Source organism: Ensifer sp. SL37, from assembly GCF_026672675.1.
In the GTDB taxonomy this organism is placed as follows: Bacteria; Pseudomonadota; Alphaproteobacteria; order Rhizobiales; family Rhizobiaceae; genus Ensifer; species Ensifer adhaerens.
The window spans coordinates 3,447,998-3,503,372 of record NZ_JAPPRN010000006.1; the positions used below are offsets into that span (position 1 = coordinate 3,447,998).

Here is a 55,375-nt window from a genome sequence, read left to right on the forward strand (position 1 = left end):
CGTCGACGTTGCAAGCGTTGCCGGCGCGATCGAACACAATCCGGCCGAAGCTTCGCTCTGCGACCAACTCGCATCGGCCGTGCTCGAAGCCGAGCTCTTCATTCTGAAGCTCTGCCGCTAGCGGCTCCCGAGCAGACAGGGGGCCTAACCGACCCCTGTCTGTCGCACGATGCCCGCACCTCGCATAGAGGGCGCCGTGCCGGCAGCCATTGCTACCGACGCGATCTGCGGCGACGCACAGAATGACGGCCGTTGTTGACTGGCCGGCCGATTTGTTGGAAGAACTTTCCCTGAATTTGCGCCCGCGGGGTTCTTTTCTCAACAGGCCTTGCGCCCGGCCAATCCACCAGTTCATTCCGGAAAGAGACATGACAAAACTTACGATCGTTGCCTTTGATGGCGCGCGCCACGAACTTGATGTCGAGAACGGCTCGACGGTCATGGAAAACGCAGTTCGCAATTCGGTTCCCGGCATCGAAGCGGAATGCGGCGGAGCCTGCGCCTGTGCGACCTGTCATGTCTACGTCGACGATGCCTGGGCTCAGACCGTCGGCGCTCCGGAAGCCATGGAAGAAGACATGCTGGACTTTGCCTACGACGTCCGCCCGACGTCGCGGCTTTCCTGTCAGATCAAGATGAGCGATGCGCTCGACGGTCTCGTCGTGCACGTGCCGGAGCGCCAGGCCTAACGCCTGCGTCCCACGCCCCTTCCTTCAGACCTCCGCACAAAAAAAGCGCCTCGCCGGTCGTTGGACAAGCGAGGCGAGGAGGGCGCATCGCATACAGATGAGGGAGGGAACATCTGCTGCACCAAGACACGCCAGGAGAACCCGTTCCGGCTCCGCTGTTCGATTCTTCTTTTTCTTTTCAAGTGAACAACGTTGCGCAATTCAAAGTAAAGGCAACATCTAAGCTTTTCGCGCCGCAATCGCGTCGCACATAACCTATTCAATTTGTGGGGCTAGTCTTTGTCCCGGCCCCTCTCTCATTGATTTGAATATAGATGAGTCGCCGGCCGGCAGCCATCGTTATATTTCACCAATAAAATACTGTGGGTATTGCCGCTGAAATGGCCCGAGCCGTGACTATAGTCAGGCTCTTCTTCGGGGTTCCGGCTTTGCTATCTACTGTTGCGCTTTCTTCAGCGTCTCCAGCCTGTATTGCAGAAGACGGATCATGCGCTTGTCGAAGTTGGCGGCTTCGGTGCGGTCGAAGCGAGCCTGATCCTTGTCATGCGCCTCTATCGCGGTTGCGCTGACGCGGGCAACGCTTTCCTGCATCTCTTCGCACGTGTCCTGCGGCTTCAACGCCAGGAACATCTTCTCCATCCGCCGCGCGTGATTGCGGGCGATTTCCGCGTGGCGCTCCTCGTGGCGTTTGATGTCGCTTGACAGCGTGTCCCACACGAGGGCGAGGTCACGTCCGGCCTGGCGGCGATACTTCCATTTGGGCAGAATGATGCGCGTGTTGAGAGTGACGCGGGCCGCGCCGACGGCGCAGCGTCCGTTGCGGCTGACATAGGTGATCGAGCCGCCGAACTTGATGCGGGTCGCGCCCGGATGCCGTGCGCCGGTCGATTTCATCATCGGGCCGCTGGCCGAGAGTGCCTTGTCCAGTTCTTCCGCAGTCCGGCCGCCGATCGAAAAATAGGAGAAGCTCTTGTTCACCACGGTTTCGCCCGAGGCCGTGCCAAGCGGGGCGGCAACCAGGAGAGCAAGAAGGGCGACTTTGAACGGGACGCGTACTCGGGACATCAATGCGTGGTTCTCTTCGGTTGAACTTCGATCAAGCTTGGGGCATAGCCAGCGCCGGCGCAACAGCAAAACGATGGCTCCCGGCCGTATGCGGATGGTGAGGGAAAATGACTTACAATCCATTTCAGAAATTTAGCTGGAAGCTGGCGCATGGACGCAGCCTCGAACTGGGGCCGCGTGGCGTTTTGATGGCGATCGTCAATGTTACCCCGGATTCTTTTTCCGATGGCGGCCGTTTTATCGATGCCGTTGCCGCGGTGGCGCAAGGGATGCGCTGCCTGGAGGAGGGCGCCTTGATCCTCGATATCGGCGGTGAATCCACACGCCCCGATGCGGCGCCGGTCAGCGCCGAGGAAGAACAGGCGCGGATCCTGCCTGTCATCGCAGCGCTTGCCCGTGATACCGATGCGCTGATTTCCGTCGACACTTACAGAGCCTCGACCGCCCAGCTTGCGGTCGACGCCGGCGCGCATATCGTCAACGATGTGCACGGCCTTCAGCGCGAACCCGACATTGCCACTGTCGCCGCCAAGAGCGGCGCTGGCATCTGCGTCATGCATACGGGCCGGGGCCGTGAAAAACTCGCAGACGTGATCGCCGATCAGTTTCATTTTCTCGACCGGTCGCTTGAGATCGCGGCTGCTGCCGGCGTGGAGCGGGATCGCATCATTCTCGATCCGGGCTTCGGCTTCGCCAAGGACACGGATGAGAACCTGGAATTGATGGCGCGCTTCGCAGAGTTGCACCGTTTCGAGCTGCCATTCCTGGTCGGAACGTCGCGCAAGCGCTTCGTCGGCGCGGTCAGCGGCCGAGAAGCGGCCGATCGCGACATGGCGACGGCCGCGACAACGGCGCTTTTGCGCGTTGCCGGCGCCTCAATTTTCCGCGTACACGATGTCGCAAACAGCAAGGATGCACTGGCGATGGCGGATGCTATGCTGCACGCCAGAGCGAGGTGAGATTTTCTCGTCCGCATTCCGCCTGAACCTGTGACTACCAATCACGCGCATGACTGCTGAGCGGCTCGACCGCGCAATCATGGCGATCCAAGAAAGCCGATGGGACTGAGAAGCATGAGCGCGACCTATATCATCACCCTCAAGAACTGCGCCTTCTTCGCGCGCCACGGCGTCTTCGATGAGGAGGAGCTTCTCGGTCAGCGCTTCTTCGTCGATGCCGAGCTCGAAGTCGAACAGGGAACGGCGCTGGTCGACGACTCGATCGAAGACACCGTGCATTACGGCATCGCCTTCCAGGAGATCGAGCGCATCGTCACCGGCCGCCGCCGCTATCTGATCGAGGCGCTGGCGCTGGAAGTGGCCAAGACGCTCTGCGTGCGCTTCCCGCAGATCAAGCGCGCCAAGGTGTCGATCCGTAAGCCGAATGCGCCGGTTCCGGGTGTGCTCGATTATGTCGAAGTGACGGTTGAGCATGTCGTCTGAGGTGAGCTGGCGGGCAGCGACACTCGGGCTTGGCGGCAATCTCGGCGATCCCCGCAAGGCGATGGCCGAAGCGCTTCGCCTGCTCGATGCCCGCGACGACTGCGTGGTCGAGGCCGTCTCGCGCCTTTATCGCACGCCGCCCTGGGGCAAGACGGACCAGGCCTGGTTCTACAATGCCTGCGCCAAGGTCGACACGACGCTCGAGCCCGAAGCCCTGCTCGACGCCTGCCTTGATATCGAACGGTCGATGAAGAGGGTTCGCGACGAGCGCTGGGGGCCGCGCACGCTCGACATCGATGTGCTGACCTTCGAGGGCGTGGCGCAAGCGGGCGGGCGGCTGGAGTTGCCACATCCGAGGATGACCGAGCGCGGTTTCGTACTGATGCCGCTTGCCGATTTCGCCGCCGACATGGCTGTTGGCGGCCGTCCGGTCGGCGACTGGCTGCAGCAGGCTGACGTCGCAGGCATCGAGGTTGCGGATGGTGACATGAGCTGGTGGCGCGCAGGCGCCTGAACAGGACCGCAACATAATCCACAAACGACAAAGCCCCGGTCGATGCCGTGGCTTCGTCGTTTATTCGGGTGTTGAACGTTACTTGATCGAGCCGACAGCGATCGCGTCGATCTGGCGGTTGAGGCTGACGCCGATGACCGGCACCATCGTTTCTTCGACCTTGACCGAAATGGTGATGTTCATCGTCTGGTCGTCCTGCAGACGGGCGATCATGGCGCCATTCAGCTTCTTGCGATTGATGCCGACGACGACCTTGTCCTTGGCGACGTTGCCGGAAATGATATCCAGGCCCTTGCCCTCGGCGCCGTCGAGAAACTTGCCGGTATAGGTGTTGCCCTTCTGTGTGATCAGCGCCGACATCGGCTGCTTGAACACGCCGACGCGGCAGAAGCCGTCGAGCTTGATGCCGGTGTCATCGCCAGCAACCGGTTCGCCCGAGAGATCGCAGGTGAACTTGGTGCCCTTGTACTTGCCCGCGACGATCTCGCCCGGGCCCTTCCACTGGCCCGCGACCTTCTCGAAAAAGACCTTGTCCTTGGCGCCGGAAAAAGCCGGTGTCGCAAGGCCGACGGTGGCTGCAAGCGCGAAGGCGGCAGCGCCGCGAGCGATCAAAGAAGGGCGCGAGAACATAAACGATCCTTGATGGGTCAACGTCCGAAACTGAAAGCCACATTTGCGCGCAAATGGTTAACGGACGGTTTCTGCGCGGTGCGCGGCGCGGCTTCTTTGTGGCCGAAAAGCGGATTGACCACAGCATTTTTGGCTTAGGAAATACAGTGGGTTGGCGGATTTCGGCGAGCATTGTGCGGGGACATGAAACTTGCCCCAATCGCGCTACGTATAACCATGGGAAACGGGAGATTTCCCATGGTTACAGCAGGACATGACTCCGAATCGACCGCGTCAGACGCACAGCAGAGCCTGGTGATATCGCGGCACCGGCTGACAACCCGGCTTACCCATTGGGGATGGGCCGGCGCGCTGTTCTTTCTGTTTCTCAGCGGCCTGCAGATCTTCAACGCGCACCCGGCACTCTATGTCGGGCAGCAGTCGGGTTTTGCCTTCGACAACAGCATCCTGTCGATTGGGCCTGTGCGTGAACGAAGCGGCGAGGTTCGCGGCCTGACGACAGTCTTGGGGCTGAGCGTTGACACCACTGGTGTCCTGGGCGTCAGCGGGCCGGAACAGGAGCGGGCCTATCGGGCTTTTCCGGCCTGGTTGACCGTGCCGTCCTACCAGGACCTCGCCACCGGCCGCGTCGTGCACTTCTTCTTCGCCTGGATGTTTGCCGTCGTCTATTCCATCTGGCTGGTCGCAAGCGCGATCAACGGTCACCTGCGGCGGGACATTCTTCCCGCTTTGGCCGACATCCGCGCCTTGCCCGCGACCTTCATCGCGCATCTGCGGGTGCGCTTCGAACATGACGGGCGTTACAACAGCTTGCAGAAACTCTCCTACGGCATTGTTCTCCTCGTCTTTTTTCCTCTCATGATCGCGACAGGGCTGACGATGTCGCCGGGCATGGACGCCGGCTGGCCCTGGCTGGTTCAACTCTTTGGCGGCAGGCAGACGGCCCGCACGATCCATTTCGTCGTGATGCTGCTGCTCGTCGGCTTCTTCACTGTGCACATCGCCATGGTTTTTGCCGCTGGTCCGATCAACGAGATGCGGTCGATGATTACTGGGCGTTATCGCATCAGGCGTTCGGTGGACCGGGGAGGAAGGACATGAGCGCGTTCCTCCTCAGTCGCCGGCGCTTCCTGGCGGCGGCGGGGGCGACGGCCTCGTCGTTGCCGCTTGCCGGGTGCGACGCGCTCGACGGCCTCGTTGGCAACGGCAGTCGCGTGCGCGACTTTCTCGCATCCGCCAACAGCCTTACTTACCGAGCACAGCGGCTGCTGGTGCCGGCTGATCGGCTGGCGCCGGAATTTGCCGAGAGCGAGATCCGGCAGGGGCAACGACCGAACGGCTCCACCGACCCGGGTGATGCGACCTATCTCGCGCTGAAGCAGGACGGCTTTTCCGGATACCGGCTTCGCGTTTCCGGCTTGGTCGGGCGACCGCTTCACCTGACGCTTGCAGAACTGCGAAACATGCCGTCGCGCACCCAGATCACCCGACACGACTGTGTCGAGGGCTGGAGCTGCATCGCCAAGTGGAGCGGCGTTGCCCTTACTCGCGTCCTCGATGAAGCCCGGGTGAAGCCCGAGGCGCGTTACGTGGTCTTTCATTGCTTCGACAGCATGCCGCTCGGCCTTGGCGGCTCGGTCGCCTATTACGAATCGATCGATATGGTCGATGCCCGACACCCGCAAACGATCCTCGCTTATGGCCTGAACGGCGCGGCTTTGCCGGTTGCCAACGGCGCTCCACTGCGCGTCCGGGTCGAACGCCAGCTGGGTTACAAGATGGCGAAGTACATCAAGGCGATCGAAGTCGTTGCCGATCTCGCGCCCTTCGGTCGAGGGCGCGGCGGCTATTGGGAAGATCTCGGCTACGACTGGTATGCGGGGATCTAGTTTCGCGTGACCGCGCTATTTCTCGCCGCTTTCGCCAATCACGCGTCCGGCGCCGGGGCTGAGGTCGGCGAGAAAATCACCGATCCCGGGACGCTTCAGCGCGCGAAACGGCATCGGGCGGCAAAGGTCCATCGCGGCGATGCCAATGCGTGCGGTCATCAGGCCGTTGATGACGCCTTCCCCCAGGCGCGCCGAGAGCTTCGAAGCCAGCCCGTGGCCGAGCACCTGCTGGATCAGGCTGTCGCCGGCGGCAATCGAGCCGGTGACGGCCAGATGAGCGATCACGTCGCGCATCAGCCGCAAGAGGCCGAGCGTGCCGGGGCGACCGCCGTAAAGTTCGGCCATGGCGCGGATCAGACGGGCGGATTCGTAGAGGACGTAGCCGAGGTCGACGAGCGCCCGCGGGCTGACCGCCGTGACGATCGACACGCGCTTGGAAGCCGCGAGAATGAGGCGCCGCGCCTCGCGGTCGAGTGGGCTGAGCAGCTCGCGCTCGGTGAGTTCGATCACGTGCGGACCGTCGATGATCTCGCCTTCGCTTTCCTTCAGCCGTGTGCGCCCGCGCGCCGTCCGCGGATTGCTGGCCAGCAGATGGACGAGCTTTGCCTGCGCCGCGCGCGCGGGTTTCGCACTGGCCGAAGCGGCCGCCGCTTCCGTTTCCGCTTTCAGCTTCTGGATCGCCGTGAGCTGCATTAGCCCCGAAAATTCGCGGCCAACGACGATCAGCAGCGCCAGCAGTCCGATCGCGACGACGGCAAGCGCGGCGTAACCGAGCCAATCGGCACGCGCGAAGAGATCGCGAAGCAGGCGGTCGACCCAGAGGCCGGCAGCCAGTGACAGGATGATGCCGAGGGCGCCGGTTGCGATCTTGCCAACTGACAGGCGGCGCTTGCGAGGACTTGCTTCGGGCAAGGCGAGGGCCTCCACCGCAAGCGTGGTCTCACGGAAAGGGTCTTCCGCATCGGGTGTCAGCACCACATTGTCGTCGAAACTTGCGGGCGCGCGCCGCGCGCGCACCTGCGGACCGGCCTCGGCGGGCTTGTCTTCGCCAACAGAGAAGGCGCCGGGACGGCGGCTGCGACCGTTGCTGTCGTCACTCATGCGAGCCGGTCTCCGAACAGGAATTGCATGGCCCGATCGAGGCGGATATGCGGCACCGACAGTTTCAAGCCGCCGCCGGTTTCCTCAAGATGTGGCGGGCGGAAGCGAACAAAGCTGAGTTCCGGCAGCGGATGAGCGCTTTCGAGATAGGTCGTCGCGCCGGACCGGGTCTCCATCGTCTTGAAAAGAACTTCAGGATCTTCCGGCAAGTCACCGGGAAATATCGCTGTTTTCCTTTCTCCATCGAAGATTTCGCCGTTGATCTTCTCGCCGGCAATCGGGGTGCCGACGATGACCGGCAGCGCATGGCCGTCGTGGTTGACGGTCGCTTCGCGGGTGGCCCGGACCGATGCGAGCGCCATGACCTCGAGGCCGGCGCCGCTCAATCCGATGCTTTCGGCGGCGCGATTGACGAGGCGCGCGGCGATGCGCTCCAGCCGGTCGTGGCTTTCGTGATGCAGGTGATCCGCCTTGGTTGCTGCGATCAGCACCTTGTCGATCCGTCGCGTCAGCAAGGACGAGAGCCAACTGTTGGTCCCCGGACGGAAGCAGGCAAGCACGTCGGCCAACGCCTGCTCGAGATCGAGCAGCGCCTCCGGGCCGTTGTTGATCGCCTGCAGGGCATCGACGAGCACGATCTGCCGGTCCAGGCGCGCGAAATGCTCGCGAAAGAACGGGCTGACGACATGTTTCTTATAGGCTTCGTAGCGCCGCTCCATCATCGCCCAGAGCGAACCCTTTGGTGCACGGCCCTCGGGTAGGTCCGGAAGCGGCGAGAAGGTGAGCGCCGGCGAACCTTCGAGATCGCCCGGCATCAGGAAACGTCCAGGCGGCAGGGTCGAGGGCGAGCGTTCGTCCGCCTTGCAGGCCCTGAGATAGCCGGTGAAGCTCTCGGCGAGCCGGCGGGCGCTGCTTTCGTCGGCTGTCGCCGTCGAGCCAGCCGACGACGCAAGCGTCAGCCATTCGGCCGACAACTTCGCACGGCCAGGTGCACGGGCGCGCGCCACCGAATTGTTGCTGAACTCGCGGAAGTCCTGCGCGAGCAGGGGCAGGTCGAGCAGCCATTCGCCGGGATAGTCGACGATGTCGAGCGACAGCCGGCCCGGCGAGAACAGCCGGTTCCAGCCGCTGGCGCTCTCATATTCAAGGGTTATGCGCAGCTGCGAGATGGCGCGCGTGGAGTCTGGCCAGATGCGATCGCGCACCAGGGCTGCGATATGATCCTCATACTGGAAACGCGGCACGGCATCGTCGGGCTGCGGCTCGAGCCTGACCTTCGAGACCCGGCCCGAACGCACCGCCTCGAACACCGGCAGGCGCCCGCCGTTCAGCAGATTGTGCACCAGGGACGAGATGAAGACGGTCTTTCCCGAACGGGACAGGCCGGTAACGCCGAGCCGGATCGAGGGATTGACGAGGCCGGAGGCGCGGTCGGTGAGGTTGTCGAGCGCGATCAGCGCGTCGTCTTTGAAGCTGGTCAGGTTAGGCGCCAAGTCTTGGTCTTTCTTGCGGCGTGTTTCCCGGGGTCGTTCGCATCGTCAAGCCCGCCGAACGACGATCGGCTGCGGGCTGCCTCCGCGATATAGGCACTAATTGCGGCGCCGCAACGCGCACGTGTCAATTCTTCTTACGGTGCGCCTTCATGGCGTCGGCAACAGCAGCGATATCAGGCGGGCGGAGGCAGCGTCAGACGGCAGATCCAGAATGGCCAGGCCAGCCGGCGGATATCCATCGGGAAGCGCTTCGCGGGCGGCCTCGTCGCCCACCAGGCTGCAGAGCAATTGTTCGATCATCGGATTGTGGCCGACGAGCATCAGCGCGTTTACATGCCGGTGCGCATCGATGAGGTCGAGATAGATGCTCGTCGTACCGGAGTAGAGCGCATCGATGTAGCGGATATCCAGCTCTTCGCTGACCGTGCGGAAGAACGGCTCGGCCGTTTCGCGGCAGCGCACCGCCGTCGAACAGAGGATGCGGTCGGGGCGGATGCCCTGGTCTGCGGCCGTCTGGGCAAGCCGCTCCGCATCGATGTAGCCGACCTCGTCCAGCGACCGATCGAAATCGCGCTGGCCCGGCAGGGCCCAGCCGGAACGGGCGTGCCGCAGGAGGTAGAGGCGGAGAGCCTTGGGGGCGCTGTCTTGCATCGATCGGTTCCGGCGTTGCCTGCCGGTTGCAGCGACAGGGTAGAATTTTGCCGGCTTTCATGTCGGCCGGCAGACCGTCACCTTTCCCCGCACGCACCATAAAGATCAAGCTGGCCGCCGTGATTTTTTCGGGGACTGCCGGTGCTGCGCTTTGCCGCGGTCGTGAATGGACGGTAAAATGGCGCAAACACGTCATTGTCACTTTTCAGCGAGCAGAGGCGGCGGCTTCGGTGGGCGCAAGTTGGAAATCAAGATCCGATGTGTAATTTTGATGAAATATTCGTCAGTTAGCCTGAAACGCTAGCAACATTAAAATACGGTTGAGTGTCTGTTGCGAGGCTTGAATCACAGCTTCCATAGGTCTATACACCGCCGCAATGAGATGTTCTTCAGGAGAATCGCGTTGAGTGAGAAGATCGATCTTAGTACCTTCGTCCTTTCCGAGGACGATGAATTCATGAATGCCAACCACCGGGCGTACTTCCGGGCCAAGTTGAACGCTTGGAAAAACGACATCCTTCGCGAGGCACGCGAGACACTGGATCACTTGGCAGAGGAGAGCGCCAATCATCCGGATCTCGCAGACAGGGCTTCTTCCGAAACTGATCGGGCAATCGAGCTCAGAGCCAGGGACCGCCAGCGCAAGCTGATCTCCAAGATCGATGCGGCGTTGCAGCGTCTCGACGAAGGTACCTACGGCTACTGCGAAGAAACAGGCGAGCCGATCGGCCTGAAGCGACTGGACGCCCGTCCGATCGCGACCCTCTCGATCGAGGCGCAGGAGCGCCACGAGCGGCGGGAAAAGGTCTACCGGGACGAATAAGCTTTCGGGCTTTCGTAACAGTCTGAAAAAAGGCGCGGGTCAAACCGCGCCTTTTTCCGTTGTCCCGAATTTCTTCCGAAGCAACGAAGCGGCTCTTCGCTTCGATGCCTGGGCTCAGACAAGTATCTCGCTGCCGTCGCGATGCCTGACGTCGCCGTCAGGCCAATGCGGCAATCAGGGCTTCCGCCCGGCGGAGATGTCGGCCAGCATGCGGTTCATCTCTTCTTCGATTGTCGGCTCCTTATGACCGCCGTCGGCGACAGGCGCGCCAAGCGTCGGCTCCTGACGGCCGGAATGGGCCGGCGCACGGTTTTCCGGAGTGACCGATGTTGCCGGACCCAGGCGCTGCAGGTCGCCGGTGATCTCCGCGTCGAGAAGGCGCTCGAAATCAGAAAGGGCGGTCGCAGGAGCCGGCTGCGGTTGGAGCTGAGGCTGCGACTGGATGATCGCTGCGGGGCGCTGAAGCTGCTGGGCCGGCTGCATCTGAATGGGTTGCGGCTGTACAGCCTGCGCCATTGCCACAGGGCGGTTCATGGCTGCATCGACGTTGACCGCGGGTGCTGCGACGGAGGTGATAGACGGGCTCTCGGGTGCGGGCTGGGCGACAGGGCGAGCGAGAGGGCGCTGCTCTGCAGCAAGGGCAGGTGCTGCCACCGGGCGCTGTTCGGCCGTAACGCGCATGGGCGCCACCGGCTCGACGCGAGCGACCGGCTGTTCCTCTGTCCGGGTGATGGGGCGAACCGGCGTCGCGACGACGGGTTCGGCCTGCATTGTCGGCGCGGGCTGCTGAACGGGTTCCCTGACTGCCGGACGGCTTTCAGCCACCGGATCGGCCACCTTGCGTTCGCTGACGGCCGGGCGCTCGTCGCCGCCGGCGACGATCCGGCTTTCGATGACGATATCCGTCGGCCCACCGATCATGATCAGGTGCTCGACATCGTCGCGGCGCACGAGCACGAGACGGCGCCGGGTGTCCACAGCGGCAGCATCGAGCACGGCCAGGCGCGGCTGGCGGTTCTTGCCGCCACGGATGAATGGCGAGGAAGGACGGTTGCGCATGATCCAGAGCACGGCCACGAGGCACAAAAGTCCAATCGCGACCGCTGCAGCGGCGACGACGAACCGGCTGCCGTTGTCGGCGATGATCGTTTCCATCATAGGGTGAACTCCTTCTGCCTTTCGAGTGGCAGTATTTGACGGCTTTTTTCGGGCTCGGACAAGCACTTCGCCGACATTCCCTGTGAATTGGCTCGAATGCTTCCGCACAGGTGCTTTTTGCTGTTATCTCTGATTGTTAAAGATGATTCTTGTCCGAATGATCGAGGGCGTGTCGGCTATGGCCGATTTTGCCCGGCGGTTTGAGCGGATGCCGGCCGGAAGGGCTGGGCCGCGCCGCGCGCGGCGCCGGCCGCGTAAGAGGACCCGATGACGAAATTGCGGCAGTCAGGCGACTACCAGATGCCGGTTGTTGACCGTGGCGTCAGGCCCGGAACCGTGCTGCGGATCGTGCTGCTCGCGATCGTCCTCACCGTCTCGGCCATCGCCTTCGTGATCTTCCGGAACCAGATGGAAAACGAGATCGTGCTCGGCATCCTCGGCGTTCTCGCCATGGTCGGCATCTTCTTTCTGGTGTCCTCGGTCATCGGCTTCATCGAGGTGATGCCGCAATCGCGCCCGGACGAACTGGCGCGCGCCTTTCTCGATGCGCATGAGGATGGCACGATCGTCACGGACCGGAAGGGCCGGATCATCTACGCCAACGCCGCCTATGGCGCGCTCACGGGCGCGAGGAACGCTGCCGGCATCCAATCGCTCGAAACGATCCTGTCGCGCAATCGCGAGGCGACGGAAGCAATCTACCGGCTGACCAACGGCCTGCACGAGGGCAAGCAGGGGCATGAGGAATTCCGCCTGCTGAAGCCGCTTGCGACCGGTGCGGCCACCGGCTCCGGCGCCCATTGGTTCCGGCTGAAGGCACGCGTGCTGCCGCTCGAAGACAGCGAGCGCAATCCGCTCTATCTCTGGCAGATCGCCGACATCACCGCCGAACGCGACGACCAGGAGCGCTTCTTCAAGGAATTGCAGAACGCGATTGATTATCTTGATCACGCACCCGCCGGCTTCTTCTCCGCCGGCCGCAAGGGCGAGATCTTCTATATCAACGCCACGCTTGCCGACTGGCTCGGCATCGATCTCACCAAGTTCCAGCCGGGCTCGATAAGTATTGGCGATCTGGTGGCCGGTGAGGGGCTGACGCTCGTCCAGGCGGTGCAGGCCGAACCGGGTCTGAAGAAGACCAAGATGCTCGACCTCGACCTGCGCAAGTTGAACGGCCAGAGCCTGCCGGTGCGCATGATCCACCGTGTCTCCTCGACCCGCGACGGCGCGCCCGGCGAAAGCCGCACCATCGTCATGTCGCGCGAGGGCGGCGAGGACAGCGACCAGTCGGCGTCGAGCGCAGCGATGCGCTTTACCCGCTTCTTCAACAATACGCCGATGGCGATCGCCTCGGTCGACGGCAATGGCCGGATCCTGCGCACCAACGCGCCGTTCCTGAAGCTGTTTTCCGGTCTCGTCTCGCAGGACGACGTCGAGCGCGGCGCGCTGATCGATTCAGTGGTGCACGAAACCGAGAAGCTTCGCCTGCACGACGCGCTGGCGGCCGCCAAGGACCGGCAGGGCGACATCGCGCCGATCGACGCGCTGCACCCGACCGATGGCGAGCGCCATTTCCGCTTCTACGTCAATGCCGTGATCGACCAGACCGATCAGGCGCCGGAGGAAGCGGCGATCATCTATGCGCTGGAGATTACCGAGCAGAAAGCGCTCGAAAACCAGATGGCGCAGACGCAGAAGATGAACGCCGTGGGCACGCTTGCCGGCGGCATCGCGCACGACTTCAACAACGTGCTGACTGCGATCCTGCTGTCGTCCGACCACCTGCTTCTGTCTGCCCGGCCGGCCGACCCGAGCTTCGCCGACCTGATGGAGATCAAGCGCAACGCCAACCGTGCCGCTGTTCTCGTGCGGCAGCTGCTTGCTTTCTCGCGCAAGCAGACGATGCGGCCGACGGTGCTCAACATGACCGACGTGATCGGCGACCTGCGCATGCTGGTCGACCGCATGACCGGAACGAACGTCAAGGTCGAGGTCGACTATGGCCGCGATCTCTGGCCGGTCCGGACCGATCTCGGCCAGTTCGAACAGGTGCTTTTGAACCTCGCGGTCAACGCTCGCGACGCCATGCCCCAAGGCGGCATCATCACACTTCGCACCCGCAATCTGCCGGCGGCTGAGGTTTCGGCCTTCGGACGCCGTGAGCTGCCGGACGAAGACTTCGTGATGGTGGAAGTTTCCGACCAGGGAACAGGTATTGCGCCCGAAATCCTCGACAAAATCTTCGAGCCGTTCTTCACGACCAAGGAAGTGGGCAAGGGGACCGGTCTCGGCCTGTCGATGGTCTATGGCATCGTCAAGCAGTCGGGCGGCTACATCTATCCGGAATCGGAAGTGGGCAAGGGCACGACCTTCCGCATCCTCTTGCCGCGCCATATCGAGGTGCCGGTTGCGCCCGAGGAGCCCGCGCAGGCAGGCACCGGAACCGTTGCTGCGCCGGTGGTGCAGACGATCGCGGCTCCCGTGGTCAAGACCGAGGAGCCGACCGATCTCACCGGAGATTCGGCAGTCGTGCTGCTCGTCGAGGACGAGGAGGCTGTTCGCCGCGGCGGCAAGCGCATGCTGGAAACGCGCGGCTACACCGTCTACGAAGCGGGCTCCGGCGTCGAGGCGCTCGACATCATGGACGAGCTCAACGGCGCCGTCGATATCGTCGTATCCGACGTGGTGATGCCGGAAATGGACGGACCGACGCTCCTGACCGAACTGCGCAAGAAATACCCGGACCTGAAGTTCATCTTCGTCTCGGGCTATGCCGAAGACGCCTTTGCCCGCAACCTGCCGGCGGATGCCAAGTTCGGCTTCCTGCCCAAACCGTTCTCGCTGAAGCAGCTGGCGGTATCGGTGCGCGAAATGCTCGATTCCTAGGGCCGTTGAACGCCAGGGGATATCGACCGGGGTCCGGCGCTGGGTACGTTAGGCTTCCGCCCCTAGTCGTTCTGCTGCCTTGACCAAGGCCCATTGGCCGAGGCGCGTGTTGCCGACCAGCCGGGAGGAAGATCGGCGATCTCGTTAAGGTCGATGTGGCGCTCGACGACCTCCGCCATCGCGACCACCAGCACTTTCGCCATGTCGATCGGTGCGCCATCTGTAAACGCCCATGAATGATCGTCTTCATGATGTGTTGCGACGAGAACCGGGTGCCCCGCGAGCACCGAGCGGCAGGTAACGCAGGCAACATCAGGTGCTTGATCAAACTTCCAACGCATCGTCAGCCTTCGCCAATGTAAAAAGCCCGGCGCTTGCGGGCCGGGCTTCTCTATTTCTCGCCGTTTCTTACCGGATTACTTCACGTTCAACGCGACGGCGATCTCGCCGGCAAGCCGGGCATTGTTCTCGACCAGCGCGATGTTGGTCTCGAGGCTGCGGCCCTCGGTCATTTCGAAGAGGTTGCTGAGCAGATAGGGCGTGACCGCCTTGCCGGTGATCTCGTCGTTCTCGGCATTGTCGAGCGCGCGGGCGATATAGATTTCCATCTCTTCGCGCGGGATCTCGGCAGCTTCCGGAACCGGATTGGCAACCAGCATGCCGCCTTCGACGCCGAGCAGCTCGCGCATGGTCTGGAAGTTGGCGATCGCGGCCGGGCTATTCAGCATCAGCGGGCTCTTGAGGCCGCTGTCGCGCGACCAGAAGGCCGGGAAGATTTCGCTGTCATAGGTGACGACCGGAACGCCGCGGGTCTCGAGCACTTCGAGTGTCTTCGGAATGTCGAGGATCGCCTTCGCGCCGGCGCAGACGACGATGACACCGGTGCGGGCGAGTTCATCGAGGTCGGCGGAGATGTCAAAGGAGAGCTCGGCGCCACGGTGCACGCCGCCGATGCCGCCGGTCGCAAAGACGCGGATGCCGGCGCGGGCAGCAGCGATCATCGTCGCGGCGACGGTCGTCGCGCCGGTGCGGCGCTCGGCGATCGCGAAAGCGAGATCGGCGCGCGAGACCTTCATCGCGCCCTGGGTCTTGGCCAGTTCTTCGAGCTTGGCATCGTCAAGGCCGATATGCAGTACGCCATGAATGACGGCGATGGTCGCCGGCACGGCACCCTGTTCCCGGATGATCGCTTCAACGCTGCGGGCCATGTTCAGGTTGCCCGGGTAGGGCATGCCATGGGTGATGATGGTCGATTCCAGCGCCACGATCGGCGCGCCACGCGCCTTGGCGGCTGCGACCTCGTCGGAATATTCCATCGGCAGGAAGGGGGAAGCGGGTTTGGTCATGGTCTTTCCTTGGGAGTTCTGCTGGCAAATGTCATGACAGCATTTGGGGCGTGGGCACAAGGGCCAGCGCCTGTTCGAGATTGGCCGCGGACATCTCTTCGGATGCGGCCAAGGGAGAACGCAACGTCAAACCGGCGGCTGCGATGCCGTGCCGCAGGCAATCGGCGATGTTGCGGCCGGCAAGGCGGGCGGAAAGGAAGCCGGAGGCGAGCGCGTCGCCGGCGCCGGTGACGTCGGCAAGGGCGGGCAGGGCCGGCGGCACGACGACACAGGCGCTGTCGCCCTCGAAGGCAACGACCGTACGGCCGCCCCGGGTCACGACGCCTCCGTTGATGCCGAGACCGCGCAACAGGGCCGGCCATTCTTCCGCCTCGGCCGCCTCCTTGCCGGTCAGCGCCCGCGCCTCGGATTCGTTCATGAACAGGAACGAGAGATGCGAGAGGCACGGCCGGTAGCGGATGACCTTGGCCGGCGAAACAGCGATGCCGGCGACGAGGCGGCCGTTGCCGGCAGCCGACTGGGCAAGTGCGGCGATCGTTTCTTCCGGCAGGTTGGCATCGGTCAGCACCAGCTTGCTCGCGGCGATGACCTCGCGGAGCGCCCGCCGCTGCAACTGCCGTGGCGAGAACAGCCGGTAGAGTTCCATGTCGGCGAGCGCAATCACCAGATTGCCGTCGTTTTCGAGGATCGCCGTATAGCTCGGCGTCTGGCGGTCAAGAAAGGTGAGGGGACTGTCGATGACGCCAGCGGCGGCCGCGGCTACGGTCACCATCTCGCCGGCCGCATCACCGCCGCGGGTGCTGATCATGCGCACGCTGTGGCCAAGCCGCGCCAGGTTGCGCGCGGCATTGAAACCACCGCCGCCCGCTTCTTCGAACCAGCTTCCCGGATTGCTCGACCCGGGCGCTGTCGTTCCCGATATACGGCCGCGCCTGTCGATATGCGCGCCACCGAAAACGGCGATGTCAGCTTGCGTCATGAATGTTCCTCTGCTTGGCCGATCGGCCGAATATCTATTGGCATCCTGCAATGCCGCGTCGCAAATCGCCACGCGCCCGACCTGTCCAAAGTCTCATGCGCAGGCGAATCGGCCGAGCCCTGCCGGGCAGGTTCGAAGGGCTGGCGCCAACATTCGAAAACTCTGGTTTCGTTCCGTGAACAAGAATCGAACGTATCGTGAAAAGCTATTGTTTTTCAATGTGTTGTCGCGCTCTTGCAAATACGGAACAAAACATGTACAAAAACTCCTGCGGCGGCTTCATTGCCTCGGTAGCTTCAATAACCTAAAGGTGGACCAAATGGCACAAAACTCTTTGCGGCTCGTAGAGGACAAATCGGTGGATAAAAGCAAGGCACTTGAAGCGGCACTTTCCCAGATCGAACGTTCGTTCGGTAAGGGATCGATCATGAAGCTCGGTGGGAAGGACAGCATCATTGAGATCGAGACGGTTTCGACCGGCTCTCTCAGCCTCGACATCGCGCTCGGCATTGGCGGCCTGCCGAAGGGCCGCATCGTTGAAATTTACGGCCCGGAAAGCTCGGGTAAGACGACGCTGGCGCTGCAGACCGTCGCCGAAGCACAGAAGAAGGGCGGCATCTGCGCCTTCGTCGATGCTGAACACGCGCTTGACCCGGTTTATGCCCGTAAGCTCGGCGTCGATCTCGAAAACCTCTTGATCTCGCAGCCCGACACCGGCGAGCAGGCTCTGGAAATCACCGACACACTGGTGCGCTCCGGCGCGATCGACGTTCTCGTCGTCGACTCGGTTGCCGCACTTGTGCCGCGCGCCGAAATCGAAGGCGAAATGGGCGACAGCCTGCCGGGCATGCAGGCCCGCCTGATGAGCCAGGCGCTGCGCAAGCTGACGGCGTCGATCTCCAAGTCGAACTGCATGGTCATCTTCATCAACCAGATCCGCATGAAGATCGGCGTCATGTTCGGTTCGCCGGAAACCACCACCGGCGGCAACGCGCTGAAGTTCTACGCCTCGGTTCGCCTCGACATCCGCCGCATCGGCTCGGTCAAGGAGCGCGAAGAGGTCGTCGGCAACCAGACCCGCGTCAAGGTCGTCAAGAACAAGATGGCGCCTCCCTTCAAGCAGGTCGAATTCGACATCATGTATGGCGAGGGCGTATCGAAGACCGGCGAACTGGTCGACCTCGGCGTCAAGGCCGGCATCGTCGAAAAGTCTGGCGCCTGGTTCTCCTACAACAGCCAGCGTCTCGGCCAGGGCCGCGAGAACGCCAAGACGTTCCTGCGCGACAATCCGGATCTCGCGCGCGAAATCGAGACGGCGCTGCGCCAGAACGCCGGCCTGATCGCTGATCGGTTCCTCGAGAATGGCGGTCCGGAAGCGGACGACGGTGACGAGCCGCCGGAAGCATAAGCCGCTCGGCCCACTGAGGTTACCAGAAAACCGGTCGTCCCGTGGGCGGCCGGTTTTTTGCTGGCGTCTGGACAGTCGGATATGTGAGCGATAAAAGCCTTTGGTTCCGGCGACCCAGCGCGTTGGAGGGTGCGGTCACCACGGGTGGCCGCAGGGTTTAGGGACAATGGCTTAGTGGCGCGGCATGGGCCGTACCCGGGCCGGATTTGGTGCTTAAGAATAGGACGCAAGATGAGCGGCGTGAATGAAATCCGGTCGACCTTTCTCGACTATTTCCGCAGGAACGGTCACGAGGTCGTGTCGTCGAGCCCGTTGGTGCCGCGCAATGACCCGACATTGATGTTCACCAATGCCGGCATGGTGCAGTTCAAGAACGTCTTCACCGGCCTGGAGCAGCGTCCCTATTCGACGGCCGTTACGGCGCAGAAGTGCGTTCGCGCCGGCGGCAAGCACAACGACCTCGACAATGTCGGCTACACCGCGCGTCACCACACCTTCTTCGAAATGCTCGGCAACTTCTCCTTCGGCGATTACTTCAAGGAGAACGCGATCGAGCTCGCCTGGAACCTGATCACCAAGGAGTATGGCCTCGACGCCAAGCGCCTGCTGGTCACGGTCTACCACACCGACGACGAGGCCTTCGATCTCTGGAAGAAGATCGCCGGTTTCTCCGACGACCGCATCATCCGCATCCCGACCAGTGACAACTTCTGGGCCATGGGCGATACCGGCCCCTGCGGCCCGTGCTCGGAAATCTTCTACGACCACGGCGACCATATCTGGGGCGGACCTCCGGGCTCGGCCGACGAAGACGGCGACCGCTTCATTGAGATCTGGAACCTCGTCTTCATGCAGTACGAGCAGATCACCAAGGAAGAGCGGGTCAACCTACCGCGTCCGTCGATCGATACCGGCATGGGCCTCGAGCGTCTCGCAGCCGTTCTCCAGGGCGAGCACGACAACTACGACATCGACCTCTTCCGCGCGCTGATCGCGGCTTCGGAAGAAGCGACCGGCGTCAAGGCTGAGGGCGACCGTCGCGCCAGCCATCGCGTCATTGCCGACCACCTGCGTTCGTCCGCCTTCCTGATCGCCGACGGCGTGCTGCCGTCGAACGAAGGCCGCGGCTACGTGCTTCGCCGCATCATGCGTCGTGCGATGCGTCACGCGCAGCTGCTGGGCGCCCAGGATCCGTTGATGTGGAAGCTCTTGCCGGCACTCGTCGGCCAGATGGGCCGCGCCTATCCGGAACTGGTGCGCGCGGAAGCGCTGATCTCCGAGACGCTGAAGCTTGAGGAAACCCGTTTCCGCAAGACGCTGGAGCGCGGTCTCAATCTGCTGTCCGACGCATCTGCCGATCTGTCTGAAGGCGACCAGTTCAACGGTGAAACCGCCTTCAAGCTCTACGACACCTACGGCTTCCCGCTCGACCTGACCCAGGACGCGCTGCGCGCCAAGGGTATCACCGTCGATACCGACGCCTTCTCGGTTGCCATGGAGCGCCAGAAGGCCGAAGCCCGCGCCAACTGGGCCGGTTCCGGTGAAGCTGCGACCGAGACCATCTGGTTCGAGCTCAAGGAAAAGCACGGCGCGACCGATTTCCTCGGCTATGACACCGAGACCGCCGAGGGCGTGATCCAGGCGATCGTGCGCGATGGCGCTGTCGTAGCAACCGCCGCCAAGGGCGACACCGTCCAGGTGGTGCTCAACCAGACGCCGTTCTACGGCGAGTCGGGCGGCCAGATGGGCGATACCGGCACGATCACGACGGAAAGCGGCAAGCTCACCGTCACCGACACGCAGAAGCGCGGCGAGGGGCTCTTCGTCCACTTCGCGACCGTGGCCGAAGGCACGGTCAAGACCGGCGAAGCCGCCCAGCTCGACGTCGATCACGCCCGCCGCTCGCGCCTGCGCGCCAACCATTCGGCAACGCACCTGCTGCATGAGGCGCTTCGCGAAGTGCTCGGCACCCACGTGGCCCAGAAGGGCTCGCTGGTAGCGCCGGAACGCCTGCGCTTTGACGTTTCTCATCCGAAGCCGATGACGGCCGAGGAGCTGAAGGTCGTTGAAGAGATGGCCAACGAGATCATCGTCCAGAACACGCCGGTGACCACGCGCCTGATGAGCGTCGATGATGCGATTGCCGAAGGTGCGATGGCGCTCTTCGGCGAGAAGTACGGCGATGAGGTTCGCGTCGTCTCGATGGGCCGCGGCATTCACGGCTCCAAGGCCAACCGCGCTTATTCCGTCGAACTCTGCGGCGGCACGCACGTGTCTGCCACCGGTGACATCGGCCTGGTGCGCGTCGTCTCGGAAAGCGCCGTCGGCGCCGGCGTTCGTCGCCTCGAGGCGCTGACCGGTGAAGCGGCACGCGCTTATCTGAACGAGCAGGACGAGCGCGTGAAGACGCTCGCCAACACGCTGAAGGTTCAGCCGGGCGACGTGCTCGGCCGCGTCGAGGCGCTGCTCGACGAGCGCCGCAAGCTGGAACGCGAGCTGACTGAGGCCAAGAAGAAGCTGGCACTCGGTGGTGGCGGCGAAGCGGGTTCGGCCGATGCCGCCCGCGAAATCGCCGGCGTTCGCTTCCTCGGCAAGGTCGTTTCGGGCGTCGAGCCCAAGGATCTGAAGAGCCTGGCCGATGACGGCAAGAAGAGCCTCGGCTCCGGCGTCGTTGCCTTCGTCGGTGTTTCCGGCGATGGCAAGGCAAGCGCGGTCGTTGCCGTGACCGACGACTTGACCTCCAAGCTCAGCGCCGTTGACCTCGTTCGCGTCGCATCCGCCGCTCTCGGCGGAAAGGGCGGCGGCGGCCGTCCCGACATGGCCCAGGCCGGCGGTCCGGATGGCGACAAGGCGGCCGAAGCGATCGAAGCGGTTGCCGTCGCACTCGCCGGCTGATTGGTACCCGCAGCAGAATAGGAAAAGGGGCGTCCGTTGCGGCGCCCTTTTTGTTTGCATCGGGCAGGGCTTGTGTAGCTTCACGCTCGCGGTCCCGCGAGCCCCCTCCGGTCGTGCGTGTCATACCCCGCCGGATCACCAGCCCACACGAACAGAGCCTCGGCGCCTCGGACGGTCAAACCGAAACGTGATTGCTGGCCAAGGCACCGTTCTGGGGTCCTGTATCGCGGAAGGCTCGTACAAATCTCAGTCGAAGCACGCCCGCAACTCCGCAGGATTTGTCAAATTGATCTATGGTCTACCCATCCGTGAGCAAAGCGCGAAAGGTTGGACATGGAAGAGCGGGTAGCGTGGGCGACCTATGAACGGCGTCTGCACCGGGTCAGCGACTACATCTACGGTCATCTCGACAGCGATCTCGACCTTGATCGCCTTTCCGAGATTGCCTGTCTGTCGCCGCACCATTGGCACCGGATCTACCGGGCCGTTCACCGCGAGACGCTGGCAGGAACGGTGAAGCGGCTGCGGCTGCAGCGGGCAGCGGCCGATCTCGCCCAGACCGATCTTCCTGTCGAAACGATCGCGCAGCGCTCTGGCTATCCCAATCTGCAATCCTTCAACCGCACCTTCAAGGCCGCCTATGGGCTGCCGCCGGCGCGATACCGCAAGGAGGGGAGCCATGTCGCCTTTGAAACCGCTTCAACGGAAGGAATTCCAGACATGTATGAAGTCACCCTGAAGGACGTCGAAGCCTTCGACCTCGTCGGCGTCGCCCACACCGGCTCCTATATGGAGATCGGCAAGGCGTTCGAGACGCTCTATGGCACCCTCTTTTCACGACAATTGTTCCGGCCGGACATGGAGATGATCGGCATCTACCTCGACGATCCGGAACTGGTGCCGGCGGAAAAACTGCGCTCCTTTGCCTGCGTCAGCGCGCGCGGACCGATGCCGGCGGAGGCGCCGTTGACCCCGCAGCATCTCGACGGCGGCCGCTATGCGGTGCTTCGCCACAAAGGCCCTTACGCGGATATGCCGAAGGCCTACCAATGGCTCTACGGCACATGGCTGCCGCAGTCCGGCCGCGATATCCGCGACAGCCTGATGTTCGAGAAATATCTCAACAATCCCCGCGAAGTTGCGCCGACCGAACTCTTGAGCGAGATCTATCTGCCTTTGAAGTGACAGACACCCGAGCACACACCCGCAATTGACGAATCAGTGTCCGAGCGGCACCTTTTGGTTCGGCGTGGCCTGCGCCGAACCTCCAAAGATCGTCCCCAGCACGATCCTTTCACGGAGGCAAAGGGACTTCAGTCTCGGGTCGCAATCTCGGTCCCACCGTTTCGGGTCCGGTTGCTGGGGAACTTGCCCGAGACGCGAAAGGCCCTGTGATGACTGAAAACCGAAATTTCAAACGGCGTGTTCGCGCCCGTGCCGCCAAGACCGGCGAATCCTATACAACTGCACTCATGCATCTTCGCCAGGCGTGGGCGGAAGACTTGGTGGCGCAACCAAGATTGCTGCGCCTGGCCGTGGCGCAATCCGGCTATTTCGACGATCCCCGCGATGCGGCGGCCCTTCACCATGCCGGCGAAGGGATCCGACACCTGATGCGGGAGGCGCATCGGGCCGGGGCGCGGGTGCTGCATTTCCCCGAGGGCGCGACGTGCTTTCCGAACAAGCGCATCATGTCGACGATCGGTCCGCGCGAAATAGGCCCGTCCGATTGGCGCCGTTTCGAGTGGACGGTTCTGCGCAAAGAGCTTGATGCCATGCGGACGTTGGCGCGGGACCTCGGCCTATGGACGGTCCTTGGATCCGTTCACAAGCTCACCGAACCGCATCGCCCGCACAACAGCCTCTATGTGATCTCGGACAAGGGGGCGGTCGCGACGCGCTACGACGAGCGCATGCTGTCGAACACCAAGGTCTCGTTCATGTACACGCCCGGAACGATCCCTTTGACGTTCGAGGTCGACGGCGTCCGCTTCGGCTGCGCGCTCGGCATCGAGTGCCACTTTCCCGAGATTTTCGGCGAATACGAACAGCTGAACGTCGATTGCGTGCTGTTTTCGACCTCCGGCGGCGCTCTGGCGAACGACATTGCCTTTGCCGCCGAGGTGCAGGGGCATGCTTCGATCAATCGATATTGGGCGAGTTTTGCGGTTCTCGCGCAGCCCGGCCTGACGGCTCCTTCAGGGATTGTTTCGCCCGACGGGCAATGGGCGGTCCGATGCAGCGGGGCTGGACCATCGATCGTCGTGGCGGATATCGGCAGGGACCCCGTCGATCCGGCCCGGCCATGGCGCCGGAGCGCGAGAGGCGGGATCTACGACCCGCATATCGTCAGCGACGATCCGCGCAGCAGCAGCCGCGACATGTTCTAGCAGTCGCTGCCGGTAGCATGGCCGCGCTCGCCTTGAAGTCGTGCGAGTACCGGCTGCAGTCCGGCGCCGATCCGCGTTCCGGAATTTTCATTGGTCCAAAAAAGAAACCCGGCGCGAGGCCGGGTTTCGTTGTCTCTTCGACTGGAGCCTATCAGGCAGCCATGGCCTTCTGCAGGTTCTCGTCGATCTTGTCGAGGAAGCCGGTGGTCGAGAGCCACGGCTGATCGGGACCGATGAGGAGCGCCAGGTCCTTGGTCATGAAGCCGGCTTCGACGGTGTCGACGCAGACCTTCTCAAGCGTTTCGGAGAACTTTGCGAGTTCGGAATTGCCGTCGAGCTTGGCGCGATGAGCGAGACCACGGGTCCAGGCAAAGATCGAGGCGATCGAGTTGGTCGAGGTTTCTTCGCCCTTCTGGTGCTGGCGGTAGTGGCGGGTAACCGTGCCGTGCGCGGCTTCGGCTTCGACCGTCTTGCCATCCGGCGTCATCAGAACCGAAGTCATCAGGCCGAGCGAGCCGAAGCCCTGGGCGACGATGTCCGACTGCACGTCGCCGTCGTAGTTCTTGCACGCCCAGACGTAGCCGCCGGACCACTTCAGGGCCGAAGCGACCATGTCGTCGATCAGGCGGTGTTCGTACCAGATCTTCAGTTCCTTGAACTTCTCGGCGAATTCGGCGTCGAACACCTGCTGGAAGATGTCCTTGAAGCGACCGTCATAGACCTTGAGGATGGTGTTCTTGGTCGACAGGTACACCGGAACCTTGCGCTGGATACCGTAGTTGAACGACGCGCGCGCGAATTCGGTGATCGAATCGTCCAGGTTGTACATACCCATGGCAACGCCGGCCGACGGTGCGTCGAAGACGTCGTATTCGATTTCCTTGCCGTCTTCACCGACGAACTTCATCGTCAGCTTGCCCTTGCCCGGGAACTTGAAGTCGGTGGCGCGGTACTGGTCGCCGAAGGCGTGACGGCCGACGATGATCGGCTTGGTCCAGCCCGGAACCAGGCGCGGAACGTTCTTGCAGATGATCGGCTCGCGGAAGATGACGCCGCCGAGGATGTTGCGGATCGTGCCGTTCGGCGACTTCCACATCTTCTTCAGCTTGAACTCCTCGACGCGGGCTTCATCCGGCGTGATCGTGGCGCACTTGACGCCGACGCCGTGCTTCTTGATCGCGTTGGCGGCGTCGATCGTTACCTGGTCTTCAGTAGCATCGCGGTTTTCGACGCTGAGGTCGTAATATTCCAGATCGACGTCGAGGTAGGGATGGATCAGCTTGTCCTTGATGAACTGCCAGATGATGCGGGTCATCTCATCGCCGTCGAGTTCGACGACCGGATTGGCGACCTTGATCTTTGCCATGAATATGCCTCGTAGCTTATGCGGGACAGCGGGAGCGATGTCCCTTCCTCTCTGAAAAATCCTGTGCCCTATAGCACTCAGAACCGACAAGGCAAAGCATGCTTGGCTGAAACTTTGGATGGAGGTGGAGACGCACCTCGGACGGCTCTTCGCCACCGCTTTTCGACGCCTGCTTTCGTCGCGCCGGCCTTGCAAAGATCGCGTCTGCCGCTATGCAGGAAGAACCGGCGAAAGCGGCGCGCGTCCACAGGCGGCCGCGGGACAGGCAAAGGCTTCCGATGGCACTTCGTTCCCGTATGCGCGATTGGCTTCTTGCCAACGATCCGGCCTTCTCCCGCCTGCGGCAGGCCTCGCGCATCACCGCGACGATCGTCGTTTCCATCCTGCTGCTGATGGCGTTTCATTACCTCGTCGCACCGCTGCCGCCGGCCGCCTTCGGGCTTGCGGCGTCGCTGTCGATCGAAGGGGGACTGGCGGTGCGCGATCGCACCATTGCCGGCCAGCGGCTCACCCGCATCATCGCCGTCCTCGTCGGCGTTTCGATGGTGGGGCTTGCGTCGGTTCTCGAGAATCACCGCTACGTTTCCGACGTCGTCTTCCTGCTGATCATCTTTCTCGCGGTCTATGGCCGCTCCTTCGGCCCCCGCGGTTTTGCCGTCGGCATGTTCGCCTTCATGTCCTATTTCACCGGCGCCTATCTGAGGCCAACGCTCGACCAGTTGCCGGCCCTGTTCTTCGGAGCGGCCGTCTCGGCCACCGTCGCGCATCTCGTCCGCACGCGGCTGTTGCCGGATGATCGCTATCGCGACCTCCTGCGCGCCACCGCAAGCGTGCAGCGTCGCGTAGACCAGATGCTGCTGCAACTGGCGGAGATCGCCCGCAAGCCCGTTCTGTCACCGGCCGATCGTCGTCAGCTGCATGCGGCCGAAGAGCGGCTGAAGGAAGCGGTGCTGATGGCCGAAAGCTTCATTCCGACGGAAAACCGGCGGCCGGAACCGCAGCCCGGCCTTACGACCTCCGACCTCGTCATCAACCTCTTCGACCTGCATCTTGCGGCCGAAAGCGTGATGGTCGTCAGCTTCCAATCGATGCCGCCGCCGGCACTGGTGGAGGCGATGGTGGCGCGCGACGGCGGGCGGATCGACGCGGAGATCGCGCGGCTCGGCGATGCCGCTCCGCGCCGCGAAGAAACGGTGAAGGCGCTGCTGTGGCTGCGCAACGTCCGGCAAAGGCTCGCCCGAAGCCTTGCAAAGCTGACGCCGGCCGATCTGGAAGAGCCGCCACTGCACTTGAGCGGCGTTGCCGCCCGCTGGAGGCCGTCGCTGAACGATCCCGCCTTGAAGGCGGCGATCCAGATCACGCTCGCTTCGGGCATCGCCATGGTGTTCGGGTTGATGCTGTCGCGGGAACGTTGGTTCTGGGCGGTGCTTGCGGCGTTTCTCGTCTTCACCAACACGCGCTCGCGCGGCGATACGGCGGTCAAGGCGCTGCAGCGCTCGGCCGGCACCCTGTTTGGCATTGTGGTCGGCATCATCGTCGGCACGCTGGTAGCCGGCAATATCTACCTGGTGCTGCCGCTCAGCGCACTTTGCGTCTTTCTCGCCTTCTATTTCCTCGCCGTCTCCTATGCGACGATGACCTTCTTCATCTCCGTCGTTCTGTCGCTGGTCTATAGCCTGATGGGCGTGCTGAGCCCGCATCTGCTGCAACTGCGCCTGGAGGAAACCATGATAGGCTCGATCGCCGGTGCGGCGGTCGCCTTCGTCGTGTTTCCGACGCGCACCCGCACGACGCTCGATGCCGCCGTCGCAACCTGGTGCGACGAACTCAAGGGCCTGCTGCAGGCGGCGCGGGACGGGGCATCGGGTCTGGTGCTCATTACCCGCTCGCAGGCGCTCGACCGCGCCTATCGTGACCTGGCCGCCGCCGCAAAGCCGCTCGGGCTTCCCTGGCAGTTGGTGACGCGTCCCGGTCATGTGCGCCAGGCGCTGGCGATCTTCATGGCGTGCACCTACTGGGCACGGGTTTTCGCGCGGCGTGTCGGCACGGATGCGGCGCTGGAAGGAACCGATTTCAAAGCGGACATCGACGCCAATCTCGCGCTCGTCCAGACGGTGCGCGACAAGGCCTCGGCCTATTTCTACCAGGTCGGCCGGATCGGTGCGCCGGTCGATCGCCACCTTCCGATTTCAAAGGACGATGCGGAGCTTGGTCTGGAAATGATCGGGGTGTCTCTCAACCGGCTTCATTTGTAGTGGACTTTAATTTCGCCGGCATTTGTGCAAGGGAAACGCCGAACGAAAGGCGAAGGCTAAGGAAATGGCAGGAACGAACAGCGAGCGCGAACTTCTGGCGGAAGGACCGGCGATCATTCTCGCCTATCCGCAGCTCGGCGAAAATATTGGTATGGTCGCCCGCGCGATGGCGAATTTCGGCCTGGCAGAGCTTCGGCTCGTCAATCCGCGCGACGGCTGGCCGAGCGAAAAGGCACGATCAGCCGCAAGCCGTGCCGACCACGTGATCGACGCTGCCAAGCTCTATGGTTCGGTCGAAGAGGCGATCGCCGATCTCAACTTCGTCTATGCCACGACCGCCCGCGACCGCGATGGCTACAAGCCGGTGCGTTCGCCGATCGTCGCGGCGCGCACGCTCCGCCAGCGCTTCCAGACCGGAGAGAAAACCGGCATCCTGTTCGGACGCGAGCGCACGGGCCTCACCAACGAAGAGGTGGCTCTGGCCGACGAGATTGTGACCTTTCCGGTCAATCCCGCTTTCGCCTCGCTCAATCTCGCCCAGGCCGTGCTTCTGATGTCCTATGAGTGGCTGAAGACCGGCATGGAGTCTGAGGACCAGACCTCGTTCCAGGCGATCGAGCAGCGGCCGGCGACCAAGGAACACCTGCAGGGTCTGTTCGAGCATGTCGAGGAAGCGCTTGAGGCGCGCAACTACTTCCGTTCCGCCGACAAAAAGCCGAAATTGGTCGAGAACCTGCGCGCGGTTCTGACCAGGCCGTCCTTTACCGAATCCGAAATCCAGGTGCTACGCGGCGTCATTTCTTCGCTCGACCGGTTCACGCGGGAAAACCCGCGCGGCTCCGGCGCTCCGGGTGAACACAGCAGGAAAGCGCGAGACAAAGGTGACAGCGAGTGAACTGAAACCCATCCTCGTCTTCGACAGCGGCATCGGTGGCTTGACCGTGCTGCGTGAGGCGAGGGTGCTGATGCCCGAGCGGCATTTCATCTATGTCGCCGACGATGCCGGCTTTCCCTATGGCGGCTGGGAAGAGGCGGCGCTGAAAGAGCGCGTGATCGCGCTCTTCGGCCGGCTGCTTTCCGAGCATGATCCGGAAATTTGCGTGATCGCCTGCAACACCGCCTTCACGCTGGTCGGCGCAGATCTTCGCGCGGCCTTTCCTCAGATGACCTTTGTCGGCACGGTGCCCGCGATCAAGCCGGCGGCAGAGCGCACACGCTCCGGCCTTGTTTCGGTGCTGGCAACCCCGGGTACCGTCAAGCGGGCCTATACGCGCGATCTCATCCAGTCCTTCGCCAGCCAATGCCATGTGCGGCTCGTCGGCTCCGAGAACCTCGCCAAGATGGCGGAGGCCTATATCCGCGGCGAGAAACTGGACGACGAAACGGTACTAGCCGAGATCGCACCGTGTTTCGTCGAGATGGACGGCAGGAAGACCGATATCGTCGTGCTTGCCTGCACGCACTATCCCTTCATGGCGAACGTCTTCCGCAGGCTGGCACCCTGGCCGGTCGACTGGCTGGATCCGGCCGAAGCGATTGCCAGACGGGCGCGCTCGCTCGTGCCGCAACCGAACGGCTTCGAGCCGCTGAACGGCCAGGACCCGGCGATCTTCACCTCCGGCAGACCGGATTTCGCCACCCGGCGGCTGATGCAGGGCTTTGGCCTGACGGTGGCACTTGATGCCATCGGGGAAAAGCGAGCAGGGCATGCCGAAGCGATCGGGTAGTGCCCTGTTCATGCGTTCCTATGGCCGGCACGGCGCTTTAAAAGAAGATCGCCAGCAACAGGCCGATCAGAACAGCTAGCACGCAGGCGGCGCGAAAGCGCATGCGGCTGGCGCGTTCGGCGTCGTCTTTCGAGGCGACCCGTAGCGTGTCCTTGTAAGCATGGCGCATACGGCGATCGAGATTGTTCAGTTCCATCTGCTGCGCTGTTTCGTGGTGCTGCATTCCTGCCCCGGCAAATCGCTTCGACCAAATCGCATATGGGCGTCCGTGCCTTCTCGCAAAAGTACGACATTCAACTTTATATTGTGACATCCAGAGTCTACAACTTGTTCTTTTCCGAGGAGACTTTCCAAAGCGTATTCCCTGTGGGTTATGTGCGCCGACGGCAGGATTTCCGGGAAATCCGTGCTAGGTGTCGCCCGATAGGCGGTCTCCGCGTGATCGCGAATCAATCAAGAGTATTCAGGCACAGTGCGCAACGGTATCGCATCCGGACCTGCGTAAGATTTAACATGACGAGGTGGAAATGAAGGTCGGCATCGACATGGGAGCGACGTCCGAAGGGACATCGGCCTCGCTCGATATCGAGGAGCTTCTGGCCACCCGTCTCTTGGTGCAGGGCAATTCCGGTTCGGGCAAGTCGCATCTGTTGCGCCGGCTGCTGGAACAGTCCGCACCCTGGGTGCAGCAATGCATCATCGATCCCGAGGGCGACTTCGTCACGCTCGCCGACAAGTTCGGCCATGTGGTTGTCGAGGGTGAGCGCACCGACGCCGAGCTGATCGGCATTGCCAACCGCATCCGCCAGCATCGTGTTTCCTGCGTGCTCTCGCTTGAAGGTCTCGATATCGAGCAGCAGATGCGCAATGCCGGCGTGTTCCTGAACGCTATGTTCGATGCGGATCGCGAGTTCTGGTATCCGGTGCTGGTCGTCGTCGACGAGGCGCAGATGTTTGCGCCGTCGGTTGCCGGCGACGTCACCGAAGAGGTGCGCAAGATTTCGCTCGGCGCCATGACCAACCTGATGTGCCGCGGCCGCAAACGCGGCCTTGCCGGAGTGATCGCCACGCAGCGCCTGGCGAAGCTCGCCAAGAACGTGGCGGCGGAAGCCTCGAACTTCCTGATGGGCCGCACCTTCCTCGACATCGACATGCTGCGCGCAGCCGATCTGCTCGGTATGGACCGGCGCACGGCGGAAATGTTCCGCGACCTCAAGCGCGGTTCTTTCGTGGCGCTTGGCCCGGCGCTGTCGCGCCGGCCGCTCAAGGTGACGATCGGCGCGGTCGAGACCTCGGCGCGCTCGACGAGCCCGAAGCTGATGCCGCTGCCCGAGGCGCCGCAGGACGTCGAGGATCTGATCTTCACGCCGGATCCGGAGGAGCTGACGCGGCCGATCATGCGCCGCGCCGTTGCGCCGCCGCGCCCGACGACCGACATCCTAGCCGAGCTCTCCCGCCCGCGGCCCGAGCCTGCCGCGCCGGTCGAGGCAAGGCAGGCGCAGCCGGAACTTTCCGCCGAGGAAAAAGAGAGCCTGCTCGACAGCGTCTTTGTCGAAATCCTCAGCAATCCGGAAGCAGCCTTCCGCCCCGATGCAGAACTGTTCCAGGATTTTCTGGTGCGATGCCGCATTCGTCGGCTGCCATCCGGTGCAGCCCTGTCGCTGAGCGCCTTCCGCCGCAAGATGGCCGTCGCGCGCTCCGGCATCGACGCGGAGACGGCGGCAACAGAAACCTGGGCGCAGGCCTTGCAGCTTGCCGATCGCGTTACCGAGGACTTGCAGGCCGTGTTCCTGATGATGGCGCAGGCGGCCGTCCGCGGCCTGCCGTGCCCTTCCGACGCGATGATCGCGCGCGCCTATGGCACGCACTCCGCAAGGCGGGCCCGCCGTCTGCTCGGCTACTTCGAGGAGCATGGGTTGATCGTCATCCATGCGGATTTTGCCGGAAAGCGCATCGTCGCGTTCCCGGACCTTGGCAGCGAGACCGCTCCAGGCGACGCCAACGGGCCGGATGTGACGGCTGCGGCTGCCGCTGCGGCTGAGTGAACCTCGACCTTTCGCGTAAAGGCATCAGCTATTCCGACCACGCTCAGACGGCGCTGGCGCGTTACGGTGTCGTGGCGTCAGACCCATTCCTGGATGACGTGATCGGACGCGTGGATGCAGGTCATCTGCAGGCGGCCGGTGCCGGTATTGACGAAGCGATGCGGCGTCTCCGGATCGACGACGATGATATCGCCGGCCTTACCCATGATCTTCTGCTCTCCGACGGTGAACTCCGCTTCGCCCGAGTGCACGATCCATGTTTCCGGATAGGGATGAACGTGAAGGGCAGGCCCCTGGCCAGGCTCGGCATCCATCAGGAACAGCGAGATCGGCGTACCGAATTGCCCACCTTCAAACAGGATCGTGCGGTTTGGGCTCTGCTTCTGTTCTGTAAGGGGAATGACATGAAACATGCTGGCCTCCATCGTCGTCCGGGTTGGCTTCCCAACGGGAATGAATTATCTTCACGAGAAGATATTATCCGAAACTATCTTCTCGTCAAGATATATTGACGATACCGAGGTGAACGATGCAGAATGAGAATGAGGGAAGGGACCATGTGGACCGTCTGCAAGCGCAGTGGGCGGCCGAACTGCCCGACCTGAATACCGAGCCTATGGCCATCCTCGGGCGCGCATACCGGCTTTCCAATCTGGTGCGCCCCTCCATCGAGGAGACCTTCGCCTCTTTCGGCATCGACCGCGGCGAGTTCGACGTGATCTCGACGCTGCGGCGATCCGGCCCGCCTTACCGGCTGACGCCGACGGATCTCTATACGCTGCTGATGATTTCGTCCGGTGGACTGACGCACCGGCTCGATCGGCTGCAGAAGGCAGGATTGATCCAGCGGGAACGCTCGGCGTCCGACGGCCGCAGCAGCGTCGTCGGGCTGACGGAAAAGGGAATAGCCCTTGCGGAAACCGCCTTTCGCGCCGACATGGCGAGCGAGTCGCGCTACCTCGAGGTGCTGAGCAAGCAAGACCGCACGGCGCTGGCGGCGCTCCTCAGGAAACTGCTGATTTCGTTGGAGCAAGCGTCACCGAGTGATCCGGCCTGATCAACGGCTGTTTGTCACGATTTCGTTTGACAACAGGGGCTGGACCCACTAAAGCCGCCCCAACGCCGGGCAGAAATGTCCGGTGTTTCATTTGACATGTCCCGTGGCTTCTCCGTCTGCGTGATCGTGAGAAACCTGTCAGAGCCCCGAAAATGGGTTCAGAGGAGGGCGTGTTTCCTTGATCCGGTTTGGAAACAGGCTGGTGTAACTGTTTGAAAGGAAATGCGATGAGCAAGCGCGAATCGTCCAAGTACAAAATTGACCGCCGTATGGGCGAAAACATCTGGGGCCGTCCGAAGTCCCCGGTAAACCGCCGCGAATACGGCCCGGGCCAGCACGGCCAGCGCCGCAAGTCCAAGCTCTCGGACTTCGGTGTACAGCTGCGCGCCAAGCAGAAGCTCAAGGGCTACTACGGCGACATCCGCGAGAAGCAGTTCCGCGCGATCTTCGCCGAAGCTGACCGCCGCAAGGGTGACACCCCGGAAAACCTGATCGGCCTGCTCGAATCGCGCCTCGACGCGATCGTCTACCGCGCCAAGTTCGTTCCGACGGTCTTTGCTGCCCGTCAGTTCGTCAACCACGGCCACGTCAAGGTCAACGGCGTCCGCGTCAACATCGGTTCCTACCGTTGCAAGCCGGGCGACGTCATCGAAGTCAAGGAAAAGTCCAAGCAGCTCGTAACCGTTCTCGAATCGGTTTCGCTCGCTGAACGCGACGTTCCGGACTACATCGAAGCCGATCACAACAAGATGGTCGCGACCTTCGTCCGCGTACCGGTTCTCTCCGACGTGCCTTACGCCGTCGTCATGGAACCGCACCTGGTCGTCGAATTCTATTCGCGTTAATCCGAGGCTCTCGCCTTGTGACGTTTCGAAAGCCGCCCGGAAACGGGCGGCTTTTTTGTCAGTACCGAGCAGCATCCGCGCTACCGCGGATCCCAGCGAATAAGCGCCTTATCGTCGCCTCGATCCGAAGGCGATGACCAAGAGGGAAGCCCGATGCCCGAAGAGCAGAAGCCGCAGGATCTGCAGGCGATCATCGACGACATTCATCGGGAGCTGAGCCCGCGGTTCGGCCAGGGCAAGGTCGCCGACTACATTCCACAGCTCGCGCGCGTCGATGCCAAGCATTTCGGCATGGCGATCGTGACCACAGGCGGCCAGATCTATCGCGTCGGCGATGCCGAGGTACCGTTCTCGATCCAGAGCGTCTCCAAGGTCTTCACGCTGACGCTGGCGCTCGGCAAGCACGGCGAGAACATCTGGCACCGTGTCGGCCGCGAGCCCTCAGGCTCCGCCTTCAACTCGATCGTCCAGCTCGAGCAAGAGGGCGGAAAGCCGCGCAACCCCTTCATCAATGCCGGCGCCATCACCATCAGCGACCTGATCCTTGCCGGCCATACGCCGCGGGAACTGATCGGCGAGATCGTGCAGTTCGTCCGTTATCTCGCCGACGACGATCAGATCGTCATCGACCATGAGGTCGCGCGTTCGGAGACGGCCACCGGTTACCGGAACTTCGCGCTTGCCAATTTCATGCGCTCCTTCGGCAAGCTCGACCACCCCGTCGAGCACGTGCTCGGCGTCTATTTCCATCACTGCGCGCTTTCCATGACCTGCAGCCAGCTTGCGAAGGCCGGGCTGTTTCTGGCCGCCGGCGGCAGCAATCCGCTGACCGGCCATAACGTCGTCTCGCGCCAGCGGGCGCGGCGCATCAACGCACTGATGCTGACCTGCGGCCACTATGACGGCTCGGGCGATTTTGCCTATCGCGTCGGCCTGCCGGGAAAGAGCGGCGTCGGCGGCGGCATTCTGGCGGTGGCGCCTGGCAAGGCGTCGGTTGCCGTCTGGTCGCCTGGCCTCAACGAAAACGGCAATTCGCTGCTCGGATCGCTGGCGCTCGAAATGCTCGCGGCGCGCACTGGCTGGTCGGTCTTCGGTCCCTGAACTCCTCCGACAAGGGCGATCTGCACTGTGCGGCCGATTTCCCTTGATCTTGACGGCTGGAGCGGGCAAGTGCTGGCCCAAGATTAGCCGGGCGCCGGTTGCGCCTGCCTGCCGCACAGGATCCCCGCCATGGACCTTTCGCTCAACGCGTCGCAAGACCAGGCCGAAACCATTTTTGAGACCGAAATCGACGCCGGCGCGCATCCGCTGTTCAGCCGCATGCCGTCCTCCGTCTCGTTTAACAAGCTGCGCAAGCGCCTTCTTCGCCAGACCCGCCAGGCGCTCGACGACTTCGGCATGCTGAAGGGCGCCAAGCGCTGGCTGATCGGCCTTTCCGGCGGCAAGGACAGCTACAGCCTGCTGGCGCTGCTCATGGACCTGCAATGGCGCGGGCTGCTGCCGGTGGAGCTCATTGCCTGCAACCTCGACCAGGGCCAGCCGAACTTCCCCAAGCACATCCTGCCGGAATACCTTGCATCGATCGGCGTCAAGCATCGCATCGAGTATCGCGACACCTACTCGATCGTGAAGGAGAAGGTGCCGACGGGGGCGACCTACTGTTCGCTCTGTTCGCGGCTGCGCCGCGGCAACCTCTATCGCGTCGCCCGTGAAGAGGGTTGCGACGCGCTGGTGCTCGGCCACCACCGCGAGGACATTCTCGAAACCTTCTTCATGAACTTCTTCCACGGCGGCCGGCTGGCTTCGATGCCGGCAAAGCTCTTGAACGACGAGGGCGACCTGATGCTGCTGCGGCCACTCGCCTATGCGGCCGAGGACGATCTCGCCAAGTTCGCGGCGGCCATGGAGTTTCCGATCATCCCGTGCGACCTCTGCGGCTCGCAGGACGGCCTCGAGCGCAATGCGATGAAGGTGATGCTGGCCGATATCGAGCGACGCATGCCGGGCCGCAAGGACACGATGCTGCGCGCGCTTGGCCACGTGAACCCGTCGCACCTGCTCGATCCCAAGCTGTTCGATTTCCAGTCCCTCACACCGGAGCCCAAAGAATGAGCCATTCCGTCGACATTGCCGGCCTTGCCAATCTGCTGCAGGAAGCGGCGGTCAAAGAGATCCTGCCGCGGTTCCGCAATCTTGAAGCCGGCGACGTCAGGGTGAAATCGGAAGCGATCGACCTCGTGACCGAAGGCGACGAGGCGGCCGAACGGCTGATCAAGGCACGCATCGAAGACGTCGCGCCGGGCGCACTTTTCGTCGGCGAAGAATCGGTTGCGGCCGACCCGGCGCTGCTCGACAAGCTCGCCGATGCCGATCTCGCCGTCGTCGTCGACCCTATCGACGGCACCTTCAATTTCGCCGCCGGCGTGCCGCTCTTCGGGGTTATGGCAAGCGTCGTCGCCAAGGGCGAGACGGTTGCCGGCATCATCTACGATCCGCTCGGCAACGACTGGGTGATCGCCGAGAAGGGCTCCGGCGCCTGGATGTGCCGCGCCAATGGATCGCAGGAGCGCCTGTCGGTCACTGCAGGCGTGCCGCTCGAGGCCATGGTCGGCGGTGCCTCGACCGGTTTTTTCAAGCAGGAAGCACGCCGCGAAGTCATGGCCAACATGGCCAAGGTTCGCATCGCCACCAGCTACCGCTGCGCCGCGCATGAATATCGCATGCTTGCCGGCGGTCACATCCACTTCCTGATGTACCAGAAGCTGATGCCGTGGGACCACCTGGCCGGCACGCTGATTTCGCAGGAAGCCGGCGCCTATGCCGCCCGCTTCGACGGCTCGCCCTATCTGCCGTCCCATCTCAATGGCGGCCTGCTGCTTGCCACCGACAAGGAGAGCTGGGAGACGCTGCGCCGCGAGGTCTTCACGGTCTAAGCCGTTCGAAGCAGCCCAAAATACAAAGCCCGCCCGGATTGCTCCGGGCGGGCTTTTTGTTTGCCTTACGGCGGCCGGTTACATATGGCCGCCGCCGTGATCCATGCTGACATCCTTGTCGCCGGGATGGGTGAAGAGCTTGCCCTTCTCGGCCCAGAGCGTTGCCAGGATGGTCAAGGCCCCGAAGAGGGCGAAGCCGCCGAACAGTGGCTGCAGCGTGCCGTTGAAGAGCTGGCCGACTGCGCCGCCGATCAGCGCGCCACCGGTCGTCGAGACGAAGCCGGTGATCGCCGTAGCGGTGCCGGCAAGGTGGCCCATCGGCTCCAGGCTGATCGCGGTGAAGTTCGTCGCGATGACGGCGAAGAACATCAGGAGCACCGAGAACATCAGATAGCTGACGACGAAGGCCGGCGTGCCGGAGAGCGACATCACGAAGCCCGCGACCGAGATCAGCGTAAACAGGATCATCGAGACATGCGAGATGCGGCGCATGCCGAAGCTGCGGACGAAGAAGCCGTTGGCGAAGTTGGCGACAGCAATCCCGCCGGCCGTACCTGCAAAGGCGATCGGCAGCCAGTCACCGAGGCCGTAGACCTCGCCGAAGATCTGCTGGACCGTGACGATGTAGGCGCAGATGACGGCGGTAAACATCGTCATGCCGATCATGTAGCCGCAAGTGATGCGGTTGGTGAGAACGGTCTTGAAACCCGACGCGACGGCACCGACGGAGAGCGGCATGCGCTCTTCGCGCGGCAGGGACTCCTTCATGCGGGAGAAGGCCCAGACGAAGAGGATCGCGCCGATGACGCCGATCAGGATGAAGATCCAGTGCCAGTTGGCATAGAGGATGACGAGCTGGCCGATCGAGGGGGCGACGATCGGCACGATCATGAAGACGATCATCACATAGGACATGACGCGCGCCATTTCGCGGCCGCCGAAGCAGTCGCGCACGATCGCCATGGTGGTGATGCGGATGGCCGCAGCACCGATGCCCTGGATGAAGCGCAGGATCAGCAGCGTCTCGAAGCTCTGGGTGAGGGCGGCGGCAAACATCGACACGGTGAAGAAGGCGAGGCCGCCGAGCAGCACCTTGCGGCGGCCGAAGGCATCAGACAGGCTGCCGAAGAAGATCTGCGAGATGCCGAAGCCGAGGAAGAAGACGCCGATCACCAGCTGGCTGTCGTTGGTGTTGGCGACGTTCAGCGACTGGCCGATTGCCGGCAGAGCCGGCAGCATGCTGTCGATGGCGATGGCGACGCTCGCCGTCATGACGGCGATGGTGATGATGAATTCGACGATGCCCATGTTGAGGCGCTCGGCCCCCGAGACCCCGTCGACATGTTCGGATTGATTGGTGATGGTGGACATTGGGAAAACCCGTAAATTCAATCTTTGGAAAAGGCTGGCCGGCGGTTTAGAGCGCGACAGCGACAGTTGGCGCTTTAGAGATCAGCCGGCCGGCTGATGGTGCGGTTTGAACAGCTTGCCGCGTTCGGCGATGAGCACGAAGACGAGGCCGATGGCCGCGACGGTGAAGTAGCCGGTGGCAAGCGGAGTGGCCGTTCCGTCGAAGGACTGGCCGATAAAGGCTCCGATCACGCTCCCGCCGATCGTCTGCATGAAGCCGAGAACCGAAGAGGCCGTACCGGCGACATGGCCGAGCGGCTCCATGGCCATGGCGTTGAAGTTTGGCGCGATCAGCCCGAACTGGAACATCGTGGCGCAATAGAGGACCACGAAGACCGGGAAGGGCAGCGGCGCATAGAGCGAGGCCGACATCCAGATGAAGCTTGCGAGCGTAAAGCCGCAGAGGGCCGCATGGGACAACGGCCGCATGCCGAAGCGGCGGACGAGGCGGGAGTTGGTAAAGGAAGCGACCGCCATCATACTCGCGAAAGCCGCAAAGACAAGCGGAAACCACACGCCCAGATCGTAGACGCCGACCAGCACCTGTTGCGCCGAGTTGATGAAGCCGAAGAGCGCGCCAAGGATAACCGAGGTCGCGAGCGTATAAAGCAGCGACAACCGGTTGGTCAGCACGATGCGGAAACCGCTGAGGATTACCGACGGCGTGAAGGCGCGGCGGTGGGCCGGATCAAGCGTTTCGCCGAGCTTCGACAGCACGATCGCGATGTTCATAACCGCATAAAGCGCGACGATGACAAAGATCATATGCCACTCCGCAAAGCTGATGATGAGCTGGCCGATCGACGGGGCGATCACAGGCACGATCATGAACACCATCATGACCAGCGACATCACCTCGGCCATCTGCCGGCCGCCATAGACGTCGCGGACGATCGAGATGGTGATGACGCGCGTGGCAGCCGCACCCGCGCCCTGCATGAAGCGAAGGGCGAGCATGAGGCCGAAGGTCGGCACCATGGCAATTGCCACCGCACAGACGGCATAAAGGGCAAGGCCCGCCAGAAGCGGCGGCTTGCGCCCGAACCGGTCCGACAGTGGGCCGAAAAACAGCTGCGCCACGCCCATGCCGAGCAGGTAGGCGGTGATGATGTATTGCCGCTCGTTTTCCGACGCCACGCCCAGGCTGGCCCCGATTTCCTGGAGGCCCGGCAGCATGATGTCGATCGAAATCGCGTTCGTCGCCATCAGTGTGGCCATCAGCGCGATGAACTGGAATTTCGTGAGGCCGGGCAGGGCATCGTCGTTGGTCGTGCTTGTCATTTCAAAAGTCCTAGCGGCGCGGTGGGCGCCAAGCGAAACAGGTCTGGGTCCGGACCGCTCCGGAAAATGAAGGATGTCGGCTGGCTAAATGCCGGTCGGCACAGGGATGTCAGGCGGGAGCGACCGGGAAGCCGCACCACATGGACCAGGCCTGCAGGAAGCGGCGGGAGCATCGATCGGCAGCGACGGGGTCATTTCCGTGCCGGGAGGCCGGAGCGGGAACCGCTGCTGCTTATGCCGAACGATCGCGACTGCTTCATGACAGGCCGAAAATGCGGCCCCAGGCCTCGCTGCAGAACGCCGGAAACGTTTCAGGAAGGAAGCCTGCTTTCACAAACATTCAAACGGTCATTGCGCGAACCAAGCGCGCAAAGCCTTTGGGAAGACAACGAAAATCGGGATCCGGACGAGACGTCCGAATCAAAAAAGGCGGTTGCCCGCCTTCTCCGATGGATCGGGACAAGGCGTCCTTGAGTTAGGCGACAGCGCCCTTCACGGCGATACCCTGCTCCGAAAGGTGGGACTGAAGTTCGCCGGCCTGGAACATCTCACGCACGATGTCGCAACCGCCGACGAATTCGCCCTTGACGTAGAGCTGCGGGATCGTCGGCCAGTTGGAATAGTCCTTGATGCCCTGGCGCAGGTCCGCGTCGGCGAGCACGTTGATGCCCTTGTAGTCGACGCCGATGTAGTCGAGAATCTGGACCACCTGACCGGAGAAGCCACACTGCGGGAACTGCGGCGTACCCTTCATGAAGAGCACCACATCGTTCGTCTTGACTTCGTTGTCGATGAATTCGTGAATTCCGCTCATCCTGTCTTCCTTCCTGCGCCGGCTTCAAGGGCCGGATATCGATTGGGTCTTAGATAGCATGCATATTGGTGATTTTCACCACCCAATCGCAACAAATATTGATGGGCCTCAAGATGTGGTTTTAATACCACTCAAGCCGTGCGGCGCCGCGTCTTGCTGCGCGCCGCCGAGGTTTTCCGCCGGCTGACCTGTTTCTTCGCCGGCTTGCGGATGGCGGCTTCAAGGATATCCGCGAGGATGCCGCCGCCAGAGGCCGCCGGCCGCGTCCGGCGCTTCGTCCGCTTGGTGGCCGTGCGCTTGACGCCGGTCTTCCTCAGAATTTCTTTGAGCGCGCTGTCAACGACGCCGCTGACGAGTTCCTTGATCAGGTCAGCCACGCCAGCTTACTCCGGCGCGCTCGTCTGAAGTGCCAGGGCATGCAGCACGCCGCCCATATTGCCCTTCAGTGCGTTGTAGACCATCTGGTGCTGCTGCACGCGGCTTTTGCCACGAAACGCCTCGGCCACGACTTCGGCGGCATAGTGGTCGCCGTCACCGGCCAGATCGCGGATCGTGACCTTGGCTCCGGGAATCCCCGCCTTGATCATGTCTTCGATGTCGCCTGGTGTCATGGGCATGATACGCCAACTCCCTTTTTATTCTGCAACGTCAGCAGCCTGCCGACGTTGTCCATGAAACAAGGGAACCACGATTCAGGGGCGGAACGCAATTGCTGAATTGGGTGAGGGAGGGTAGTTGCCAGCGCCGACACGATCAAATGATCGCCGTCGGCAGCGCCTGCAAGCAGGCACGCAATAGGGATGACGGGAGCCGCAGAAAGTGCGGCTCCCGTCATCGATCTCTCAGTTTTCAGGCGCGAGGTCGCCCTGCATGAAGTCCGGGAACCAGCCTTCATGGGCGGCGCGGAGATCCGCAACCGAGACGGCCTTGGCGTCGCCAAGCTTGACGGCGTCGCCGCCGGTCTTGCCGATGACGGGGAGCGAGACGCCGGCAGCCTTGGCACGAGCGGCAACCGTGTCGAGCGCGCCGGCGGCAACCGTCACGACGTAGCGACCCTGGTCTTCGCCGTAGAAGGTCGCGATCGGATCATGGCCGGCAACAGCGTCGACCGAGGCGCCGATGCCCGAAGCCATCGCCATTTCGGCAACGGCAAGTGCCAGGCCGCCCGACGAGCAATCGTGCACGGCGGTTACAAGACCGTCGACGATCAGGCCGCGGACGAAGTCGCCAACCTTGCGCTCATGCGCCAGATCGACATGGGGCGCCGGGCCATCGGTGCGGCCGTGAACGTCGCGCATATAGACCGACTGGGCGATGTGCGAGCCGAGACCGGCCGGCGCGCCGGCGACGAGGATCGTTTCGCCTTCAGCGGCAAAGCGGATGCGCGCCATCTTCGACCAGTCCTTGATCAGGCCGACACCGCCGATGGTCGGGGTCGGCAGGATCGCCTGGCCGTTTGTCTCGTTGTAGAGCGAGACGTTGCCCGACACGATCGGGAAGTCGAGTGCGGTGCAGGCTTCTCCGATGCCCTTGATGGCATGAACCAGCTGGCTCATGATCTCAGGGCGTTCCGGGTTGCCGAAGTTGAGGTTGTCGGTGGCTGCCAGCGGCAGCGATCCGGTTGCCGTCAGGTTGCGCCAGCATTCGGCGACCGCCTGCTTGCCGCCTTCGTAAGGATCGGCTTCGACGTAGCGCGGCGTCACGTCGGAGGAGAAGGCAAGCGCCTTGGAGGCATGACCTTCGACGCGCACGACACCGGCGTCGCCGCCCGGCAGCTGCAGCGAGTTGCCCTGGATCAGCGTGTCGTACTGCTCGTAAACCCAACGGCGCGACGAATTGTTGGCCGAACCGACGAGCTTGACGAGCGCGTCGGCGACGTCGGCTGCCGGAATGTCGTTGGTTGCGAGCGGTGCCGCGGTCTTGGCCGGGGTCCAGGGACGATCATATTCCGGCGCTTCGTCGCCCAGTTCCTTGATCGGCAGGTTCGCAACCTCTTCGCCCTGGTGCAGGATACGGAAGCGCAGGTCGTCGGTCGTCTTGCCGACGATTGCGAAATCGAGGCCCCACTTGACGAAGATCGCTTTGGCGACCTCTTCCTTGGCGGGCTCGAGCACCATGAGCATGCGCTCCTGGCTTTCCGACAGCATCATTTCATAGGCGGTCATGCGCTCTTCGCGCACCGGAACGGTGTCGAGGTCGAGCTCGATGCCGAGGTCGCCCTTGGCGCCCATTTCGACGGCCGAGCAGGTGAGGCCGGCTGCACCCATGTCCTGGATGGCGATGACGGCGCCGGTCGTCATCAGCTCGAGGCAAGCTTCGAGCAGGCACTTTTCGGTGAAGGGGTCGCCGACCTGAACGGTCGGGCGCTTTTCTTCGATCGACTCGTCGAACTCGGCAGACGCCATGGTCGCACCACCGACGCCGTCTCGGCCGGTCTTGGCACCGAGATAAACGACCGGAAGGCCGACGCCTTCGGCCTTGGAGTAGAAGATGGCATCGCTCTTGGCGAGGCCGGCGGCAAAGGCGTTGACGAGGATGTTGCCGTTGTAGCGGGCATCAAACTCGACTTCGCCGCCGACGGTCGGAACGCCGAAGGAATTGCCGTAGCCGCCGACACCGGCAACGACGCCGGAAACGAGGTGGCGGGTCTTCGGGTGGTCGGGCGAACCGAAGCGCAGCGCGTTCATCGCTGCGACGGGACGGGCGCCCATGGTGAAGACGTCGCGCAGGATGCCGCCGACGCCCGTTGCCGCGCCCTGGTAGGGCTCGATATAGGACGGGTGGTTGTGGCTCTCCATCTTGAAGACGACGCAGTCGCCGTCATCGATGTCGACCACGCCGGCGTTTTCGCCCGGGCCCTGGATGACGCGCGGCCCCTTGGTCGGCAGCGTGCGCAGCCACTTCTTGGAAGACTTGTAGGAGCAGTGCTCGTTCCACATGGCCGAGAAGATGCCGAGCTCGGTGAAGGTCGGCTCGCGCCCGATCAGGCCGAGGATGCGCTCGTATTCGTCAGGCTTCAGCCCGTGCGATGCGATGAGGTCCGGGGTGATGGGGCGGGTGTTGGAAATCGTCATCGTCGACCGTCAAATCCTTCGGGCGGCGCGCAATCCACTAATGAGGAATATGGCGCGTGCGAACCGCAACAGAAACAGGGGGCGCTTTGCGGCTTCTTTAACCTATGCTGCGGCGGGGCGCGACAGAAAAATACGGGCGATCAACAGCGGTTGATGCCCGTATGAAGCTTTGTTGAGCGCGACTGCGCAGGCCTGCGTCAGAACTTGTAGCCGAGGGCGAGGCCGGCGCGTGTCAGGCCGTTGTTGGGACCGTCGCAGAGATTGGCGTGCGACGCATGTTCAACGGTCGCCGAGACGTTCCAGTGTTCGTCGAGGCGCACGCCCGCGGCGGCGTATTCGCGGAAGAGGACGCGGCAGCCGAGTTGCGGACCGGAACCGTTGGGATCGTCGAGATCGCCGTCGTGAACCGTGCCGCCCGCGCCGAACTCCACGAAGAGGCGTTGCGTCATGTCGAAGGTCCAGCTCAGGCCGGCATAGGCCTGGTTGACGCCGTTCGACGACGTGGCCACGGCAGCACCGGTATAGACGCGTGGACGCAGCAGCTTTTCGCCGAGATCCGCGGCGCCGTCCGCATTGAACGGATCGAAGTAGAGCGTGAACGACGGAAACACGCCGTCTTCCTGCTTGCCGCCGCTGGCGATCGATGTCGTCACGCCGAAGCGCATTTCGTCGAAGACACCATCTTGAGCCGCCGCCGGCGCGGCGATGACGGAGGTGGTCGTGACGAAAAGAAGGGATGCAATCAGGCGGGGCGGAACCGGGCGAAGCGATAGCGGCATGCGAAATCCTTGAGGGCGAATCATCTACGCAAGACTGCTAAAACAGTATGATGCGGAAGCTTGCGCGAAAGTCACCCCGTCGATTTCGATAGTCACTCGAAACTGTCGTAGCCGGCTCGGCCGCTGTCGAGCAGCCGCTTCAGCGTCTGGAATCCGGCTCTCACCTCGGCGCGCTGCGGTGGCGAGGAAAAGCCGATGCGGATCCGATGGAAGACGCGATCGGTACGGCCGGCCTTGAACTCGTCCTCGTCGTCGACGAGCACGCCTTCCTGAAGAGCCGCCTGCTTGAAGGTTCCTGACAGCCAGGGGTCAGGCAACTTCATCCAGAGGAACGGAATGCAGGGATGGGACGCGAACTCGATACCCTCAAAGACCTCGCGCGCCATTGCTTCGCGGGCGCGAACCTCCTCTATGCCCTGGCTGCGCAAGGCTGCAGCCGAGCCGGAGAGTACCAGCCGGGCGCAGAGTTCCGCCAGGATGAACGGCAGGCCGCCGCTGACCATCTTGTGGGCGATGCGGATGCGCTGGCCGAAATGCGGAGGGCAGGCGACCCAGCCACCGCGAACGCCTGCGGCAACCGACTTCGAAAGACCGCCGACGAGGAAGGTGCGTTCGGGCGCAAGCTCGGCGAGCAGCGGCGTTTGATCGCCGGTCATGGCGCCGTAAAGATCATCCTCCACCAGCCAGACGCCGTATTTGCGGGCGATATCGGCGATCGCCTGGCGGCGGGCGAGCGGCATGACGGCCACTGTCGGGTTCTGCGCGCTCGGCATCAGGAAGGCGAGCTTCGGATGCTGCTGCGCGCAGACGCGCTCGAAGTCGTCGGGGATCATGCCGAAGGCGTCGGATTCGACCAGCGTCGTGCGGCGACCAATCAGGCCGGCGCTGCGGCTGACCTGCGAATAGGTGAGCGTCTCGAAGGCGATGCGGTCGCCTGGGGCCGTCACCGCCGCGATTACGGCAACGACGGCCGCATGCGCACCGAGCGTCGGCACGATGTTTTCGGGCTTAGGACGAAACCCTCCGCGCGCCAGCCATTGGCAGCCTGCCTCGAACCAGTGATCCGGGAAGTTCCGCGCGTAGCTGGCAATATCGGCGTGATGCTCGTGACTGATTTCGCTCAACACTTCGCTCAGCACCGTTCCCTGGCCGATATCCGGCGCGGCGGTGCTGTCGAACCTGAGCTTGCCAACGGGCGCGACCAGGGGCCGGGTGCCGGCAAGGGACGTCGTCAGCGGGTCCGCCTGCTCCGGCGGCCGGCTTTCGGGATGGTCGAGCACATAGGTGCCGCGCCCGACTTCGCCGCTCACAAGCCCGCGCTCGCGGACAATATTGTAGGCGCGCCCGATCGTGCCGATTGTCACCCCGATATCGTAGGCGAGGTTGCGTTGCGGTGGCAATTTGGCGCCGACGGGCAAGGCCCCGTTGCCAATTGCCAGTTCGATTTGATCGGCGATCCGTGCGTAGAGCGGACCGTGACCCTGCTGAATGTCGGGGAGCCAATTTGTCATAGTGACAATTCTTTAGATTACAGCGGAAAATATGTCAATTATCACCAAGACAACGATAGCAATCGCTGCATTGGGGTTGTCAATGAGTACAATGGATACAATTTGTTTGTCCCGCTCGGAAGCGACGTCCGTGGGCTGCACCGGCACATTACTGGGCGGCGACTATTCGGACGAACGCGAGGGTCTGCTGAAGCGGCTTTGGACCCGCTATTGCGAGCTGGCGGCGAAGCGACGCGGCCGGTTGGCGCTCGAGGAGATGAGCGAGTGGCAGCTCAAGGATATCGGCGTTTCGGAAAAGGACGCGCGTCAGGAATCGACTGTCCCGTTCTGGCGTTAACGGATCGGATCGGAACGACTGTCCGAAATGCAAAAGGGCCGGCAACCTTGAGGTCAACCGGCCCTTTAATCAATTCGACAAGTTCAGCTTGGGGCTATTTGCAGCCCTGTCCGCCAGCGGCCCAGCGCTTGATGTCTGCGGCCATGCGCGTTCCCGTCGGCTCGCTCATCAGCGGCCCGAAGGCCTGCAGGCGGGCCGGATTGCCCTCGGCCTGAACGACGGCGAGGGGGCGTGCCTCCGGCGACTTGCGCGGCACGATCAAGATGCGCGGACGGCCGGAGAAGGAATTGAGCTCGGGCGCCAGGCGATAAGACTTGAATTCCGCATCGCCCGACTTGAACCAGCAGCTGTTGGCGCCGAGCGCCACGCGTTCCATGGTCGGCAGCGCCGCCGTGTTCGGGCTCGGGGCCGGCGGCTTCGGCGATTGGCACGAGGCCAGAAGCATTAGACCGAAGGCCGTGCAGGCAAGGCCGGTCAGGCGTGCAGGGGCAAATGAAGGCATCGACGGTCTCGCTCGCAAATGGGGATGGGTCGGATGCCTTCTACAGCCGGATGGTTAAGCGGCGATTACTTCGAGCGCAGACGCGAAGAGGCCGCGGCCGTCGGAACCGCCATGGGCGGCTTCGATCAGGTTTTCCGGATGCGGCATCATGCCGAGAACGTTGCCCGCAGCGTTCATGACGCCGGCGATATCGTTCATCGAACCGTTCGGATTGGTGCCTTCGGCGTAACGGAAGACCACCTGGCCATTGCCTTCGATCGTCTTCAGCGTCTCGGCATCGGCAAAGTAGTTGCCGTCGTGATGGGCGACCGGCGAACGGATGACCTGGCCCTTGGAATAGGCGCGGGTAAAGTCGGTGTCGGCGTTGACAACTTCGAGCTTGATCTCGCGGCAGACGAATTTCAGCGAGGCATTGCGCATCAGCGCGCCGGGCAGGAGGCCGGCCTCGACGAGGATCTGGAAGCCGTTGCAGACGCCGAGAACCTTCACGCCCTTTTCCGCCTTGGCCTTGATCGCCTGCATGACCGGCATGCGTGCAGCGATCGCGCCGCAGCGAAGGTAGTCGCCATAGGAGAAACCGCCGGGAATGACGATCAGGTCGACATCCGGAATCTCGGTCTCGGTCTGCCAGACGGTGACAGGCGCCTTGCCGGAGATCTTGGTGAGGGCCGCGATCATGTCGCGGTCGCGGTTGAGGCCCGGAAGCTGGACGACGGCTGACTTCATATCTCTGTCTCCGATACGGCGAGATCAATCTTGATGGCGCGCTCCGAAGAGCTGGCATCTGCTGCGACTATGGCAGCGGCGTTCCCGAGGGGACCAGCGGCTGCTCCGGCATTTCGTAACGTCTGGTTCCGCGCCCGAAGACGCGGAACGATTCCGTCGCCTGCAGGATCAGGCGAAGGAGATGCTGTAGTTCTCGATGACCGTGTTGGCGAGCAGCTTTTCGCACATGGCCTTGAGGTCTTCCTCGGCCTTGGCCTTGTCTGCGGATTCGATCTGCAGGTCGAAGACCTTGCCCTGGCGAACCTGGCCGATGCCGTCGAAGCCGAGTGCGCCGAGCGCACCTTCGATTGCCTTGCCCTGCGGATCGAGAACGCCGTTCTTCAGCGTCACGGTTACACGTGCCTTGATCACTTTGATTTTCCCCGAAGTTACTTCACGAGAACCGGACCGGTGCCGCGCACGGGTTCGTTCTCATTCATGATGCCGAGACGGCGGGCGACTTCCTGGTAGGCCTCGACGAGGCCGCCGAGGTCGCGGCGGAAACGATCCTTGTCGAGCTTCTCGCGCGTCTCGATGTCCCAGAGACGGCAGCTGTCCGGCGAGATCTCGTCGGCAAGCACGATGCGCATCATGTCGCCTTCGAACAGCCGGCCGCACTCGATCTTGAAATCGACGAGCTGGATGCCGACGCCGAGGAACAGGCCCGAGAGGAAGTCGTTGATGCGGATGGCGAGCGCCATGATATCGTCGAGTTCCTGCGGGCTTGCCCAGCCAAACGCGGTGATGTGCTCTTCGGAGACCATCGGGTCTTCGAGCGCATCGGCCTTGTAGTAGAACTCGATGATCGAGCGGGGAAGGACCGTGCCTTCCTCGATGCCGAGACGCTTGGCCAGCGAGCCGGCGGCGACGTTGCGCACGACGATCTCAAGCGGGATGATCTCGACTTCCTTGATCAACTGCTCGCGCATGTTGAGGCGGCGGATGAAGTGCGTGGGGATGCCGATCTTGTTGAGGTGCGTGAAGATGTACTCGGAAATCCGGTTGTTCAGCACACCCTTGCCGTCAATGACGTCGTGCTTTTTCTTGTTGAAGGCGGTCGCGTCGTCCTTGAAGAACTGGATGAGCGTGCCCGGCTCTGGACCCTCATAGAGGATCTTGGCCTTGCCCTCGTAGATACGGCGGCGACGATTCATGGATTTTGTCTCTGTAGTTGTTGGCGCTCTCGGGACGCGCGTGGAACATCTCTCGGGGTCCATAGCCGAAAAGAACCGATTTCACAATCGGCGTATCTGCCCGTTCCCCTGATTTGCATGGGGCGCCGCGCGCCTTCTCAAAGTGCGCCAAGGTTGCTGCCGCCTCACGAAGCGGCGATGTCCTGATCCTTGATCAAATGCGATCTGAGGAACCGCACAAAGGGTAACATGAAAGTCATCAAACCGGAAAAGTTCACATTGCAGTTTGACCCGCGTTTTGATTTATGGCGATAAACTGATTTCAGACATGGAATTCTCAGGGAGATTGATTGATGACGTCGATGCAGGATCGCGAAAAGGCCTTCGAAGCAAAGTTTGCGATGGACGAAGAGCTTAGGTTCAAGGCTGAAGCGCGTCGCAACAAGCTGCTCGGTCTGTGGGCCGCCGGCCTGCTCGGCAAGGCCGACGCCGACGCCTATGCCAGCGAAGTGGTGGCTGCCGATTTCGAAGAAGCCGGCCATGAAGACGTCGTTCGCAAGATCAAGGCGGATTTCGACGCGGCAGGCGTTGCCCAGACCGAAGAGCAGATCCGCGTGCGGATGCTCGAACTGCTCGGCGAAGCCGTCCAGCAGCTCCAGAGCAAGTAAGCCGAAAGGCTGTTGCCGCATTCATTGAAGCGCCGCCCGTCCATCTGGCCGGGCGGTTTTTATTTGTCCGGACCGCCGAACACCGGCTTCCAGCCGCGGCGCAAACGCTGCTCCAGCTCCAGCCGATCCATCGGCCGCGCAAGCGCATAGCCCTGCAGCACGTCGCAGCCGAGGTCCCGCAGCATCGCCGCGTGCTCCCAGGTCTCCACGCCTTCGCCGACGACAGCGATGTTGAGCGAGTGGCCGATGTCGACGATCGCGCGCACCAGCTTCGCCTGCTTGGCACCTTCGGTCATCGGTCCAACGAGCGCCCGGTCGATCTTGAGCCGGGCCGGATTGAGGTTGAGCAGGCCGATGATCGAGGCATGCCCGGTGCCGAAATCGTCAATCTCGATTTCGATGCCGAGGTCGCCGAGAGCTGAAATGGTCCCGGCGATTTCGTCTTCCGGGTCATCGAGGAAGATGGACTCGAGCAGCTCGAAGGAAAGGATGCCCGGCGGGATCCGCATGTCGCGCAGATCGGCGATCAATCCTGGGTCGCGCAGCCGCGGCGACGACATGTTGACCGAGATCTTGGGAACGCCGAGCCCTTCCTTTTGCCAGGACTGAAAGTCGCGATAGGCGAGCTCGACCACCTTCCTGTCGATCGCCGGCAGGACGTTGATCTCTTCGGCCACCTTCAGGAAATGGAAGGGGGTGAGGATGCCGCGCTCCGGGTGGTTCCACCGCACCAACGCCTCGACGCCGGATATCTCCAGCGAGCGCGCATGGAACTGCGGCTGGTAATAGACGGTGAACTGCCCTTCCTCGATCGCCTGGCGAATATCGTCGCCGATGCGCTTGGCGTTGAGGATCTGGGTTTGAATGAGCTCGGAGAACACTTCGACGCGATCGCGCCCGACGCTCTTTGCCCGATAGAGGGCGATGTCGGCATTCATCAGCAGCTGTTTGGCGTCGATGTCTTCGCCCCCCTTGAAGGCGATGCCGATGCTTGCGCCCAGGCGGCAGAGCTGACCGTCATAGGGAATGGGGCGGCGGAAGGCATGGACGATGCGCTCGGCAAGCTCGGTCAGCTGCGGCAGGTCGCGGTTCCGGCGGCAGAGAATGACGAACTCGTCGCCGCCGATGCGGGCGATAAAATCGTCGTGGCGGGCGTGGGCACGCAGGATCGCGGCCGCATGCGTTAACATCGCGTCTCCGGCCTGGTGTCCGAGCGTATCGTTGATCTGCTTGAAGCGGTCGAGATCGATATGCAGGATCGCGTTGACTGCGACATTCTCCGTCAGCATCTGATCCAGGTAGCGACGGTTGGGCAAGTCGGTCAGGTAATCGTGCAGCGCGTTGTACTCGATCCTGATCCGCGCCTGCTCGAGTTCACGGTTGCGCCCTTCGGCCGATGCTTTCGCCTGGCGCAGTTCTTCCTGCAGCGCGATGTCCTCGGTAACGTCCCAGTTGGCGCCGATGAGCTTGCGAGTTCCGAGATGATCGACATAGGTCGCGGCATTGGAGCGGATGTGGCGGACGGAACCGTCCGGGCGCACGATACGGAAAGCATTGCTGTAGGGTTTACCCGAGGCGATGCCTTCGTTGGTTCTGAGGACCACGGCATCGCGATCGTCGGGGTGAAGGGAGTTTTCCCAGGTCTCAGAGCTTGGTGCGCCGTCGGCGGGGTCGAGACCATAAATCTCGAACATGCGCTCGTCCCAGTCGTCGCGCAGTGCATCAAGATTGAAGTCGAACACGCCGATCTTCGAGACGCCGAGCGCCAGCCTCAGTCGGCGGGAGACCTCCTCGAGCCGGGCCTCGGCCTCCTTGCGGGCGGTGATGTCGGTATCCGTCCCGATGATGCGGCTCGGCCTGCCATCCGGCCAGTAGGCAACCGAGGCGCCGCGGCTTTCGATCCAGATCCAGTGACCGTCGGCGTGACGCTCTCGATACTCGAAAGTGTTGAAGATCGCCTCGCCGGAATCCTGCCGCTCGATCGCGGCGCGCACATGCGCATGATCGTCGGGGTGAACGTTCTGGATCCAGTTTTCAAGGGTACCATCCACCTGGGCGTCTTCGGACAACCCACGAAGCCGCCTCCAGGTGGCCGAGTAAAACAGGTCTCCGGTTTCGAAGTCGTGATCCCAGACACCCTCAAGCGCGCCGTCGAGGGCATATTTCCAGCGGGTCTCGTCGTTGCGCAATCCGGCGATCTCGTTGACGAAGTCATCGGCCGGCAACATCAGCAGCAGCGAGGCGGCTTCATCCGCGAACCGTACCGGCGAACAGGCAACGAGCATCGGTACGGAGCGGTCGGGACCAAGGAAATGGATCGTCTCGGCGACCGTCGATGTGGCGCGCGGCGGCACGCGCGACCGGTCCTCTTCCGCCACGAAGTCATTCAGAAAGGCGTGTCGCAATTGTACAAGCGTGCGGCCGAACACTTCGCCGGCAAGGACGTTAGCGGCCAGGATCCGTCCGTGCGCATCGACAACGACCGCGCCTGCCGGCAACCGTTCCAGGGTGGCCTGCGTCAGAGCATCCGGATGCGCCGGTGCGCCTTGCGCACCTTTGGTGAGACGTTCGTTTACGGCCACTTCCCATGTCCAGTATCTGCGGCCGGGCAACCAAGCGGAACGATCCGGTCAATGCCGGCGCAGATCAAGGTTCGACAGCGCTCGGCACCATCATGAGACGAGTCGCGTCGTGCCGGCGATGATGACCGCGGACAATGAACGTCGGATTAATAAGGCGTCGACAGGTTGATCGGGCGCGTCAGGGTTTAAGCCGGCTCAAGAACTGGGCGAACACCATCGTTCCCTCCGGCCACGGCCCGTGGCCGGACTCGGTGTTGATGTGGCCGGACTCTCCGGCATCGACGAGCAGCGAACCCCAGGCGTTGGCGATGTCGTCCGCATGCTCGTAGGAACCGAACGGATCGTTGCGGCTGGCGACCATCAGCGACGGGAACGGAAGCGGATCGCGCGGGTAGGGACCGAAGGTCATCAGATGCTTCGGACGGATCGCCGGGTTGGCAACATCAGGAGGCGCCACCAGGAAGGCGCCGGCGATCGGCTTGGTGAAATGGGGTAGGGCGTGCACGGCGGTTGCGACGCCAAGCGAATGGGCGACGATGACCACAGGCTTTTCCGCCGCATTGACCTCTTCGATCATGCGCGCCACCCAATCCTCGCGGACAGGCTTTGCCCACTCCGCCTGCTCGACGCGGCGTGCGGTCGACATCTTGCGCTCCCAGCGGGTCTGCCAGTGCTCCGGTCCGGAGTTGGTGTAGCCTGGAACGATGAGGATATGAGCGTCGGATACTTTCATGGTGGCCGCGATGTGGCGCTGAAAGGCGCGGAAGTCAAGACCTTCAGCATTACCCGTGCGTCAGTGCCTCGAAGCCACCCATGGGAGCCTGCCCGACGAGCCCGATGTTCGCGTTCCAATAGGCCGCTTAACGCGGCGAGAGGCGGCAGGCGACAGCGGTCGCATTTTCTGTATAATCGAAGGGACGGTCGCGGATGGTGCGGCTTGGTTCGTCGCATCTTTGTTCCGTGGCCGCTCTGGTTCGTTGAGGAGTGTGAGCCATGACAACATTCCATGTCCTGTCGGGAGCGGACGCGAGTGTCGCCCATCCCGGAATAAAAAAGATTGGCGTCACGGATGTATTCGACGCCTTACGCTTGGGCTTTGACGATTTTCGCGAGAAACCATCGCACTACGTCTTTCTTTGCCTGATCTACCCGATCGCCGGTGTCGTTCTGATCACCTGGAGCGCGGGCGCCAACATGCTGCCGCTGCTTTATCCTCTTGTCTCCGGCTTCGCTCTGATCGGCCCAGTCGCTGCGATCGGGCTTTATGAAATCAGCCGACGGCGAGAACTCGGCATGGACTACTCCTGGCCGCACGCTCTTCGCCTGCACCGCTCTCCGGCGCTGCCGTCGATCATGGCCGTCGCCGCCATGCTGTTCGTTGTCTTCATCATCTGGCTGCTCGTCGCCCAGGCGCTCTATGTGCAGATCTTCGGGGCGGAACCGCCGGATTCGATTGCAGCCTTCTGGAACGGTATCATCGGCACTGACCAGGGCTGGAACCTGATCCTCGTCGGCAACGCTGTCGGCTTCGTCTTCGCCGTCATCGTTCTGGCGACATCCGTCGTGTCGTTTCCGTTGCTGATCGATCGGGACGTCGGCGCCGTATCGGCGGTCGAGACTTCCATTCGCGCAACGCTCGTCAACCCGGTGCCCGTCGCCGTCTGGGGCTTCATTATCGCCGCCGGTCTGGTTATCGGCTCGATCCCGGTCTTCGTCGGCCTCGCCGTCATCATGCCGATCTTCGGACACGCCACCTGGCACCTTTATCGCAAGATGGTGGAGCCCGGTCCGCGCGCGCGTTCACACTGATCGCCGACAGCGGAAGGCGAATGTAACCGCTCATAAAAAAAGCGCCGCATGTCGATCGACCTGCGGCGCGTGTGGCGTGTTGCCGAAAATCTCGGCCTAGCGAAAATGCTTGTAGTAAGATGAGATCTGCGCCGCGGTGTTGGACGACAGGTTGAGCTTGATGCCGATCTTGTCGCCGCGATACCAGCGCACCATGCCGGTCAGGAAGCCGAGTTCCTCGCTTCTGATCGTCACTTCCTGTCCCGTCTTGGCGCCAATGTCGAAGAGCAGCTGAAAGCAGATGCCCTCGGCAGAAAGGTCCTTGACGATGCCGCTGCTGGAGCCGGACTTGACGGTCACCGTACCTGTAATTTTCGTTTGCGTGCGCTGCGTCGCCCGCTCGACACTGTCCTTGTAGGCCATGTGATCCTCAGAACCTGGATTGACAGGCCCTAAGCTTTGCACGCAATGCGTGAATTTCCTGCTAACGCAAATGCCCGCATTTGAGCGATGTGCTCCAAATGCGGGCATGGCAACAAAAACCAGAGGCCTACGGCCGTCCGCTCAGCGCAGAACCTCAGCCGAAGACGCGCTTGAAGATCGTGTCGACGTGCTTGGTGTGATATCCGAGATCGAACTTTTCGCGGATGTCTTCTTCAGAAAGGGCCGCACGGACTTCCGCGTCGGCGAGCAGTTCTTCGAGGAAGTCCTTGCCCTGTTCCCAGACCTTCATGGCGTTGCGCTGCACGAGGCGGTAGGCGTCCTCACGCGACACGCCGGCCTGCGTCAGCGCCAGCAGCACGCGCTGCGAATGCACGAGCCCACGGAACTTGTTCATGTTGTTGATCATGTTCTCGGGGTAGACGAGCAGCTTGTCGATAACGCTGGTCAGACGAGCGAGCGCGAAGTCGAGCGTCACCGTTGCATCCGGGCCGATCATGCGCTCGACCGAGGAGTGCGAGATGTCGCGCTCATGCCAAAGCGCAACGTTTTCCATGGCCGGGATCGAGAAGGCGCGAACCATACGGGCGAGACCCGTGAGGTTTTCGGTCAGAACCGGGTTCCGCTTGTGCGGCATCGCCGACGAGCCCTTCTGGCCCGGCGAGAAATACTCCTCCGCTTCAAGCACTTCGGTGCGCTGCAGGTGACGGACTTCCGTCGCCAGGCGCTCGATCGACGAGGCAATGACGCCGAGGGTGGCGAAGTACATGGCATGGCGGTCGCGCGGGATGACCTGGGTCGAAACCGGTTCCGGCTTCAGCCCGAGCGCCTCGGCTACGTGTTCTTCAACGCGCGGGTCGATGTTGGCGAAAGTGCCGACGGCGCCGGAGATCGCGCAGGTGGCGACTTCTTCGCGTGCGGCCAGCAGGCGCTGCTTGCAGCGGTCGAACTCGGCATAGGCGAGCGCCAGCTTGACGCCGAAGGTGGTCGGCTCGGCATGGATGCCATGCGAACGGCCGATCGTCACAGTATCCTTGTGTTCAAAGGCGCGGCGTTTCAGCGCTTCGAGCAGCTTATCGAGGTCGGCCAGCAGCAGGTCGGTCGCGCGGACCAGCTGCACGTTGAAGCAGGTATCCAGAACGTCGGACGAGGTCATGCCCTGGTGGATGAAGCGGCTGTCCGGGCCGACGAATTCGGCGAGATGCGTCAGGAAGGCAATGACGTCGTGCTTGGTGACGGCCTCGATCTCGTCGATGCGAGCGACGTCGAAAGTGGCAGCGCCGCCTTTTTCCCAGATCGTGCGCGCAGCATCCTTCGGGATCACGCCGATTTCGGCAAGCGCATCGCAGGCGTGGGCCTCGATCTCGAACCAGATGCGGAATTTCGTTTCCGGCGACCAGATGGCCACCATTTCCGGTCGGGAGTAACGGGGGATCATGGGCTTAAGCTTTCGTCGTCATTGGAGGGATGGTCGTGCCTCTAGCAAAGATAGCCGCGAAGCTCAACGCCGTTGCGCACGGCGATCGCTTGCCAGCCACAGGCAGACGGCGAGCAGTATAACACCGCCGATCGGCAAATAGAGGCGAAGGCCCATGACGAGAAACTGGTAAAAGGCGATCAGCGTCGTAAAGGCGAACTGGAAGAGCCAGGTCGTGGTTCCGATCGGGGCGTGCCACTGCGCATAGAACTCGCGGTAGTCGAGGGCAAAGAGCAATGCCGTCATCCCGATCGTGCCGAGCGAAAGGAAGAAGAGATAGGCGGCGAAACGCGTTTCTACTCCGCGTCCGATCGCCGCGAAGCGGGCGAGAAACAGCGCCGGCGGCCAGGCGAGCAAAGCGCCGGCCCCGAAGACCCAAAGAAGTTCGGCCAGATGAAAGGTCACGTCCCGTTCCCGCAGCCACAGCGCAAACCACGCCGATAGCGTCATTGACGCGCTCCACAAGGGTGCGCCAAGGAGCAGCAACGGAACGCTCGGCACGGACCGGGCAAGGCGGGTCCGCTTCCGGGCACCGACCGCCGCACGCCCTGCTTTCGCTTCGACGCTGGCGGCCGCTTCGTTCATTTCGCGATCCGCGTCGGGACCGCGATCCAGCGCCCGTCCGTCGTGCCTTCAAAGCCGAGCGACTTCACAAGCACCATGATCACATGGGTTTCCGAACCGTCGTCGTTGCGGTGGGTGATGGCGCCACCCACCTGGTAGCCGGTGGGGCAACGGCGGCTTTCCGGTATGCGACTGTCGTCCTGAAGCATGTCGCTTGCCGGTGCGCCCGCCTTCATCGTCATCGACAGACGGAAACCCTTGGCTTCCTTCAGGAAGTCTTTGCAGATGCCGTCCGGCTCGAAGGTCTTTTCCTCGAGCGTTACCGTATAGGTCTCGCGGAACGCCTCATCGGCTGCAAAAGCATCGTAGGTCAGCGAGTGCGGCTTGGCGTTGGCTTCCGTGATCGGGTTGAAGGCTGCGAGCAGCCCGGGCGCATCGGCCAGGCGATAGGCATCGATCAGGGGCGCAGCCCGACGGCGGGCTTCATGGCGCGCCTTCGACAGCGGGCTGCCATCTTCGCGACTGACAGCGCGCACCGGTGCACCCGGCAGGAAGCTGTCATTGCGCGTGTCGATCACATAGATGGTCGAATAGGGAAAGCCGGAGCCGTCCTGAACGCCATATTCCTCGAAGGCAAAGACATTGCCATCAGCGGAAAAGCC

General features: G+C 62.8%; 55 protein-coding genes (2 of these 55 cut by a window edge). 25 read left to right on the forward strand and 30 right to left on the reverse strand.

Going from position 1 to position 55,375, the window contains the following annotated elements:
- Nucleotides 1-121 carry the 3' portion of an Hpt domain-containing protein gene (locus OVA00_RS29000; protein ID WP_034794621.1) on the forward strand. The gene continues 248 nt to the left of window position 1, outside the view, so the window shows 121 of its 369 coding nt (coding positions 249-369); its start codon lies beyond the left edge, outside the window; it ends in the stop codon at nt 119-121.
- A 247-nt stretch (nt 122-368) separates the two neighbouring features.
- The gene (locus OVA00_RS29005; protein ID WP_034794619.1) at nt 369-689 is read left to right on the forward strand and encodes a 2Fe-2S iron-sulfur cluster-binding protein; all 321 of its coding nucleotides are present in this window, start codon (nt 369-371) and stop codon (nt 687-689) included.
- 435 nt (nt 690-1,124) lie between these two features.
- On the opposite strand, the gene OVA00_RS29010 is transcribed toward OVA00_RS29005, so the two are convergent.
- On the reverse strand, nt 1,125-1,754 hold the full coding sequence (locus OVA00_RS29010) for a DUF922 domain-containing Zn-dependent protease (protein WP_060520718.1): 630 nt from the start codon (nt 1,752-1,754) through the stop codon (nt 1,125-1,127).
- A gap of 107 nt (nt 1,755-1,861) precedes the next feature.
- Between OVA00_RS29010 and folP the strand changes: the two genes are divergently transcribed.
- The 3 genes from folP (at nt 1,862) to folK (ending at nt 3,710) form a co-directional block, all read left to right on the forward strand.
- Complete coding sequence (folP, locus tag OVA00_RS29015; RefSeq protein WP_034794612.1) at nt 1,862-2,713, forward strand: dihydropteroate synthase; 852 nt, start codon at nt 1,862-1,864, stop codon at nt 2,711-2,713.
- Nucleotides 2,714-2,827: 114 nt separating this feature from the next.
- Nucleotides 2,828-3,196, forward strand: coding sequence for a dihydroneopterin aldolase (folB, locus tag OVA00_RS29020; RefSeq protein ID WP_034794609.1), 369 nt, complete (start codon nt 2,828-2,830; stop codon nt 3,194-3,196).
- A complete protein-coding gene (gene folK / locus OVA00_RS29025; protein ID WP_089044118.1) occupies nt 3,186-3,710 on the forward strand; it encodes a 2-amino-4-hydroxy-6-hydroxymethyldihydropteridine diphosphokinase in 525 nt (174 codons plus the stop codon). The genes folB and folK overlap by 11 nt, the downstream gene beginning before the upstream one ends.
- A gap of 78 nt (nt 3,711-3,788) precedes the next feature.
- Here folK and OVA00_RS29030 read toward each other — a convergent pair whose 3' ends face one another.
- Nucleotides 3,789-4,340: a hypothetical protein gene (locus OVA00_RS29030; RefSeq protein WP_034794604.1), complete on the reverse strand. Its 552-nt coding sequence runs from the start codon at nt 4,338-4,340 to the stop codon at nt 3,789-3,791.
- 237 nt (nt 4,341-4,577) lie between these two features.
- On the opposite strand from OVA00_RS29030, the gene OVA00_RS29035 reads away from it, so the two are divergent.
- Both OVA00_RS29035 and OVA00_RS29040 read left to right on the forward strand, forming a co-directional pair.
- Nucleotides 4,578-5,441, forward strand: coding sequence for a cytochrome b/b6 domain-containing protein (locus OVA00_RS29035; RefSeq protein ID WP_268090107.1), 864 nt, complete (start codon nt 4,578-4,580; stop codon nt 5,439-5,441).
- Nucleotides 5,438-6,229, forward strand: a complete 792-nt coding sequence (locus tag OVA00_RS29040) for a molybdopterin-binding protein (protein ID WP_268090110.1) — start codon at nt 5,438-5,440, stop codon at nt 6,227-6,229. Before OVA00_RS29035 ends, OVA00_RS29040 begins: the two co-directional genes overlap by 4 nt.
- 15 nt (nt 6,230-6,244) lie before the next feature.
- On the opposite strand, the gene OVA00_RS29045 is transcribed toward OVA00_RS29040, so the two are convergent.
- The 3 genes from OVA00_RS29045 to OVA00_RS29055 all read right to left on the reverse strand — a co-directional run bounded on the left by OVA00_RS29045 (nt 6,245) and on the right by OVA00_RS29055 (nt 9,474).
- A complete protein-coding gene (locus OVA00_RS29045; RefSeq protein WP_268090111.1) occupies nt 6,245-7,330 on the reverse strand; it encodes a YcjF family protein in 1,086 nt (361 codons plus the stop codon).
- A complete protein-coding gene (locus OVA00_RS29050) occupies nt 7,327-8,823 on the reverse strand; it encodes a YcjX family protein (RefSeq protein ID WP_268090112.1) in 1,497 nt (498 codons plus the stop codon). The genes OVA00_RS29045 and OVA00_RS29050 overlap by 4 nt, the downstream gene beginning before the upstream one ends.
- 147 nt (nt 8,824-8,970) lie before the next feature.
- Nucleotides 8,971-9,474, reverse strand: coding sequence for a SixA phosphatase family protein (locus OVA00_RS29055; RefSeq protein ID WP_268090113.1), 504 nt, complete (start codon nt 9,472-9,474; stop codon nt 8,971-8,973).
- Nucleotides 9,475-9,877: 403 nt separating this feature from the next.
- Here OVA00_RS29055 and dksA point away from each other — a divergent pair, with 403 nt between their 5' ends.
- Nucleotides 9,878-10,297 (forward strand): RNA polymerase-binding protein DksA, encoded by a 420-nt coding sequence (gene dksA / locus OVA00_RS29060; RefSeq protein WP_034794589.1) that lies wholly within the window; start codon nt 9,878-9,880, stop codon nt 10,295-10,297.
- A 174-nt stretch (nt 10,298-10,471) separates the two neighbouring features.
- Here dksA and OVA00_RS29065 read toward each other — a convergent pair whose 3' ends face one another.
- Nucleotides 10,472-11,455, reverse strand: coding sequence for a flagellar biosynthetic protein FliO (locus OVA00_RS29065; RefSeq protein ID WP_268090114.1), 984 nt, complete (start codon nt 11,453-11,455; stop codon nt 10,472-10,474).
- Between the two features lie 267 nt (nt 11,456-11,722).
- On the opposite strand from OVA00_RS29065, the gene cckA reads away from it, so the two are divergent.
- Nucleotides 11,723-14,341, forward strand: coding sequence for a cell cycle histidine kinase CckA (gene cckA, locus OVA00_RS29070; RefSeq protein WP_089044111.1), 2,619 nt, complete (start codon nt 11,723-11,725; stop codon nt 14,339-14,341).
- 62 nt (nt 14,342-14,403) lie between these two features.
- Here the strand turns inward: cckA and OVA00_RS29075 are convergent, their stop codons facing one another.
- The 3 genes from OVA00_RS29075 to OVA00_RS29085 all read right to left on the reverse strand — a co-directional run bounded on the left by OVA00_RS29075 (nt 14,404) and on the right by OVA00_RS29085 (nt 16,666).
- Nucleotides 14,404-14,682: a hypothetical protein gene (locus OVA00_RS29075; RefSeq protein WP_268090115.1), complete on the reverse strand. Its 279-nt coding sequence runs from the start codon at nt 14,680-14,682 to the stop codon at nt 14,404-14,406.
- 75 nt (nt 14,683-14,757) lie between these two features.
- Nucleotides 14,758-15,687, reverse strand: a complete 930-nt coding sequence (locus OVA00_RS29080; protein WP_034794581.1) for a pseudouridine-5'-phosphate glycosidase — start codon at nt 15,685-15,687, stop codon at nt 14,758-14,760.
- Between the two features lie 31 nt (nt 15,688-15,718).
- Complete coding sequence (locus tag OVA00_RS29085; RefSeq protein ID WP_060585069.1) at nt 15,719-16,666, reverse strand: carbohydrate kinase family protein; 948 nt, start codon at nt 16,664-16,666, stop codon at nt 15,719-15,721.
- Between the two features lie 319 nt (nt 16,667-16,985).
- Between OVA00_RS29085 and recA the strand changes: the two genes are divergently transcribed.
- The 4 genes from recA (at nt 16,986) to OVA00_RS29105 (ending at nt 23,359) form a co-directional block, all read left to right on the forward strand.
- A complete protein-coding gene (gene recA / locus OVA00_RS29090) occupies nt 16,986-18,074 on the forward strand; it encodes a recombinase RecA (RefSeq protein WP_043614579.1) in 1,089 nt (362 codons plus the stop codon).
- Between the two features lie 231 nt (nt 18,075-18,305).
- Nucleotides 18,306-20,969 (forward strand): alanine--tRNA ligase, encoded by a 2,664-nt coding sequence (gene alaS / locus OVA00_RS29095; RefSeq protein WP_060585071.1) that lies wholly within the window; start codon nt 18,306-18,308, stop codon nt 20,967-20,969.
- Between the two features lie 333 nt (nt 20,970-21,302).
- Nucleotides 21,303-22,154, forward strand: coding sequence for an AraC family transcriptional regulator (locus OVA00_RS29100; RefSeq protein WP_113188717.1), 852 nt, complete (start codon nt 21,303-21,305; stop codon nt 22,152-22,154).
- 209 nt (nt 22,155-22,363) lie between these two features.
- On the forward strand, nt 22,364-23,359 hold the full coding sequence (locus tag OVA00_RS29105; RefSeq protein WP_268090118.1) for a carbon-nitrogen hydrolase family protein: 996 nt from the start codon (nt 22,364-22,366) through the stop codon (nt 23,357-23,359).
- A 151-nt stretch (nt 23,360-23,510) separates the two neighbouring features.
- Here the strand turns inward: OVA00_RS29105 and OVA00_RS29110 are convergent, their stop codons facing one another.
- Nucleotides 23,511-24,725: an NADP-dependent isocitrate dehydrogenase gene (locus OVA00_RS29110; protein WP_090293862.1), complete on the reverse strand. Its 1,215-nt coding sequence runs from the start codon at nt 24,723-24,725 to the stop codon at nt 23,511-23,513.
- Nucleotides 24,726-25,003: 278 nt separating this feature from the next.
- On the opposite strand from OVA00_RS29110, the gene OVA00_RS29115 reads away from it, so the two are divergent.
- From OVA00_RS29115 to murI, 3 genes are all read left to right on the forward strand, one after another.
- Nucleotides 25,004-26,980 carry an FUSC family protein gene (locus tag OVA00_RS29115; protein ID WP_060520789.1) on the forward strand — a complete coding sequence of 659 codons (1,977 nt, stop codon included), beginning with the start codon at nt 25,004-25,006 and terminating at the stop codon, nt 26,978-26,980.
- Between the two features lie 64 nt (nt 26,981-27,044).
- The gene (locus OVA00_RS29120) at nt 27,045-27,875 is read left to right on the forward strand and encodes an RNA methyltransferase (RefSeq protein WP_060520734.1); all 831 of its coding nucleotides are present in this window, start codon (nt 27,045-27,047) and stop codon (nt 27,873-27,875) included.
- Nucleotides 27,862-28,707 carry a glutamate racemase gene (murI, locus tag OVA00_RS29125; protein ID WP_060600753.1) on the forward strand — a complete coding sequence of 282 codons (846 nt, stop codon included), beginning with the start codon at nt 27,862-27,864 and terminating at the stop codon, nt 28,705-28,707. The genes OVA00_RS29120 and murI overlap by 14 nt, the downstream gene beginning before the upstream one ends.
- Before the next feature lie 37 nt (nt 28,708-28,744).
- Here murI and OVA00_RS29130 read toward each other — a convergent pair whose 3' ends face one another.
- Nucleotides 28,745-28,930, reverse strand: coding sequence for a hypothetical protein (locus tag OVA00_RS29130; RefSeq protein ID WP_268090121.1), 186 nt, complete (start codon nt 28,928-28,930; stop codon nt 28,745-28,747).
- A gap of 304 nt (nt 28,931-29,234) precedes the next feature.
- Here OVA00_RS29130 and OVA00_RS29135 point away from each other — a divergent pair, with 304 nt between their 5' ends.
- Nucleotides 29,235-30,752, forward strand: a complete 1,518-nt coding sequence (locus OVA00_RS29135) for an ATP-binding protein (protein ID WP_034794538.1) — start codon at nt 29,235-29,237, stop codon at nt 30,750-30,752.
- A gap of 77 nt (nt 30,753-30,829) precedes the next feature.
- Here OVA00_RS29135 and OVA00_RS29140 read toward each other — a convergent pair whose 3' ends face one another.
- Nucleotides 30,830-31,165 carry a cupin domain-containing protein gene (locus OVA00_RS29140; protein WP_034794649.1) on the reverse strand — a complete coding sequence of 112 codons (336 nt, stop codon included), beginning with the start codon at nt 31,163-31,165 and terminating at the stop codon, nt 30,830-30,832.
- 116 nt (nt 31,166-31,281) lie between these two features.
- Between OVA00_RS29140 and OVA00_RS29145 the strand changes: the two genes are divergently transcribed.
- From OVA00_RS29145 to OVA00_RS29165, 5 genes are all read left to right on the forward strand, one after another.
- Nucleotides 31,282-31,809 carry a MarR family winged helix-turn-helix transcriptional regulator gene (locus OVA00_RS29145; RefSeq protein WP_089044104.1) on the forward strand — a complete coding sequence of 176 codons (528 nt, stop codon included), beginning with the start codon at nt 31,282-31,284 and terminating at the stop codon, nt 31,807-31,809.
- A gap of 227 nt (nt 31,810-32,036) precedes the next feature.
- Nucleotides 32,037-32,654, forward strand: a complete 618-nt coding sequence (gene rpsD, locus OVA00_RS29150; RefSeq protein WP_034794529.1) for a 30S ribosomal protein S4 — start codon at nt 32,037-32,039, stop codon at nt 32,652-32,654.
- A gap of 153 nt (nt 32,655-32,807) precedes the next feature.
- Nucleotides 32,808-33,755 carry a glutaminase gene (locus tag OVA00_RS29155; RefSeq protein WP_089044103.1) on the forward strand — a complete coding sequence of 316 codons (948 nt, stop codon included), beginning with the start codon at nt 32,808-32,810 and terminating at the stop codon, nt 33,753-33,755.
- Nucleotides 33,756-33,884: 129 nt separating this feature from the next.
- On the forward strand, nt 33,885-34,766 hold the full coding sequence (ttcA, locus tag OVA00_RS29160) for a tRNA 2-thiocytidine(32) synthetase TtcA (RefSeq protein WP_268090123.1): 882 nt from the start codon (nt 33,885-33,887) through the stop codon (nt 34,764-34,766).
- Nucleotides 34,763-35,587, forward strand: coding sequence for an inositol monophosphatase family protein (locus OVA00_RS29165; RefSeq protein WP_268090124.1), 825 nt, complete (start codon nt 34,763-34,765; stop codon nt 35,585-35,587). Before ttcA ends, OVA00_RS29165 begins: the two co-directional genes overlap by 4 nt.
- A gap of 78 nt (nt 35,588-35,665) precedes the next feature.
- On the opposite strand, the gene OVA00_RS29170 is transcribed toward OVA00_RS29165, so the two are convergent.
- The 8 genes from OVA00_RS29170 to OVA00_RS29205 all read right to left on the reverse strand — a co-directional run bounded on the left by OVA00_RS29170 (nt 35,666) and on the right by OVA00_RS29205 (nt 44,456).
- Nucleotides 35,666-36,958: a multidrug effflux MFS transporter gene (locus OVA00_RS29170; protein ID WP_034794494.1), complete on the reverse strand. Its 1,293-nt coding sequence runs from the start codon at nt 36,956-36,958 to the stop codon at nt 35,666-35,668.
- An 81-nt stretch (nt 36,959-37,039) separates the two neighbouring features.
- Nucleotides 37,040-38,278, reverse strand: a complete 1,239-nt coding sequence (locus tag OVA00_RS29175; protein ID WP_060600742.1) for a multidrug effflux MFS transporter — start codon at nt 38,276-38,278, stop codon at nt 37,040-37,042.
- 475 nt (nt 38,279-38,753) lie between these two features.
- Nucleotides 38,754-39,092 carry a Grx4 family monothiol glutaredoxin gene (grxD, locus tag OVA00_RS29180; protein ID WP_034794485.1) on the reverse strand — a complete coding sequence of 113 codons (339 nt, stop codon included), beginning with the start codon at nt 39,090-39,092 and terminating at the stop codon, nt 38,754-38,756.
- A 131-nt stretch (nt 39,093-39,223) separates the two neighbouring features.
- The gene (locus tag OVA00_RS29185; RefSeq protein ID WP_060600739.1) at nt 39,224-39,469 is read right to left on the reverse strand and encodes a hypothetical protein; all 246 of its coding nucleotides are present in this window, start codon (nt 39,467-39,469) and stop codon (nt 39,224-39,226) included.
- Nucleotides 39,470-39,475: 6 nt separating this feature from the next.
- Nucleotides 39,476-39,709 carry a BolA family protein gene (locus tag OVA00_RS29190; RefSeq protein ID WP_034794447.1) on the reverse strand — a complete coding sequence of 78 codons (234 nt, stop codon included), beginning with the start codon at nt 39,707-39,709 and terminating at the stop codon, nt 39,476-39,478.
- 225 nt (nt 39,710-39,934) lie between these two features.
- Nucleotides 39,935-42,166 (reverse strand): phosphoribosylformylglycinamidine synthase subunit PurL, encoded by a 2,232-nt coding sequence (gene purL / locus OVA00_RS29195; RefSeq protein WP_112770854.1) that lies wholly within the window; start codon nt 42,164-42,166, stop codon nt 39,935-39,937.
- Nucleotides 42,167-42,363: 197 nt separating this feature from the next.
- Complete coding sequence (locus OVA00_RS29200; RefSeq protein ID WP_268090125.1) at nt 42,364-42,945, reverse strand: acyloxyacyl hydrolase; 582 nt, start codon at nt 42,943-42,945, stop codon at nt 42,364-42,366.
- Nucleotides 42,946-43,037: 92 nt separating this feature from the next.
- Nucleotides 43,038-44,456, reverse strand: a complete 1,419-nt coding sequence (locus OVA00_RS29205; RefSeq protein WP_034794440.1) for an aminotransferase-like domain-containing protein — start codon at nt 44,454-44,456, stop codon at nt 43,038-43,040.
- 31 nt (nt 44,457-44,487) lie between these two features.
- On the opposite strand from OVA00_RS29205, the gene OVA00_RS29210 reads away from it, so the two are divergent.
- Complete coding sequence (locus tag OVA00_RS29210) at nt 44,488-44,793, forward strand: DUF1127 domain-containing protein (protein ID WP_268090126.1); 306 nt, start codon at nt 44,488-44,490, stop codon at nt 44,791-44,793.
- Between the two features lie 94 nt (nt 44,794-44,887).
- On the opposite strand, the gene OVA00_RS29215 is transcribed toward OVA00_RS29210, so the two are convergent.
- The 4 genes from OVA00_RS29215 to purC form a co-directional block, all read right to left on the reverse strand.
- Nucleotides 44,888-45,295, reverse strand: a complete 408-nt coding sequence (locus OVA00_RS29215) for a hypothetical protein (RefSeq protein WP_034794436.1) — start codon at nt 45,293-45,295, stop codon at nt 44,888-44,890.
- 54 nt (nt 45,296-45,349) lie between these two features.
- Nucleotides 45,350-46,021, reverse strand: coding sequence for a phosphoribosylformylglycinamidine synthase subunit PurQ (gene purQ, locus OVA00_RS29220; protein ID WP_034794430.1), 672 nt, complete (start codon nt 46,019-46,021; stop codon nt 45,350-45,352).
- Between the two features lie 168 nt (nt 46,022-46,189).
- Nucleotides 46,190-46,432 (reverse strand): phosphoribosylformylglycinamidine synthase subunit PurS, encoded by a 243-nt coding sequence (gene purS / locus OVA00_RS29225; protein ID WP_034794427.1) that lies wholly within the window; start codon nt 46,430-46,432, stop codon nt 46,190-46,192.
- A gap of 17 nt (nt 46,433-46,449) precedes the next feature.
- Complete coding sequence (gene purC, locus OVA00_RS29230) at nt 46,450-47,214, reverse strand: phosphoribosylaminoimidazolesuccinocarboxamide synthase (RefSeq protein WP_034794646.1); 765 nt, start codon at nt 47,212-47,214, stop codon at nt 46,450-46,452.
- Between the two features lie 332 nt (nt 47,215-47,546).
- On the opposite strand from purC, the gene OVA00_RS29235 reads away from it, so the two are divergent.
- Nucleotides 47,547-47,861, forward strand: a complete 315-nt coding sequence (locus tag OVA00_RS29235) for a DUF1476 domain-containing protein (RefSeq protein ID WP_034794424.1) — start codon at nt 47,547-47,549, stop codon at nt 47,859-47,861.
- 59 nt (nt 47,862-47,920) lie between these two features.
- Here OVA00_RS29235 and OVA00_RS29240 read toward each other — a convergent pair whose 3' ends face one another.
- On the reverse strand, nt 47,921-50,443 hold the full coding sequence (locus OVA00_RS29240; RefSeq protein WP_113293942.1) for a sensor domain-containing protein: 2,523 nt from the start codon (nt 50,441-50,443) through the stop codon (nt 47,921-47,923).
- A gap of 178 nt (nt 50,444-50,621) precedes the next feature.
- Entirely contained in the window at nt 50,622-51,176 is a 555-nt protein-coding gene (locus OVA00_RS29245; protein ID WP_034794640.1) for an RBBP9/YdeN family alpha/beta hydrolase, read from the reverse strand.
- Between the two features lie 260 nt (nt 51,177-51,436).
- Between OVA00_RS29245 and OVA00_RS29250 the strand changes: the two genes are divergently transcribed.
- A complete protein-coding gene (locus tag OVA00_RS29250) occupies nt 51,437-52,252 on the forward strand; it encodes a DUF2189 domain-containing protein (RefSeq protein WP_268090130.1) in 816 nt (271 codons plus the stop codon).
- 96 nt (nt 52,253-52,348) lie between these two features.
- On the opposite strand, the gene OVA00_RS29255 is transcribed toward OVA00_RS29250, so the two are convergent.
- The 4 genes from OVA00_RS29255 to OVA00_RS29270 form a co-directional block, all read right to left on the reverse strand.
- Nucleotides 52,349-52,654, reverse strand: coding sequence for a PilZ domain-containing protein (locus OVA00_RS29255; RefSeq protein WP_034794416.1), 306 nt, complete (start codon nt 52,652-52,654; stop codon nt 52,349-52,351).
- Nucleotides 52,655-52,808: 154 nt separating this feature from the next.
- Nucleotides 52,809-54,110 carry an adenylosuccinate lyase gene (gene purB / locus OVA00_RS29260; RefSeq protein WP_060585098.1) on the reverse strand — a complete coding sequence of 434 codons (1,302 nt, stop codon included), beginning with the start codon at nt 54,108-54,110 and terminating at the stop codon, nt 52,809-52,811.
- 63 nt (nt 54,111-54,173) lie between these two features.
- Nucleotides 54,174-54,599 (reverse strand): hypothetical protein, encoded by a 426-nt coding sequence (locus tag OVA00_RS29265; protein ID WP_442780565.1) that lies wholly within the window; start codon nt 54,597-54,599, stop codon nt 54,174-54,176.
- Between the two features lie 131 nt (nt 54,600-54,730).
- Nucleotides 54,731-55,375: the 3' portion of a DUF2259 domain-containing protein gene (locus tag OVA00_RS29270; RefSeq protein ID WP_060520748.1), read on the reverse strand. It continues 99 nt past the right edge of the window; the window shows 645 of its 744 coding nt (coding positions 100-744); the start codon falls outside the window, past its right edge; its stop codon occupies nt 54,731-54,733.

Coding starts and splice junctions, on each gene's coding strand:
- OVA00_RS29005 (WP_034794619.1), top strand. CDS start 369: ATGACAAAACTTACGATCGTTGCCTTTGATGGCGCGCGCCACGAACTT.
- OVA00_RS29010 (WP_060520718.1), bottom strand. CDS start 1,754: ATGTCCCGAGTACGCGTCCCGTTCAAAGTCGCCCTTCTTGCTCTCCTG.
- folP (WP_034794612.1), top strand. CDS start 1,862: ATGACTTACAATCCATTTCAGAAATTTAGCTGGAAGCTGGCGCATGGA.
- folB (WP_034794609.1), top strand. CDS start 2,828: ATGAGCGCGACCTATATCATCACCCTCAAGAACTGCGCCTTCTTCGCG.
- folK (WP_089044118.1), top strand. CDS start 3,186: ATGTCGTCTGAGGTGAGCTGGCGGGCAGCGACACTCGGGCTTGGCGGC.
- OVA00_RS29030 (WP_034794604.1), bottom strand. CDS start 4,340: ATGTTCTCGCGCCCTTCTTTGATCGCTCGCGGCGCTGCCGCCTTCGCG.
- OVA00_RS29035 (WP_268090107.1), top strand. CDS start 4,578: ATGGTTACAGCAGGACATGACTCCGAATCGACCGCGTCAGACGCACAG.
- OVA00_RS29040 (WP_268090110.1), top strand. CDS start 5,438: ATGAGCGCGTTCCTCCTCAGTCGCCGGCGCTTCCTGGCGGCGGCGGGG.
- OVA00_RS29045 (WP_268090111.1), bottom strand. CDS start 7,330: ATGAGTGACGACAGCAACGGTCGCAGCCGCCGTCCCGGCGCCTTCTCT.
- OVA00_RS29055 (WP_268090113.1), bottom strand. CDS start 9,474: ATGCAAGACAGCGCCCCCAAGGCTCTCCGCCTCTACCTCCTGCGGCAC.
- OVA00_RS29065 (WP_268090114.1), bottom strand. CDS start 11,455: ATGATGGAAACGATCATCGCCGACAACGGCAGCCGGTTCGTCGTCGCC.
- cckA (WP_089044111.1), top strand. CDS start 11,723: ATGACGAAATTGCGGCAGTCAGGCGACTACCAGATGCCGGTTGTTGAC.
- OVA00_RS29075 (WP_268090115.1), bottom strand. CDS start 14,682: ATGCGTTGGAAGTTTGATCAAGCACCTGATGTTGCCTGCGTTACCTGC.
- OVA00_RS29080 (WP_034794581.1), bottom strand. CDS start 15,687: ATGACCAAACCCGCTTCCCCCTTCCTGCCGATGGAATATTCCGACGAG.
- OVA00_RS29085 (WP_060585069.1), bottom strand. CDS start 16,666: ATGACGCAAGCTGACATCGCCGTTTTCGGTGGCGCGCATATCGACAGG.
- recA (WP_043614579.1), top strand. CDS start 16,986: ATGGCACAAAACTCTTTGCGGCTCGTAGAGGACAAATCGGTGGATAAA.
- alaS (WP_060585071.1), top strand. CDS start 18,306: ATGAGCGGCGTGAATGAAATCCGGTCGACCTTTCTCGACTATTTCCGC.
- OVA00_RS29100 (WP_113188717.1), top strand. CDS start 21,303: ATGGAAGAGCGGGTAGCGTGGGCGACCTATGAACGGCGTCTGCACCGG.
- OVA00_RS29105 (WP_268090118.1), top strand. CDS start 22,364: ATGACTGAAAACCGAAATTTCAAACGGCGTGTTCGCGCCCGTGCCGCC.
- OVA00_RS29110 (WP_090293862.1), bottom strand. CDS start 24,725: ATGGCAAAGATCAAGGTCGCCAATCCGGTCGTCGAACTCGACGGCGAT.
- OVA00_RS29115 (WP_060520789.1), top strand. CDS start 25,004: ATGGCACTTCGTTCCCGTATGCGCGATTGGCTTCTTGCCAACGATCCG.
- OVA00_RS29120 (WP_060520734.1), top strand. CDS start 27,045: ATGGCAGGAACGAACAGCGAGCGCGAACTTCTGGCGGAAGGACCGGCG.
- OVA00_RS29130 (WP_268090121.1), bottom strand. CDS start 28,930: ATGCAGCACCACGAAACAGCGCAGCAGATGGAACTGAACAATCTCGAT.
- OVA00_RS29135 (WP_034794538.1), top strand. CDS start 29,235: ATGAAGGTCGGCATCGACATGGGAGCGACGTCCGAAGGGACATCGGCC.
- OVA00_RS29140 (WP_034794649.1), bottom strand. CDS start 31,165: ATGTTTCATGTCATTCCCCTTACAGAACAGAAGCAGAGCCCAAACCGC.
- OVA00_RS29145 (WP_089044104.1), top strand. CDS start 31,282: ATGCAGAATGAGAATGAGGGAAGGGACCATGTGGACCGTCTGCAAGCG.
- rpsD (WP_034794529.1), top strand. CDS start 32,037: ATGAGCAAGCGCGAATCGTCCAAGTACAAAATTGACCGCCGTATGGGC.
- OVA00_RS29155 (WP_089044103.1), top strand. CDS start 32,808: ATGCCCGAAGAGCAGAAGCCGCAGGATCTGCAGGCGATCATCGACGAC.
- ttcA (WP_268090123.1), top strand. CDS start 33,885: ATGGACCTTTCGCTCAACGCGTCGCAAGACCAGGCCGAAACCATTTTT.
- OVA00_RS29165 (WP_268090124.1), top strand. CDS start 34,763: ATGAGCCATTCCGTCGACATTGCCGGCCTTGCCAATCTGCTGCAGGAA.
- OVA00_RS29170 (WP_034794494.1), bottom strand. CDS start 36,958: ATGTCCACCATCACCAATCAATCCGAACATGTCGACGGGGTCTCGGGG.
- OVA00_RS29175 (WP_060600742.1), bottom strand. CDS start 38,278: ATGACAAGCACGACCAACGACGATGCCCTGCCCGGCCTCACGAAATTC.
- grxD (WP_034794485.1), bottom strand. CDS start 39,092: ATGAGCGGAATTCACGAATTCATCGACAACGAAGTCAAGACGAACGAT.
- OVA00_RS29190 (WP_034794447.1), bottom strand. CDS start 39,709: ATGCCCATGACACCAGGCGACATCGAAGACATGATCAAGGCGGGGATT.
- purL (WP_112770854.1), bottom strand. CDS start 42,166: ATGACGATTTCCAACACCCGCCCCATCACCCCGGACCTCATCGCATCG.
- OVA00_RS29200 (WP_268090125.1), bottom strand. CDS start 42,945: ATGCCGCTATCGCTTCGCCCGGTTCCGCCCCGCCTGATTGCATCCCTT.
- OVA00_RS29205 (WP_034794440.1), bottom strand. CDS start 44,456: ATGACAAATTGGCTCCCCGACATTCAGCAGGGTCACGGTCCGCTCTAC.
- OVA00_RS29210 (WP_268090126.1), top strand. CDS start 44,488: ATGTCAATTATCACCAAGACAACGATAGCAATCGCTGCATTGGGGTTG.
- OVA00_RS29215 (WP_034794436.1), bottom strand. CDS start 45,295: ATGCCTTCATTTGCCCCTGCACGCCTGACCGGCCTTGCCTGCACGGCC.
- purQ (WP_034794430.1), bottom strand. CDS start 46,021: ATGAAGTCAGCCGTCGTCCAGCTTCCGGGCCTCAACCGCGACCGCGAC.
- purC (WP_034794646.1), bottom strand. CDS start 47,214: ATGAATCGTCGCCGCCGTATCTACGAGGGCAAGGCCAAGATCCTCTAT.
- OVA00_RS29235 (WP_034794424.1), top strand. CDS start 47,547: ATGACGTCGATGCAGGATCGCGAAAAGGCCTTCGAAGCAAAGTTTGCG.
- OVA00_RS29245 (WP_034794640.1), bottom strand. CDS start 51,176: ATGAAAGTATCCGACGCTCATATCCTCATCGTTCCAGGCTACACCAAC.
- OVA00_RS29250 (WP_268090130.1), top strand. CDS start 51,437: ATGACAACATTCCATGTCCTGTCGGGAGCGGACGCGAGTGTCGCCCAT.
- OVA00_RS29255 (WP_034794416.1), bottom strand. CDS start 52,654: ATGGCCTACAAGGACAGTGTCGAGCGGGCGACGCAGCGCACGCAAACG.
- purB (WP_060585098.1), bottom strand. CDS start 54,110: ATGATCCCCCGTTACTCCCGACCGGAAATGGTGGCCATCTGGTCGCCG.
- OVA00_RS29265 (WP_442780565.1), bottom strand. CDS start 54,599: ATGACGCTATCGGCGTGGTTTGCGCTGTGGCTGCGGGAACGGGACGTG.